The 45,486-nt window shown below is 46.3% G+C and carries 43 protein-coding genes and 5 tRNA genes (1 of these 48 cut by a window edge); 29 read left to right on the forward strand and 19 right to left on the reverse strand.

Features of this window, described 5'->3' with window-relative positions:
- The 3 genes from QTP81_RS11250 to QTP81_RS11260 form a co-directional block, all read right to left on the reverse strand.
- Window positions 1–1,326 carry the 5' portion of a glycogen/starch/alpha-glucan phosphorylase gene (locus QTP81_RS11250; protein WP_289365560.1) on the reverse strand. It extends 1,185 nt beyond the left edge of the window, so the window shows 1,326 of its 2,511 coding nt (coding positions 1–1,326); it begins with the start codon at window positions 1,324–1,326; its stop codon lies off the left edge, out of view.
- A gap of 196 nt (window positions 1,327–1,522) precedes the next feature.
- Entirely contained in the window at window positions 1,523–3,163 is a 1,641-nt protein-coding gene (gene pgm / locus QTP81_RS11255; RefSeq protein ID WP_289365561.1) for a phosphoglucomutase (alpha-D-glucose-1,6-bisphosphate-dependent), read from the reverse strand.
- A gap of 24 nt (window positions 3,164–3,187) precedes the next feature.
- Entirely contained in the window at window positions 3,188–3,757 is a 570-nt protein-coding gene (locus tag QTP81_RS11260; protein ID WP_289365562.1) for a Negative modulator of initiation of replication, read from the reverse strand.
- Between the two features lie 191 nt (window positions 3,758–3,948).
- Here QTP81_RS11260 and QTP81_RS11265 point away from each other — a divergent pair, with 191 nt between their 5' ends.
- Genes QTP81_RS11265 through QTP81_RS11275 form a run of 3 tightly spaced genes read left to right on the forward strand, consistent with a single transcriptional unit; the run spans window position 3,949 to window position 7,899 of the window.
- Window positions 3,949–4,857 (forward strand): AAA family ATPase, encoded by a 909-nt coding sequence (locus QTP81_RS11265; RefSeq protein WP_289365563.1) that lies wholly within the window; start codon window positions 3,949–3,951, stop codon window positions 4,855–4,857.
- A gap of 10 nt (window positions 4,858–4,867) precedes the next feature.
- A complete protein-coding gene (locus QTP81_RS11270; RefSeq protein ID WP_289365564.1) occupies window positions 4,868–5,860 on the forward strand; it encodes a DUF58 domain-containing protein in 993 nt (330 codons plus the stop codon).
- The gene (locus QTP81_RS11275) at window positions 5,857–7,899 is read left to right on the forward strand and encodes a transglutaminase TgpA family protein (protein ID WP_289365565.1); all 2,043 of its coding nucleotides are present in this window, start codon (window positions 5,857–5,859) and stop codon (window positions 7,897–7,899) included. The genes QTP81_RS11270 and QTP81_RS11275 overlap by 4 nt, the downstream gene beginning before the upstream one ends.
- A 39-nt stretch (window positions 7,900–7,938) precedes the next feature.
- Here the strand turns inward: QTP81_RS11275 and fusA are convergent, their stop codons facing one another.
- The 5 genes from fusA to QTP81_RS11300 all read right to left on the reverse strand — a co-directional run bounded on the left by fusA (window position 7,939) and on the right by QTP81_RS11300 (window position 13,218).
- On the reverse strand, window positions 7,939–10,023 hold the full coding sequence (gene fusA, locus QTP81_RS11280; RefSeq protein ID WP_289365566.1) for an elongation factor G: 2,085 nt from the start codon (window positions 10,021–10,023) through the stop codon (window positions 7,939–7,941).
- Between the two features lie 162 nt (window positions 10,024–10,185).
- On the reverse strand, window positions 10,186–11,268 hold the full coding sequence (gene rlmM / locus QTP81_RS11285; protein WP_289365567.1) for a 23S rRNA (cytidine(2498)-2'-O)-methyltransferase RlmM: 1,083 nt from the start codon (window positions 11,266–11,268) through the stop codon (window positions 10,186–10,188).
- A 6-nt stretch (window positions 11,269–11,274) separates the two neighbouring features.
- On the reverse strand, window positions 11,275–11,688 hold the full coding sequence (locus QTP81_RS11290) for a DUF423 domain-containing protein (protein WP_289365568.1): 414 nt from the start codon (window positions 11,686–11,688) through the stop codon (window positions 11,275–11,277).
- On the reverse strand, window positions 11,679–12,329 hold the full coding sequence (locus QTP81_RS11295) for an alpha/beta family hydrolase (RefSeq protein WP_289365569.1): 651 nt from the start codon (window positions 12,327–12,329) through the stop codon (window positions 11,679–11,681). The genes QTP81_RS11290 and QTP81_RS11295 overlap by 10 nt, the downstream gene beginning before the upstream one ends.
- Entirely contained in the window at window positions 12,316–13,218 is a 903-nt protein-coding gene (locus tag QTP81_RS11300) for a transcriptional regulator GcvA (protein WP_289365571.1), read from the reverse strand. The genes QTP81_RS11295 and QTP81_RS11300 overlap by 14 nt, the downstream gene beginning before the upstream one ends.
- A gap of 231 nt (window positions 13,219–13,449) precedes the next feature.
- On the opposite strand from QTP81_RS11300, the gene QTP81_RS11305 reads away from it, so the two are divergent.
- On the forward strand, window positions 13,450–13,743 hold the full coding sequence (locus tag QTP81_RS11305) for a hypothetical protein (protein ID WP_289365572.1): 294 nt from the start codon (window positions 13,450–13,452) through the stop codon (window positions 13,741–13,743).
- A gap of 13 nt (window positions 13,744–13,756) precedes the next feature.
- Here the strand turns inward: QTP81_RS11305 and kdsA are convergent, their stop codons facing one another.
- Genes kdsA through hemA form a run of 6 tightly spaced genes read right to left on the reverse strand, consistent with a single transcriptional unit; the run spans window position 13,757 to window position 19,828 of the window.
- Complete coding sequence (gene kdsA / locus QTP81_RS11310; protein WP_289365573.1) at window positions 13,757–14,602, reverse strand: 3-deoxy-8-phosphooctulonate synthase; 846 nt, start codon at window positions 14,600–14,602, stop codon at window positions 13,757–13,759.
- Between the two features lie 10 nt (window positions 14,603–14,612).
- Window positions 14,613–14,987: a SirB2 family protein gene (locus QTP81_RS11315; RefSeq protein WP_289365574.1), complete on the reverse strand. Its 375-nt coding sequence runs from the start codon at window positions 14,985–14,987 to the stop codon at window positions 14,613–14,615.
- A 14-nt stretch (window positions 14,988–15,001) separates the two neighbouring features.
- Window positions 15,002–16,570, reverse strand: a complete 1,569-nt coding sequence (locus QTP81_RS11320) for a DUF3369 domain-containing protein (RefSeq protein ID WP_289365575.1) — start codon at window positions 16,568–16,570, stop codon at window positions 15,002–15,004.
- A 30-nt stretch (window positions 16,571–16,600) separates the two neighbouring features.
- Window positions 16,601–17,446, reverse strand: a complete 846-nt coding sequence (gene prmC, locus QTP81_RS11325; RefSeq protein ID WP_289365576.1) for a peptide chain release factor N(5)-glutamine methyltransferase — start codon at window positions 17,444–17,446, stop codon at window positions 16,601–16,603.
- Complete coding sequence (gene prfA / locus QTP81_RS11330) at window positions 17,446–18,531, reverse strand: peptide chain release factor 1 (protein ID WP_289365577.1); 1,086 nt, start codon at window positions 18,529–18,531, stop codon at window positions 17,446–17,448. Before prfA ends, prmC begins: the two co-directional genes overlap by 1 nt.
- A 13-nt stretch (window positions 18,532–18,544) precedes the next feature.
- Complete coding sequence (gene hemA, locus QTP81_RS11335; protein ID WP_289365578.1) at window positions 18,545–19,828, reverse strand: glutamyl-tRNA reductase; 1,284 nt, start codon at window positions 19,826–19,828, stop codon at window positions 18,545–18,547.
- 117 nt (window positions 19,829–19,945) lie between these two features.
- Between hemA and lolB the strand changes: the two genes are divergently transcribed.
- The 5 genes from lolB to QTP81_RS11360 all read left to right on the forward strand — a co-directional run bounded on the left by lolB (window position 19,946) and on the right by QTP81_RS11360 (window position 23,027).
- On the forward strand, window positions 19,946–20,542 hold the full coding sequence (gene lolB / locus QTP81_RS11340) for a lipoprotein insertase outer membrane protein LolB (RefSeq protein WP_289365579.1): 597 nt from the start codon (window positions 19,946–19,948) through the stop codon (window positions 20,540–20,542).
- Window positions 20,539–21,378 (forward strand): 4-(cytidine 5'-diphospho)-2-C-methyl-D-erythritol kinase, encoded by an 840-nt coding sequence (ispE, locus tag QTP81_RS11345; protein WP_289365581.1) that lies wholly within the window; start codon window positions 20,539–20,541, stop codon window positions 21,376–21,378. The genes lolB and ispE overlap by 4 nt, the downstream gene beginning before the upstream one ends.
- 51 nt (window positions 21,379–21,429) lie before the next feature.
- A tRNA-Gln gene (locus QTP81_RS11350) sits at window positions 21,430–21,505 on the forward strand.
- Window positions 21,506–21,536: 31 nt separating this feature from the next.
- Entirely contained in the window at window positions 21,537–22,484 is a 948-nt protein-coding gene (locus QTP81_RS11355) for a ribose-phosphate pyrophosphokinase (protein WP_289365582.1), read from the forward strand.
- A 129-nt stretch (window positions 22,485–22,613) separates the two neighbouring features.
- Entirely contained in the window at window positions 22,614–23,027 is a 414-nt protein-coding gene (locus tag QTP81_RS11360; RefSeq protein ID WP_289365583.1) for a hypothetical protein, read from the forward strand.
- A gap of 15 nt (window positions 23,028–23,042) precedes the next feature.
- Here the strand turns inward: QTP81_RS11360 and QTP81_RS11365 are convergent, their stop codons facing one another.
- Window positions 23,043–24,446, reverse strand: a complete 1,404-nt coding sequence (locus QTP81_RS11365; protein ID WP_289365584.1) for an amidohydrolase family protein — start codon at window positions 24,444–24,446, stop codon at window positions 23,043–23,045.
- Window positions 24,447–24,718: 272 nt separating this feature from the next.
- Between QTP81_RS11365 and QTP81_RS11370 the strand changes: the two genes are divergently transcribed.
- The 9 genes from QTP81_RS11370 (at window position 24,719) to QTP81_RS11410 (ending at window position 30,082) form a co-directional block, all read left to right on the forward strand.
- Window positions 24,719–25,363 (forward strand): 50S ribosomal protein L25/general stress protein Ctc, encoded by a 645-nt coding sequence (locus QTP81_RS11370; protein ID WP_289365585.1) that lies wholly within the window; start codon window positions 24,719–24,721, stop codon window positions 25,361–25,363.
- A 5-nt stretch (window positions 25,364–25,368) separates the two neighbouring features.
- On the forward strand, window positions 25,369–25,962 hold the full coding sequence (gene pth / locus QTP81_RS11375; protein WP_289365586.1) for an aminoacyl-tRNA hydrolase: 594 nt from the start codon (window positions 25,369–25,371) through the stop codon (window positions 25,960–25,962).
- 21 nt (window positions 25,963–25,983) lie between these two features.
- Window positions 25,984–27,075, forward strand: a complete 1,092-nt coding sequence (ychF, locus tag QTP81_RS11380; protein ID WP_289365587.1) for a redox-regulated ATPase YchF — start codon at window positions 25,984–25,986, stop codon at window positions 27,073–27,075.
- A 129-nt stretch (window positions 27,076–27,204) separates the two neighbouring features.
- Complete coding sequence (locus QTP81_RS11385; RefSeq protein WP_289365588.1) at window positions 27,205–28,014, forward strand: substrate-binding periplasmic protein; 810 nt, start codon at window positions 27,205–27,207, stop codon at window positions 28,012–28,014.
- Window positions 28,015–28,165: 151 nt separating this feature from the next.
- Window positions 28,166–28,242 (forward strand) — tRNA-Met (locus tag QTP81_RS11390).
- Between the two features lie 29 nt (window positions 28,243–28,271).
- A tRNA-Leu gene (locus QTP81_RS11395) sits at window positions 28,272–28,356 on the forward strand.
- Window positions 28,357–28,360: 4 nt separating this feature from the next.
- Window positions 28,361–28,436 (forward strand) — tRNA-Gln (locus QTP81_RS11400).
- Between the two features lie 39 nt (window positions 28,437–28,475).
- Window positions 28,476–28,551: transfer RNA gene (locus QTP81_RS11405), tRNA-Gln, on the forward strand.
- 118 nt (window positions 28,552–28,669) lie between these two features.
- A complete protein-coding gene (locus tag QTP81_RS11410) occupies window positions 28,670–30,082 on the forward strand; it encodes an alanine/glycine:cation symporter family protein (RefSeq protein ID WP_289365589.1) in 1,413 nt (470 codons plus the stop codon).
- Between the two features lie 73 nt (window positions 30,083–30,155).
- On the opposite strand, the gene QTP81_RS11415 is transcribed toward QTP81_RS11410, so the two are convergent.
- Both QTP81_RS11415 and QTP81_RS11420 read right to left on the reverse strand, forming a co-directional pair.
- Window positions 30,156–30,332, reverse strand: coding sequence for a hypothetical protein (locus tag QTP81_RS11415; protein ID WP_289365590.1), 177 nt, complete (start codon window positions 30,330–30,332; stop codon window positions 30,156–30,158).
- Window positions 30,329–31,486, reverse strand: coding sequence for an FAD-dependent monooxygenase (locus QTP81_RS11420; protein WP_289365591.1), 1,158 nt, complete (start codon window positions 31,484–31,486; stop codon window positions 30,329–30,331). The genes QTP81_RS11415 and QTP81_RS11420 overlap by 4 nt, the downstream gene beginning before the upstream one ends.
- A gap of 89 nt (window positions 31,487–31,575) precedes the next feature.
- Between QTP81_RS11420 and QTP81_RS11425 the strand changes: the two genes are divergently transcribed.
- The 11 genes from QTP81_RS11425 to QTP81_RS11475 all read left to right on the forward strand — a co-directional run bounded on the left by QTP81_RS11425 (window position 31,576) and on the right by QTP81_RS11475 (window position 43,318).
- Complete coding sequence (locus tag QTP81_RS11425) at window positions 31,576–32,475, forward strand: DMT family transporter (protein WP_289365592.1); 900 nt, start codon at window positions 31,576–31,578, stop codon at window positions 32,473–32,475.
- Between the two features lie 140 nt (window positions 32,476–32,615).
- Window positions 32,616–34,049 carry a tRNA (N6-isopentenyl adenosine(37)-C2)-methylthiotransferase MiaB gene (gene miaB, locus QTP81_RS11430; protein ID WP_289365593.1) on the forward strand — a complete coding sequence of 478 codons (1,434 nt, stop codon included), beginning with the start codon at window positions 32,616–32,618 and terminating at the stop codon, window positions 34,047–34,049.
- Window positions 34,050–34,061: 12 nt separating this feature from the next.
- Window positions 34,062–35,069, forward strand: coding sequence for a PhoH family protein (locus tag QTP81_RS11435; RefSeq protein WP_289365594.1), 1,008 nt, complete (start codon window positions 34,062–34,064; stop codon window positions 35,067–35,069).
- Window positions 35,062–35,517 (forward strand): rRNA maturation RNase YbeY, encoded by a 456-nt coding sequence (gene ybeY / locus QTP81_RS11440; RefSeq protein WP_289365595.1) that lies wholly within the window; start codon window positions 35,062–35,064, stop codon window positions 35,515–35,517. Before QTP81_RS11435 ends, ybeY begins: the two co-directional genes overlap by 8 nt.
- Before the next feature lie 42 nt (window positions 35,518–35,559).
- The gene (gene corC / locus QTP81_RS11445) at window positions 35,560–36,438 is read left to right on the forward strand and encodes a CNNM family magnesium/cobalt transport protein CorC (protein ID WP_289365596.1); all 879 of its coding nucleotides are present in this window, start codon (window positions 35,560–35,562) and stop codon (window positions 36,436–36,438) included.
- A 3-nt stretch (window positions 36,439–36,441) separates the two neighbouring features.
- Window positions 36,442–37,965: an apolipoprotein N-acyltransferase gene (lnt, locus tag QTP81_RS11450; protein WP_289365648.1), complete on the forward strand. Its 1,524-nt coding sequence runs from the start codon at window positions 36,442–36,444 to the stop codon at window positions 37,963–37,965.
- Window positions 37,966–38,027: 62 nt separating this feature from the next.
- Window positions 38,028–39,311: a Xaa-Pro dipeptidase gene (locus tag QTP81_RS11455; RefSeq protein ID WP_289365597.1), complete on the forward strand. Its 1,284-nt coding sequence runs from the start codon at window positions 38,028–38,030 to the stop codon at window positions 39,309–39,311.
- Between the two features lie 8 nt (window positions 39,312–39,319).
- Entirely contained in the window at window positions 39,320–40,978 is a 1,659-nt protein-coding gene (locus tag QTP81_RS11460; RefSeq protein WP_289365598.1) for a SulP family inorganic anion transporter, read from the forward strand.
- A gap of 83 nt (window positions 40,979–41,061) precedes the next feature.
- A complete protein-coding gene (cdd, locus tag QTP81_RS11465; protein WP_289365599.1) occupies window positions 41,062–41,478 on the forward strand; it encodes a cytidine deaminase in 417 nt (138 codons plus the stop codon).
- A gap of 453 nt (window positions 41,479–41,931) precedes the next feature.
- Window positions 41,932–42,144: a transcription antiterminator/RNA stability regulator CspE gene (gene cspE / locus QTP81_RS11470; RefSeq protein WP_289365600.1), complete on the forward strand. Its 213-nt coding sequence runs from the start codon at window positions 41,932–41,934 to the stop codon at window positions 42,142–42,144.
- Window positions 42,145–42,823: 679 nt separating this feature from the next.
- The gene (locus QTP81_RS11475) at window positions 42,824–43,318 is read left to right on the forward strand and encodes a hypothetical protein (protein WP_289365601.1); all 495 of its coding nucleotides are present in this window, start codon (window positions 42,824–42,826) and stop codon (window positions 43,316–43,318) included.
- A 302-nt stretch (window positions 43,319–43,620) separates the two neighbouring features.
- Here QTP81_RS11475 and QTP81_RS11480 read toward each other — a convergent pair whose 3' ends face one another.
- Entirely contained in the window at window positions 43,621–44,532 is a 912-nt protein-coding gene (locus QTP81_RS11480; RefSeq protein WP_289365602.1) for an aspartyl protease family protein, read from the reverse strand.
- Between the two features lie 791 nt (window positions 44,533–45,323).
- Window positions 45,324–45,486 (reverse strand): integrase core domain-containing protein (locus tag QTP81_RS11485; protein WP_289365649.1); only part of this gene is annotated, 163 nt, incomplete at its 5' end.

Here is a 45,486-nt window from a genome sequence, read left to right on the forward strand (position 1 = left end):
CATACGAACCATCTTTTCACTGCTTTCTTCAATGATAGATAACTTGGACTTAATCGCGTTATCTCCTGGCCACTTCTTCTCAACCTCTGCCATAAATCGATGGTTGATCTCATAAATAATTTCTAGGTGGCGGGGCAATATCTTTTCCAACATGCGCGCAGGCCATTTTTCAAGGGCTTCTGGGAGCAACGTATGGTTGGTATAGGCAAATGTTTTGGTACAGATTTGCCACGCTTTATCCCAATCCAATTCTGCGCGGTCAACCAAGATACGCATAAGTTCAGGAATAGCGATAGCTGGGTGAGTATCGTTTAATTGGATCACCACCTGGTCAGTGAAGCGGCTCCAGTCATCACCGTGTGCACGCTTGTAACGACGAATGATGTCTTTAAGTGAACAGGCACAGAAAAAGTATTGCTGGATCAAGCGCAACTCTTTACCCGCTTCAGTCTCATCGTTTGGATAAAGGACTTTGGAGATGGTTTCGGCCTGCACATTCTCTACTTGTGCATCCACATAACCGCCTGCGTTAAAAACGTCCCAGTTAAAGTACCCCGATGATTGGCTTTGCCATAAACGCAATACGTTAACCGTTTTGCCACCGTACCCAACGACTGGGATATCCCACGGCACACCTTTTACAATGCTTCCAGGGTGCCATTCTTTTTGAATTCGACCATTATCGCCATACTTGGTCTCTACGTAACCATACAAAGAGACTTCTTGAATCGACTCTGGGCGGCAAATTTCCCAAGGGTTGCCGTAATCACGCCAACTATCCGGTCGCTCAATTTGTGCGCCGTTCTTAATTTCCTGGCGGAATAAGCCGTGTTCGTAATGAATACCATAGCCGATTGCCGGCATCTCCATGGTAGCTAACGAATCGATAAAGCAGGCTGCCAAGCGGCCTAGACCACCGTTGCCAAGTGCCATATCGGGCTCTTCTTCGAGTACATCGGTTAGACTTATGCCTAGCTCAGTAAGCGCATCGTTTGCCGTCTCAAATAGATTGAGGTTGTGCATATTGTTTGACAATAGGCGCCCCATTAAGAATTCAGCAGAAAAATAATGCACCGCGCGCGTGTCGTTGAAGTAATGTGATTTTTGCGTCTTGCGCAATCCTTCTAGCACCAACTCTTGGATGGCGGCACACGTTGCTTTCCACCAAGCGTGGTTGTTGGCTTTGTTCTCATCCGTACCGAGCGTACAGTGAAGATGTCTGACAATAGCGGCTTTAAGCTCACCTTTGTCTAACTTTGGAGTCTCAGGCGCGGCAGCTGTGCTCGCTGCCTGAGACGCTTTGGATTTTTTCGTTTTTGCTGTCATGAGTAGCTCTCGTTGTGTCTGCACCAAAGTGCGCCGTAATAAAATTACAACTTTTCAGTAAACATAACGAGAATATAGCAGCGAAAAACTGATTTTTTTGTTAAAAATATGTTAAACCAGCACCTTTTTGAGTGTTTTTTGTGCTTTTTTTACACATTCTTAACATTTTAGCAGTGAATACGTTTGCAATAATGCCTTACTTAATCACAGAATCGACGAGTTCCTGCGCCTCACTGAGCAGTTTCTGTAAGTGACTTTCATCAATAAAGCTTTCCGCATAGATTTTATACACGTTTTCAGTGCCTGAAGGTCGCGCAGCAAACCAACCGTTTTCAGTCGATACCTTAACGCCTCCAATCGCGGCATTATTGCCTGGCGCGTGCGTTTGTATCGATAGAATTTCCTCACCCGCTAGCTCTGTATCAGTAACAACACTCGCTTGCATGCTAGATAACTGCTGTTTTTGTTCAAGTGAGGCGGCAACATCTACCCGCGTGTAATGAGGCGTGCCAAATTGCTGTGTCAGCTGTTGATAACGCTCACCTGGCTCGACGCCAGTGATGGCAGTCATTTCTGCAGCCAATAAGCACATGATAAAGCCGTCTTTGTCAGTGGCCCATGGCGTCGCATCGCGGCGCAAGAAAATACCACCAGCACTCTCCTCCCCCGCAAAACCAATACTCTGTTGCATTAAACCATCAACAAACCATTTAAAGCCTACTGGCATTTCAGCTAATTCGCGCTGTAAGTTCTTTGCAACGCGGTCTATCATGCTCGACGACACCAGTGTTTTACCGATCTTCAGCGTTTTAGACCAATGCTCGCGATGGGTATAAAGATAGTCAATCGCGGTTGCAAGATAATGATTTGGGTTCATCAACCCTGCACTTGGCGTCACAATACCGTGGCGATCAAAGTCGGTATCGTTGCCAAAGGCAATTTGGAACTTATCCTTCATATCTACCAGGCCAGCCATTGCAAAGGGCGAAGAACAATCCATGCGCAGCTTGCCATCTTTGTCACGGCGCATAAATGCAAAGCGTTGATCGACCTCGCTGTTTACTACGGTAATATCTAAACCGTATTGTTCGGCTATTCTTCCCCAGTAGTACACACCAGCGCCACCGAGAGGGTCTGCGCCCATCTTGATTTTTGCTGCAGCGATAGCAGCCATATCAATCACTTGGTCTAACTCACTGATATACTGCGTTGCAAAGTCTGTTTGTTGCACATAGTCAGAGTGCATTGCCGCTTGTAATGATTGGCGTTTTACCGCGGTGCTGCCAGCCGCAATAATCTGGTTTGCACGTTGTTGTATGATCGCTGTTACATTAGTATTTGCCGGACCACCGTGTGGTGGATTGTATTTAAACCCTCCGTCCTCTGGTGGGTTGTGTGAAGGTGTAATGACCACACCATCACTCAAGTGTGCAGTTTTGCCGCGATTGTAATTCAATATCGCGTGTGAAATCGCAGGTGTTGGTGTAAAGCCACCATTTTCTTGAATCACCACATTCACACCGTTAGCCGTTAATACTTCAATTGCAGTGGTATGTGCAGGCTCACTCAGGGCATGCGTATCTTTACCAAGGAATAATGGCCCGTCTATGCCTTGACCCATTCGATACTCAGCCAATGCTTGTGCTATCGCTGCTATGTGCACTTCATTGAATGAAGCACTGAGCGCGCTACCACGATGCCCAGACGTTCCAAATGCAACGGTCTGCGTGGGTTCATTGATATCCGGTTGAATTGCGTAATAGTCACTCACAAGTTTAGCAACGTTAATTAGCTGACTGGGATCTGCTGGTTGTCCTGCTTGCGGATGAAGGGCCATAAAGTTTCCTTGTTTATATTGACGTTACTTAAGCGTTAGCGACTGTGCAATCGCTGTTTGCTCGTTATCTGCGTATCCAAGTGTTGCCGCTACCTGACGCAAAATAGACGCTTTTTTACTGGTATTGTTGTTCGTTACAACCCAATAGTCAGTTTGAGGAATTGCTTTGGGATTCGTGCTACTTCCCGTTGCCAACAGATGTTCTTTGCTAGTCGCGAAATAATCACGGCCTTTGCCTTTGATCGCCAATACTTGCTCAAACTGCTGGGAATGATGCTCAGCGAGGTCAGACAGCACTAATAAGAAGCGCTCAACGACCGTTGCACATGCGAGTAACTTATCGCGGCTCGGTGCATATTGGCCAGCCTCAGCCTGACCGGCTTGTGGAGCAACTAAGGCTGATTCAACCTCAGGTTGAGCCGGTACTTCGACGTCATTGGTAGCAGCTGATTCCGGCTCTTCAGGAGTAACTTCAGCCTGCTCTGTTTCAGGTAACAGAAGACGACGCAAAATATCCGATGCGTCTTCACCGATAAATTTAGTTTGGGCAGCGATGTAGGCATATAGCTCATCGTCAATTGTTATTGTTTTCATACCATACCTTGCGATTAAATTGGGAGCATTATAAGCGTATTCGCGTTAAAAAATCACTGTGTTAACAGTCCTTTTATCGGGTTTTTCGCAACAATAAAAACCACTTCTTCATACGCGCGTATTATTCCTAGAGGTGTGTCGAAAAGAAATCTCGACTACAGTTTATAGAGGCTACATAAAAGTGACGACCTATGAATAATGCTATTGCTCCAGTAATTGCAGAGTTAGACCAAACAATTATCGGTAAGTCGGCGCAAAACCGATTAGCGGTATGCTGTTTACTCAGCCACGGTCACCTGTTAATCGAAGACTTGCCCGGCATGGGCAAAACGACGTTATCCCATGCGCTAGCGACGCTTTTTGGTCTGGATTACGCTCGGATCCAATTCACATCAGATTTGCTGCCAGCAGATATGCTTGGCGCTAATATCTTTGATGTACAAAAACAGCAGTTTACTTTTCACCCAGGCCCTATTTTTAGTCAGGTGGTATTAGCCGATGAGATCAATCGCGCCAGCCCTAAAACCCAAAGCGCATTGCTTGAGGCCATGGAAGAGCAGCAAGTGAGTTTGGATGGTCAAACCCATGAGTTACCTGAACCATTCTTTGTGATTGCCACGCAAAACCCATTGCATCAAGCGGGCACCTATCCTCTTCCAGAATCACAGTTAGATCGCTTTTTAATGCGCATAACGCTGGGCTACCCAGATTGGCAGGCCGAAAAACAAATGCTGCAGAACGACAATGATGAACCGCTAAAGAGCATGATAACTGCACAACAGCTGAGTGATTGGCAAGGTCAAATCGAAACGATTCACGTAGCGGACGCTGTGCTCGAGTACATCTTGCGCCTGGTTAGTTTCAGTCGAGAGTCTGGTGAGTATGCCAACCCTTTATCGCCACGTGCGAGTCGTGCGATATTGCGCGCATCCAAGGCGTGGGCGTGGATGGAAAATCGCGACTACGTGATCCCTGAAGATGTTCAGCATGTGTTTGCCGCCGTAGCAGAACACCGGTTGCGTAGTCCTGGGAGCGACTCTGATCTGTCATTTCAGCTAAGTGAGTCATTGCTCGCTGCCGTCGACCCTATCGCCGCTTAAGTCTGCACATATGCTGTTAGCTAACCTACAGCGAGCATGGCGCAAGCGCATGGACGACTGGCTGAATCGCCGGATCCCCGCAGCGCATAAACAACAATTGGACTTGCGCAGTATTTTCATTCTCCCCAGCCGGTTCGGTTGGCTTTACTTGTTGTTGTGTATCAGTTTGTTCGTACTAGGCACTAACTACCAAAATAATTTAATGCTGATTTTGTGCTTTGTGATGCTAGCGATTCTGCTAATTAATTTACATGCCAGTTACTGGAACTTCGCTAGACTGTGCTTGATGCTTAAAGCAATTCCGCCCGGTTATGCCAATTCTCAGGTTACCGCCAAACTGCACTTAAATGCTGCAGAACACCAAAAATCAGCCAGCGGCGAGATTCGCGTTTCAACCTTCGGCGATGACGAATATCAAGTGATTGATGCTGATTGCGTGCAATCAGTAGATTTAAAGCTACAACTGCCCGAGCGCGGCATTCATCGTTTACCGCGCTTGACGATTGAAAGCTTTTTTCCACTGGGGTTATATCGCTGCTGGACGCATTTGGATTTTAACACCCACTTAGTCGTATTCCCTGCGCCACAACGGTGCGAATTAAAATTGTATGCTTTGCCCGACGAGAACGAACAAGAAGGTTCACTGGTTGCCCAACCCGGCACAGAGGACTTCGAGGGTCTGCGGCGGTATGTGGTTGGCGATAACTTAAACCGCGTCGCTTGGAAGCATGTCGCGAAACAGCAGCAGTGGCTGAGCAAAAATTTTGAATCCTACGCATCAGTATCAGGCTTTTTAAAGCTGCCAATGGTTGATGCGGTTAATCTAGAGCAGGAACTGGCTAAACTGGCGCATCAAATCAATGTATGTTCGCAACAAAATGTTAGCTTTGGTTTAGATCTTGGCGGCCAAAAGCTTGCACCAGCCACCGGCGAGGCGCATCGAATAAAATGTCTCACAGCACTCGCTGCGTACCCCGATAACACATCGGAGGTACGCCTTTGATAGTCGCCACAACCAAACCGCAAAGTGCTATTGATATAGAGCAAAGTATTACGCCTTTCATCATGGCTTTAGCGTACATTGCGCTCGTATTTACTATGTTAACGCCTGTGTTGAGCTGGATAACCGTATTAGCCGTTTGTGTAGTGATCGTGCGTGGGTCATTTTACTTCCGTGATCAACAGCCTCAGATTGCGTTGCGCACTGTCAATTTACTTGCCATTTTAGCTGCCATCACACTCGGTTGGTTCAGCCTAAGCTTGGGGTTGCTGTTGACGATGGTCAACTTGTTGGTCATGGCTTGTGCGTTCAAACTACTGCGGATCACAAGGCGTAAAGACCTGACTCAATTGTTTGCCTCACTGCTGTTTTTAACCGGCTGTGGTTTTATCTTTGAGCAAGGCCTCCTGCATACCTCAATATACGTATCAATTACGCTGGTATTGCTGTGTTCATTAATTACCATCCACGCACCGCATATGAGTAAACGCGGTGCAATAAAGTACACGGGTATTCAACTTCTGCAAGCAATGCCCATAGCGGTTTTATTATTTTTAGTATTACCTAAACTGCCGCCGTTGTGGCAAATGCCGACAGCACAGGGGGCAAAAACAGGACTTTCAGACACAGTCACACCAGGTGATATTGCCGAACTGAGCCAATCTTCCGAGCTCGCATTTCGGGCTATTTTTTCCACCGAGTTACCGCGCAATAATCAACGTTATTGGCGCGCAATGACATTGGAACAGTTTGATGGCAAAACATGGACAAGAAGCCCAACACGCCGCCAAATAACACGCCAATACCGACAATTAGGCCGTAGTTTCACCCCTGTTTACGAGGGCGAGTTTTGGGACTATCAAGTGATTGCAGAGCCCAGTCATCAAACTTGGTTATTCGCTCTTGATGTGGCCAGTCCATCGGCGAACAGTGAGTTTGGGGTTAACTTAGGATTCGAGTATCAGGTGTATGCCTCAAGACCCGTCGTATCAACCATGAGCTATACGGTAGAGTCTTACTATAACATGTCTTTAGATCAGACTCTGCAAACGGTCGACAGCCGCGTTAACTTGCAAATACCATCAAATGGCAACCCTAAAACTGTTGAATGGGTGGCGGGGTTAGTCGCGCAAACAGACGGGCCGAGTGACTTTATCGACGCCATCCAACGTTATTTCCTCGAACAAGAGTTCAGCTACACATTGCGCCCACAGCCCATGCCCAAAAATCCGGTGGATGAGTTTCTTTTTAACCAGCAGGCCGGTTTTTGTGTTCACTATGCCAGTGCACTCGCATACGCACTGCGACTAGCCAATATTCCAGCACGGTTAGTGACCGGCTATCAAGGTGGAGAGATACAGAGTGACGCGGTGATCAGTGTTTATCAATACGATGCCCATGCGTGGGTGGAAGCCTGGCTAGATGATCGGGGGTGGGTCCGAATTGATCCAACAGCATGGGTATCACCCGATCGCATCGATTTTGGCCTAGAGCAAGCAATGCGCGAAGAAGGTAGCTTCTTGGCGGACTCACCGCTGTCATTGGCGCGCTTGAAAAACATCGCTGCGTTTAATCAACTGCGGCTGTGGTTTGCCAATCTCGACTACCAATGGAGCAAATGGGTTCTGGGTTTTAACAATCAACAGCAAAAAGACATACTAAGGCAGATATTCGGTGAGTTAACTACCGCCAAGTTATCCGTTATTGGCTTATCTTTGGTTGCCCTTATCGCATTACTGTTAGGTTTGTACATATTACCGATGATGCGTAATCGATCATTGAACCCACTTGCCAATGAGTATCGCAAGAGCGTTGAATTAGTTGAGGCTAGTTTCGCTATCAAGCGTGCCACGCTTGGGCCAGAAGACTTTCTACAACGCGTCGCTGACAGTGCGGATAACGCTAGCACCGCAGTGTTTGCACAAATCACCGAGGCCTATATCAAAAGTGAGTATCAGCCAAGTCCAGCACAGTTTGAAGGAATAAAGCAGTTGCAACAGCTGCGCCGCCTACTGCGTAAAACGCTAAAAAAAAACCGGTGAATAATCACCGGTTTTTATCTATCAATTAACGCTTACGAATTACTTCTTCTCGTTACGCGCTTTAACTTCTTCGATGACTTTGTCAGCAACATTTTGCGGACAAGGCATGTAGTGGCTGAACTCCATAGAGAACTGACCACGGCCTGAAGTCATAGTACGCAAGTGACCGATGTAACCGAACATTTCTGAAAGTGGTACGTCAGCCTTGATACGAACACCGGTAGTGCCCGCTTCTTGGTCTTTGATCATGCCACGACGACGGTTCAAGTCACCAATTACGTCACCAACGTGATCTTCTGGAGTGAACACGTCAACTTTCATGATTGGTTCAATCAGTTGTGGACCCGCTTTTGGAATCGACTGACGGAATGCACCTTTCGCCGCAATTTCGAACGCAACAGCTGATGAGTCAACTGCGTGGAAACCACCGTCGTAAAGCTCAACTTCTACGTCAAGTACTGGGAAGCCAGCAAGAACACCTTGTTCCATCATGCCTTTGAAGCCCTTCTCGATCGCTGGGAAGAACTCTTTAGGTACGTTACCGCCAACAACGGTAGAGGTGAAGTTGAAACCACTGCCAGGCTCGCCCGGACGGATGCGGTAATCAATCTTACCAAACTGACCAGAACCACCAGACTGCTTCTTGTGCGTGTAGCTGTCTTCAACTGGCAACGTAATTGTTTCACGGTAAGCAACCTGAGGTTGACCAACGTTTAACTCAACGCCGTAAGTACGCTTCAAGATGTCTACTTTGATGTCTAAGTGAAGTTCACCCATCCCTTTAAGGATGGTTTCACCTGAATCTTCGTCAGTTTCAACTTGGAATGACGGATCTTCTGCAACCATTTTACCGATAGCGATACCCATTTTCTCAGTTGAACCTTTGTCTTTCGGTGCAACAGCAATCGAGATTACTGGCTCTGGGAATACCATCGCTTCGAGCGTACATGGGTGCTTAGGATCACATAACGTGTGACCTGTTTGAACGTTCTTCATACCAACAACCGCAAGGATGTCACCCGCTTGTGCTGATTGCAATTCAGTACGCTCATCGGCGTGCATTTCAACCATACGGCCGATACGCTCAGTTTTACCAGTGGCAGAGTTAAGGATAGTGTCACCCTTGTTCAACTTACCTGAGTAGATACGTACGAAAGTCAAAGCGCCGAAACGGTCATCCATGATTTTGAACGCCAACATACGTAGTGGCTCATCAACAGATACAGTAGCTACTTCGCCAGTCTCGTTACCTTCTTCGTCAGTCAATGGCTGAGGCTCAACTTCAGTTGGGCTTGGCAAGTAATCAACAACAGCGTCAAGAACGTTCTGAACACCTTTGTTTTTAAATGCTGAACCACAGTAAGTTGGGAAGAAGTCTAGGTTGATAGTACCTTTACGGATACAACGCTTGATGTCTTCGATTGAAGGCTCTTCACCTTCCATGTATTCCATCATTAGGTCGTCGTCTTGCTCAACCGCAGTTTCGATAAGCTGCTCGCGATACTCTTCAACTTTGTCAACCATGTCAGCTGGTACGTCTTGTACTTCAAAGTTTTCTGGAAGACCTGAGTCGTCCCATACGTATGCTTTACGCTCTAGAACGTCAACAACGCCTACGAAGTCGTCTTCGATACCGATTGGCAGCGTCATCACAAGTGGGTTTGCACCAAGTACCTTTTTCACTTGGTCTACCACGCGATAGAAATCTGCACCCATGCGGTCTAGTTTGTTAACAAAGATAACACGTGCAACTTCTGATTCGTTCGCATAGCGCCAGTTGGTTTCTGATTGCGGCTCAACACCACCAGAACCACAGAATACACCTACACCGCCGTCTAATACTTTCAATGAACGGTACACTTCAACTGTGAAGTCAACGTGTCCAGGAGTATCGATAATGTTGAAGCGGTGATCTTTCCAGAAACAAGTTGTTGCTGCTGACTGGATTGTAATACCACGCTCAGCTTCCTGCTCCATGAAGTCGGTCGTTGATTCACCATCGTGTACCTCACCGGTCTTATGGATTTTACCGGTAAGTTTTAGAATACGTTCGGTCGTAGTGGTTTTTCCGGCGTCAACGTGCGCGAAAATACCTATATTTCTGTATTTAGATAAGTCTGACATAGCCCTACTTCATTGTTGGTTCAAGTAAAAAAACGGCGTGGATTATATAGGATTTCTGCACGACTTTTATACTTTTTTTGTCCATATCATGAAAAAAAACAAAAAATCGCTATTTGATGGGGTTTACGGCGCTGTTTCGCCGTTGCGCTTTACTACTGTAATTTAAGCTTTTGGCATAATGGCGACTGTCACTTCATCGCGGTTGTGGTACAGCTGCTTACACACGATACTGTATTGACTAGCCAATGCAACCGTTAACTGCTTGAGGAGCTCAGCAACTGTCTCGTAGCGTTTTTTCATTGGCAGCTTTAGATTGAATATAGCGGCATCGGTATAACCCACTTGCAACCATTTCTGCATTAATGCCGCTACGCGATCGGGACGTTCAATCATATCGCAGACCAACAGCTGTGCACGACCGTATTCGGGTTTGTACTTGAAACCATCAGCGGCAAAATAACTCACCTGCCCCGTAGCCATCAAAGACTCAGCCATCGCACCATTATCAACCGCTTCCACGTGCATCCCGCGACTCACTAGCTGATATGTCCAACCACCGGGGCATGCCCCTAAATCCACGGCACGCGCGCCTTCTCTAAACAATTGTTGGCGTTGCGATTCGGTTAGCAATTCGAGAATTGCCTCTTCGAGCTTTAACGTTGAACGACTGGGCGCAGCACTTGGAAATTTTAGACGTCGAATACCGTTGTTTTGCGGGTGTGATTGCGCCGCGGTTGAAACACCGATGAAGAGCTGTTCAAACGAAGGCATAAATATGTGCAGGCGCGACTGACTGGACGTTTCTTTGGCACTTAATAATTTAGCTTTGCGCAACGCTTGGCGCAGAGGCACCGCAAATTTACGACAAAACTTTGCGACTTCATGACCGGAGTCGGTATCAGGGTGTTCAACTAAGACTTGTCCCAACGGCTTGGGTAGTGCATCTGCATGCGGCAATAGTGCCGCTAACACTGCCTCTACGCGTTGTGAAGCAGGGAGAGGATCGATGGTAACAAGGTGGGTAAACATCTGGCGCGCAAAAACAACATCGTCGATACGCAGTTGCCGCGATAGTTTATTCAGATCATTCTCCGACGTGCAATGGTAATGAACACTGCCAGTACCCTTGGTCGTTTGGACGTATCCATAGACCCCCAGTTCAGTCGCCTTGGCAACCATTTCAGCTGCTAGGTCGCTCTCATAACCACTGCGGCACGTTGCCAGAATAAAGTGTGTGTTGCTCATTATTCGTTATACCATTTGCTGACGTAAGAGCTTGCTCCCAACAACTGTCAAGCACCCCCAGCCGACAAGAAATAACACCCCACCAACTGGCGTTACCGGGCCAAGAGCTGAAAGTTGTAGCAATACCAAACCATACAAGCTGCCAGAAAACAGTATTACACCTAATACAAAACACCATGCAGACACGCAAATAAGGCGTCTTTGGTTTTTTAGCATCGACTGCGCTAGCAAAACGCAACACAACAGCACCGCAAGACAGTGAATAAACTGGTATAAAACGCCGGTGCGAATAGTCGCTAGCTGTTCTTCAGACAATACCGTCTGTAATCCATGCGCAGCAAAAGCGCCCATGGCTACTGCAATAAATGCCAGCACCGCTGCCGCGATGATGAGTAACCCTATACTGCGGTTTAGAGCCATGTCGCAATTTCCTTTGCCGCGTACTGTAAGTTTTGTTCGTAGGTAACCGCTGCTGATTTGCGCGGTTTGAGACTGTGATCGCCATCCATTACCCAGTTCACCACGAAGCTTTCGGGTAATGCTAGTGCCGTTACCCGGGCGCGGTTGCCGAAAGTGTCACGCTCACCCTGTAATACCAGTCCTGGTTTGTCCATTGTCGCTAAGTGTTCAACGCGCAGCGCATCAGGTTTACCCGGCGGGTGGAAGGGGTAGCCCAGTACCACAACGCCTGCTACCTGTGCTTTGTGTTGTGCTGGAGTATCAGGGTCAGCTAACCACATTGTCGCAGCTCTGCCGCCCATTGATTTGCCGCCAAGCGCTAACGGTAAAGCGGTATCAAAGTCAGCAGATTGACTCACTGCCGTAACCACCTCGGTGATATGTGACAGCAGTTTTGGCATGCGATCTGGTGGTCGTTTTTTGCCTTCAGCGACGCTGCGCTGCATGTACGGAAAGTTGAATAACCAAGTAGTCACGCCATTTTGGGCTAATAAACTAGCCATCTGCTGCATGAACTCAGAATGCATGCCTGCTCCGGCACCGTGACCTAGAATAACTTGGCCTCGCACTGAAATATCGCTTGGGGATTTAAAGATTTGCATCGCGTTCACTTTCTACCTCAGCTAAAATCCAATCTCGAAACGCTTGAATTTTTCCCATCTCAGCCTGACTTTCTTCACACACCAAATAAAAACTCTCTTTACTCTGGATCCGTTCAGCGAACGGGACAACTAAGCGCCCAGCATCGATTTCTGGACGCGCTAAAATCGTATTACCTAGCGCAATTCCTTGCCCTAGCGCAGCTGCTTGTAACACCATCATGGAGTGGCTGAACATAGGCCCTTGATTGACATTTACGCCCTTCACTTTAAATTGCTTCAAATAATTGCTCCAGCCCTCACGCGAAGAATCGTGCAGTAAGACATGAAACTTTAAGTCCTCGAGTACTTCCAGTGGCTTACTTCCGGTAAGCAGTAGCGGCGAGCATAGGGGCGTCAGAAACTCTGCGTGTAGAGGCTCGGCGTGTAGCCCTGACCAACGCCCTTTGCCATAATACACCGCTACATCTGTGTCAGCCTGTAAAAAACCTTCATCGTGATCGACCGCTTTTAGCTTCACATCAATATCAGGATTGAGGGCCGAGAAGCGACTAATGCGCGGGATCAACCACTGACTGGCAAAACTCGGTGGGGTAGCGACCGTTAATGCACCTTTTGCGCCCTTGGCCAACAAACGCTCCGTTGCATCTTGGATGTGTCGAAATGCCTCACGTAACTCCAAGTAGTATGCCTGCCCCTCTTCAGTGAGCAACAACGTTCGATTCTTGCGCAGGAACAATTTCATGCTCAAGTAATCTTCAAGCGTCTTAATTTGATGGCTAATGGCGGCTTGAGTAACAAATAATTCTTCGGCCGCCTTGGTAAAACTTAAATGCCGGCCAGCAGCTTCAAATGCCTTGAGCGCGTTTAACGGAGGGAAGCGACGGTTCATAGTGCAACCTAATCAAAATTTCCAAGATGACAATTATGCGACACATGCATTAGATTTACTAATGATAAATTCAAATTTATGTCAATTTAACCCAAACAAAACCTGTGTATAATTTACCCATCAATTGAGTTAAACCTTTATTCTTAAAGAAATTTATCGTTAAAAGGGTTAACAATAAATCACATTTTATTTACAAATTTAATTAATCCATTTTCATAAATGAAGGACATCATGAAAAAGCTCATTAGTATTGTCGCAATCACCGCTTCACTCTTTAGCAACGCTGCTTTGAGTAACAGTGACGATACATCTGTGTCGTCTGTGTGGCTCAATCAAGAAGATATCCAGCAGCACCTTTCGGCGCAACTACCGCGCGTTGATCTCGCTGTGTCTACTAGCCAAATACGTCAGCAAATCGAAACCGCAGTTCAGCAAGCGAAGTTAACCTACGAGCTCAATGGCCGATTAGCGTATGCAAAACAATCGCTACCCACCAATCGTTTTAAGGTAGTAATTGCAGAATAACCGCAGCGCTACCTTAGGTAGCGCTGGTATCTAATTCTGCGAAGCTTTTAACTAAATCGTCTATCGCTTGCATCTGTTTTAAGTAAGGCTCAAGTTTATCTAGTGGCAATGCACAAGGGCCGTCACACTTGGCTTGATTGGGATCAGGATGGGCTTCGATAAATAAGCCCGCAATTCCCAATGCCATGCCACTTCGCGCAAGTTGTGCGGCTTGTGCCCTCCGCCCATCCGCAGAGTCAGCGCGACCGCCCGGCTTCTGTAACGCATGGGTTGCGTCAAAAATGACCGGCGCATAAGACTTCATTTCGTCCATACCTAACATGTCAACGACTAGGTTGTTGTAACCGTAACAACTCCCGCGTTCACACAGTAAAATTTGCTGATTTCCCGCTTCACCAAACTTTTTAATGATATGACGCATTTCATGAGCCGCCAAAAATTGCGGCTTTTTAACGTTAATCACAGCACCGGTTTTAGCCATCGCTACAACCAAATCAGTTTGCCTAGCCAAAAATGCCGGTAATTGAATGACATCCACTACTTCGGCAACCGGTTGGGCTTGGTAGGGTTCATGCACATCGGTGATGATAGGCACGCCAAACGCATCCTTAATCGCCTTGAAAATTTCAAGTCCCTCATCAAGACCTGGACCGCGATAGGAATTCACCGAAGACCGATTTGCCTTGTCGAATGAGGCTTTAAATACGTAGGGGATTTTGAGCTTATCAGTCACTTTGACATAGTGCTCTGCAATCCGCAGCGCGAGGTCTCGCGATTCTAAAACGTTCATGCCACCAAATAAAACCATCGGCTGATGGTTGGCAACGGGGATACCAGCGACAGAGACCTGCTCAATCATAATCAATTCCTCAGAACAACAGTGGTTGCTTGGTGATGGCGACTTTGAAGGTGAACACAATGGTCGCTAGTGCCAGCACAAATGCGCCCCACTGCATCCCCTTGCTGTGCGCCCACTTCAGCGCTCCAAAACCAAGCACTATATAGGTAACAACACCCAGTACTTTGGCCGTTACCCAGCCGTGCACAAACGGATATTGCGCTATCAAAATACACAGCGTGATAGCTGATGCAAGTAGCACGGTGTCGATGATATGTGGAACAACTTTTACCCACTTACGTTGCATTATTGGCGCATTCATTTGCTTCCAGATAAAGCGCAATACAAACAGCAGCACACTTAGCACTACAGCGGTCATGTGTAGATGCTTCATCATCATATACATGGTTAGTCTTTTCCTTATGGTTGAGGCGTCGAAGGGTGGCTAGTTTGAATGGCCACAAAGTCACTAATATTTTCCAATACAATACTGACAAGCTCCGGATCAAAGTGCTTACCGCTCTCTGCATTCAGATAATCCGTTACTTGTTCAATCGTCCAAGCGGGTTTGTGTGGACGGGCGTTATACAGCGCGTCAAAGACATCAGCAAGCGCAGTAATACGCGCCTCCAATGCTATTTGCGTGCCTTTGAGACCCAAGGGATATCCACTCCCGTCCCAGCGTTCGTGATGTTGGTGCGCCAATGTAGCGGCCAGCTGCACCACCGGGCGTTTGGAGTCCTTTAGCATTTGATAGCCATACTCAGTGTGGCGCTTGATGCTAGCGCGTTCTTCGCTACTGAGTTCACTAGGCTTGTGTAAAATAGCTTCAGGTACTTTGGCACTGCCAACATCGTGCAGGGGTACTGCCATGCTAAATAATTCTATTTCATGTGCATTGAGCTCTGTGTGTTTCGCTATTGCTTCACTCATTAATCGCACTCGGCGCAATTGCTCACATGACGCTGAATGGTGCTCCATCGCAACACCGAGTCGCTCGATAATTTCTCGTTGCGTATCCTCGATATCGCGCGTCGACAGAACATTGTCAAACGCAATCTGTACATTCTCCGCGAATATCTCGACCAACTCCCTATCCGTGCGACTGAGTTTGCGTGGCAAACCCGATAAATAGAGTAATGAACCGCGGCGGGTTTTACTGTGACAAAATGCAACTAGATGATCATCACTATAAATAATCTCTTGCTGTTGCAAAGCTTCCTTACAAGACGCAAGTTGCTCATCATTGATCACGCTCTCTAACGGCTTGCCTTCGTGATTGGCGTACTCTCCATTACCCGCAAAAATATACAACTGCTCAGACGCTGGATGGTTAATGGGCATTGGTGTTGCAACCGCGCTGGTAATGTAGGCAGCGTCTTTAGAACACCCTAATATAGAGGCTAGTTGTTGTACAATACCCTGAATAAACGTCTCAAGAGAGCGAGCGCAAAACAAATCAGCGGAAGCTTCAACAATCTTTTGCAAGCCGGCTCTATTCTCTTCTATAACAATAATGTCGTTGTAGGATCGCAGGGCCGAAATAACCACGGTAAATAGCTTCTGTGCGGTTAACTCAGTCTTTGATTTATAGTCGTTAATGTCGTAATTAATGATGACGTGCTTTTCAGGGGCTTGCCCAGGTTGACCGGTACGCAGAATGATACGACAAAAATGATTGTGAAGTTCGTCGCGAATGTATTCAGCAACTTGTAATCCCGAGTCGTCTTGCTCCATAACCACATCGAGCAGTACAACAGCGATATCAGTGTGCTTTTTAAACACGGCTTTGGCTTCTTCGCCACTGTAGGCACTGACAAATTCTAAGCCCTTACCGTTGAATTGAAAGTCACTGAGGGCTAATTTTGTCACCGCATGAACCTCGGGTTCATCATCAACAATTAGTACTTTCCAGCTACCTTCGTCACTTTCAACCGGGTTGGTCAATGGCCCATCGGGTTCATCAACAAATAACAGCTCATCATTCATTTTTATTGTGCCTTTACAACAATCTTACTGTTACGCTCGCCATTGTCCGAGTGTAATTCTAGGGTGACCTTGTAAGTCACAGACCGACTCGACCTCACTGAAACCACGAGTTACAAGTAGCTGCCGAACACTCTCTGCTTGCGCATAACCATGTTCTATCATTAACCACCCATCAATAGCAAGAAAGTCGGGCGCAGTAGCGATAACATGCGCGATATCTGCCATGCCATTGTCTTTTGCCGTCAGCGCTGAACTGGGTTCAAACCGCAAGTCGCCTTGTTGCAGATATGGACTATCTGGCTCGACATAAGGTGGATTACTAACAATGAGATGAAATGACTGACTGGATAACGCTGCGAACCAACGGCTCTGCCTAAAGGTAACATTGGGCAACTTCAATTGCGCAGCATTGGACTTTGCCAGTGCCACAGCATCATCAATCAGGTCAACGCCTATAACCTGCCATGTTGGCTGCTCCTTCGCCAAAGCCAATGCTATCGCACCGGTACCGGTACCTAAGTCACATACACTCAGTCCAGTCTGTGTGCACTTCGCCAGTGCAGTTTCAACTAAAACCTCAGTTTCCGGTCGGGGAATAAGCGTAGCGGACGATACCTGCAGGCGCATATCCCAAAAGTCTCGATAACCCAGGATATAAGCGATGGGCTCCCCTTCTACCCGACGAGACAATAGCTGTTCGTATTGTGCCTGTTGTGCCGCTGAGAGCAGTTTTTCTGGATAGGTATATAAGAATGTATCATCGACGTCGCACACGTGTTTAACCAGCACACGAGCGTCTATTGTGGCACTTTCAATCCCAGCTTGGCTGAGCGCAACTTTGCCTAGCTGCAAAGCCTGTTCGAGGGTTAACCCCATCAATCTTCAGCAAGTGAGGCAAGCAAATCCGCTTGGTGTTCTTGACGGATAGGTTCAAGCAGTGCCCCCAGATCGCCTGCAATCACATCGTCCAACTTGTACAAGGTGAGATTGATACGGTGATCAGTGACGCGCCCTTGCGGGAAATTATACGTCCGAATACGCTCTGAGCGGTCGCCACTACCGACCAAGCTTTTGCGCGTTGAGGCCTCTTCCGCCGCGCGTTTATCTTGTTCCATCTGGTTCAAGCGGGCATTTAGTACTGACATCGCTTTGGCGCGGTTTTTGTGCTGTGACCGCTCATCCTGACACTCGACGACTACGCCTGTAGGTAAATGCGTGATACGGATCGCTGAATCCGTTTTGTTAACGTGCTGACCACCCGCGCCAGACGCTCGGAATGTATCAATGCGCAAATCAGCAGGATTAATTTCGATGGCTTCAGATTCTGGAACCTCGGGGAGGACAGCAACCGTGCACGCTGAAGTATGAATACGTCCTTGCGATTCAGTTTCTGGCACGCGTTGTACGCGGTGTCCGCCCGACTCAAATTTGAAGATGCCATAGGCACCATCGCCCGACACGTTAGCAATAACTTCTTTAAACCCACCGTGCTCGCCTTCGCTGGCATTCATAACTTCTACACGCCAACCTTGCGATTCGGCGTAGCGGCTATACATACGGAACAAATCGCCAGCAAAAATCGCCGCTTCATCACCACCAGCACCTGCGCGGATCTCGACGAAGCAGTTACTGTCGTCGTTGGGATCGCGTGGCAATAGCAGAATTTGCAGTTCAGTCTCTAGTGTGTCAATTTGCGCTTTCGCCGCTTTGAACTCTTCTTGGGCCATTTCACGCATTTCAGCATCGTCTTCATTCATCATTTCAGTCGCAGACTCCAAGTCTTCTTGCGCCTGCTGATATTGATTAAATGCTTTTACGACGGATTCAAGTTGCGAAAACTCTTTAGACAGAGCGCGAAAGCGTTCTTGATCGGCTATTACATCAGGGTCACTCAGCAACGCTTGGACTTCTTCAAATCGCTCGACTAATGACGTGAGTTTAGTTATCACCGACTGTTTCATATAGTTCCTATTGTTATTCTTTTTTACTGATCGTCTGATCAAGTTCAAACGCGTCTATTAGCGTTTGCTTTAGTTCTTTGTCATTTCGCTCTATGGCAACGTTTAACGCTTTAGTTGGCGCATGCATGAGGTATTGACTTAGCTTGTGAGTCATTTCCTGAAGTACTTCACTGGCCGGTTTACCATCGTCAAGTTGTTGTTGCGCTAATACCAGCAATTGCTCGGCTTGTGATTGACTGCGCTCACGATAATTACGCACTAAGTTTATCGATTCTCGGCTTTGCAGCCAAGCTTCGTACGCCTTGGATTGTTCGATAATCATTTGTTCCGCGGCTTCTGCCGCCGACTGACGTGTCGCGATATTTTGTTCAACAATGTGCTGTAAATCGTCAACGGTATACAAATAGGCGTTGTCGAGTTCGCTCACTTCAGCCTCAATATCCCGCGGTACGGCTAGGTCAACAAGGAACATCGGCCTATTCTTACGCGCTTTGAGTGCCTGCTCGACCATACCTTTGCCAATTAAAGGTAGCTGACTTGCAGTACTGGATATTACGATATCAGCGTCCGCTAAATGCGACGGTATTTGCGCCAGTGTAATCGCCTGAGCCGACAACTCACCGGCTAGGCTTTCTGCTTTAGCCAGCGTTCGGTTTGCAACCAACAGTTGCTTAACGCCTTGTTCCTGCAAATGCCTAGCGACTAACTCAATGGTTTCGCCGGCCCCCACCAATAAGACCGTTTGTTTATGCAAACTGGCGAATATATGTTTGGCTAGCTGTACCGATGCATAGGCAACGGATACCGCACTGTTTCCTATGTCCGTCTCAGTTCTGACTTTTTTGGCGACTTTAAACGTGTATTGAAACAACCGCTCTAGACCATTGCCAACAACACCATTGTGCTTAGCGTCATTAAACGCTTGCTTGACCTGCCCCAAAATTTGCGGCTCACCCAATATAAGAGAATCCAAGCCGCTGGCAACACGCATCATATGCTGTACAGCATTGTCATCAAAATAAGTATAACTGTGTTCTGCAAGCGCAGTGTCTGAAAGCGCGTGGAACTCTGCCAGCCATTGTTGCAGTGCTTTTGCTTGACCTTCTAAATCTTCACCATCTTGCAAAGCATAGATTTCGGTGCGGTTGCACGTTGAAACGATGACCGCTTCTTTTGCTTGTCGGCGCTCTTTTAACGATCGCAATGCCGCCACTAAACTGTCTGGATTGAACGCGACTTTCTCACGCAACGCAACAGGTGCAGTTTTATGGTTTATTCCTAAGGCAATAAGGGTCATGGATTACAGATATGAACAACGAGGGGCGCATTGTACGAAAAAGCCAAATTGATTGAAAGTATCTGTGCTTTTGTGTTCCCATAAAAGTAACTTCGTTATTGTAGACCCTTTATTGCAATGCACATTCGCCGACTGAGCCTGTTTTTGCTTTTGATTGCCAGCCTTTGGGGTTGTAAGACCCCTCCACCGCCCCCTGAATTCGTCAACGCAACGGCTAATGATCAAAAACTCATTGAGTTGGTCAATTGGGAGTTGCGCGGCCGAATGGCGTTTAAGTCAGCGGACGAATCATTCAGTGCCAACATGCGCTGGCAACAAAATGGCGAAGATTTGTCGTTTAAGCTCACCAATTTAGTCGGTGTTACCTTGTTGGATATGCAAGTTACTGATGGCCGTACGGTGTTGACCATTGACGGTGAGGAATACACCGGTGATGAGCCTGGCGAGCTCATCTATGACGTCAGTGGCTGGCAAATCCCAATCCGCGCAATGCAGCGCTGGGTCAAAGGCTTGGCCTTAGAAAATGAATATTCAATTCGCGATGATAAAGGCTTATTGCAAAAGATTCAGGTTAACAGCTTGCGTGGTGCTTGGCTGGTTGATTACCAACAATTCACCCAGTCAAATTCAATCGTTTTGCCACGCCAATTGTTGATCACTCAAGACCCTAACATCGAGATCAAGCTCAAAATCAATCGGTGGGAAAACCAATGAAGTGGTGGCCGAGCCCAGCAAAATTAAACCTGTTCTTGCATATCACAGGTCGCCGCGATAACGGCTACCACGAATTGCAAAGTGTGTTTCAAATGTTGTCTTTTGGCGATGAACTCGCATTTGATATCACCACCGACAATTCGATTCAGCTCATGACGCCAATCGAAGGCGTTGCAAATAGTGATAACTTAATTGTCAGAGCAGCAACGCTATTGCAACAGCACTGTAGCGTAAACAAAGGTTGCCAAATTCATTTGCGTAAACGCTTGCCAATGGGTGGTGGCATTGGCGGTGGTTCGTCTAATGCAGCTACAGCATTAACGGTACTTAACAAGCTATGGCAATGCGGCTTAAGCACTGAAGAACTAGCAGATTTGGGGCTGACATTGGGCGCTGATGTTCCTGTTTTCGTGCATGGTCACACCGCATTTGCTGAAGGTGTGGGTGAGAATCTAAACCCTATCAGTATTGCAAGTAAATTTTATCTAGTCGTGTTTCCCAATTGCCATGTGGCCACCGGCGTGGTGTTTAATCACCCGGATTTACCTAGAAACTCCGCGAAAATTTCTATCAGCGACTATCATTTTGAGACGACCCGTAACGATTGCCAACAGATTGTCACTGAATGCTATCCGGAAGTTGCAAATTTATTACAGTGGTTGATAAACTACGCACCGTCTCGGATGACGGGCACAGGAGCCTGTGTGTTTGCTGTTTTCGACACCGCTGCCGAAGCACAGAGAGTGCTTCAACAAGTACCCGCCAAATGGCGTGGTTTCGTAGCGCAAGGTGTTGATAAATCGCCACTAATTAAAGCATTAAGCGAACAGGACTAAGGGTATAGCTCTGCTATACGAGTCGTATCGGACACATAAATTTGTAAAAATTGGGGTATAGCCAAGTTGGTAAGGCAGCGGGTTTTGATCCCGCGATTCGTTGGTTCGAGTCCAGCTACCCCAGCCAATCTAATGATCAATGCACTGAGGAAAGACACGTGCCAGACATGAAGCTATTTACCGGTAATGCTGTACCGGAGCTCGCCCAGAAAGTTGCCGATAGACTCTATACCAAACTTGGAAACGCCAGTGTTGGCCGTTTTAGCGACGGTGAAATCAGCGTAGAAATTCATGAAAACGTCCGTGGCTCGGACGTTTTTATTATCCAGTCTACCTGTGCGCCAACGAACGATAACTTAATGGAACTGATTGTCATGATAGACGCACTGCGTCGGGCGTCAGCTGGCCGCATCACTGCTGTTATCCCTTATTTCGGTTATGCTCGCCAAGACCGACGAGTCCGTTCAGCGCGGGTACCTATCACTGCCAAAGTCGTAGCCGACTTTTTATCTAATGTCGGCGTTGACCGCGTACTGACAATTGATTTACATGCCGAGCAGATTCAGGGTTTCTTTGACGTTCCTGTAGATAATGCCTTCGGTACACCTATTCTATTGGACGATATGTTCCGCCGTGACTTCCATCAACCCGTTGTAGTCTCTCCGGACATTGGTGGTGTTGTGCGTGCGCGTGCTACTGCAAAACTGTTAAACGATACGGATTTAGCGATTATCGACAAACGTCGCCCCAAAGCTAACGTGGCGCAGGTTATGAACATTATCGGTGATGTAAACGACCGCGATTGTATTATTGTTGATGACATGATTGACACTGGTGGTACGTTGGCCAAAGCTGCTGAAGCACTTAAAGCCCATGGCGCACGCAATGTATACGCGTATGCAACACATGCGATCTTCTCGGGTAATGCCTGTGAGAACCTGCGCAACTCAGTGATTGATGAAATCATCGTGACCGACTCAATTCCGCTAAGTAAAGAGATGCAAAAAGTTGATAAAGTGAAGCAATTAACGCTGTCACAGATGCTGGCAGAAACGATTCGCCGCATTAGCAACGAAGAATCAATTTCAGCGATGTTTGAGTATTAATAGTATCTCAATAAAAAAGCCGGCGATTGCCGGCTTTTTTGTATCCACTGCAAAGATTCATTTGCGATTCAGATTGAGTTAACCTTAATCTGTTAGCTTAATTGACGTTACAACTACAAAGGATTCGCTATGCGTTACATTCACAAAGGCTTGATTTTAGGTGTTGCAGCACTGACCTTAACGGCTTGCTCAGATGAACAGGACAAAGACGCCGTTACCGTGCAAGACAGTGAAACTACACAGGTGGACCACATACCGGAAACCTTTATGAAGCAAGAACAACAAACGTTGCGTGGCCGCATCGAATACAAAACCTTTGAAGGTGGTTTCTACGCATTTATCGCGGAAGATGGGAGCCAATGGACACTCCAAGGGCTACCGCAAGAACACAAACTTCACGGCTTAACGTTGACTATAACGGGTACGCCAATGCCCGATGTGATGACCACCACCCAATTCGGTACTGTAATGCGGGTAGATACTGTTACCGATGTGGATAGCACAACTGTTAAGACCAAACCAGCAAGCCCTGCCGATAGCTAAGTTACCATGCGCGGCTCACAGCCGCGCTTCAATAACCTGTCCGTCGTATTTGTAAATCACCCCATCTTTCATAACCATCTTCACATCCTGCAGCAGATTGATATAGCGCAATACATCGCCTTTAACGGCAATAATGTCAGCAATTTTACCCGGTGCCACAGTGCCATATATGTCGTCAACTTGCATAAACACGGCGGGCCAATAGGTGGCGGCTCGAATCGCATCCATGGCCGGTATATCCATCTCATCAACCCAAACCGCTAATTCATTCCATGTACTTTGGCAGTGGAACTTAGTGGGTATACCGCTATCTGTCCCCGTCAAAAACACGACTCCAGCGTCGCGTAGTTGCTGTATTTTGCGTTTTAATGTTGGTTTGCGCAGAGGCGTTAATTGCATGTAAGCCAGTTGACCAGGCTTTGCTAACGAGGCTTGAATATCAGCAATAGTGTCATCCGCTAACCCGCGATGCCAGCAGGTATTATCCAGACGCTCTGGATTGGCAACGGTTAATTGATAGTTCCATAATCCCTCTACTGTAGGTGTCCAAAACAAGGGCCCGCCGGCCACTCGCCCCGTTGCAGTGCGCTCTTTAAGCGCTTGCATAACATCGGCGGGGTATTCTGGTGCGGTCGTCAAGCCAGTATGTTCAAAATTATCTATTCCTAACTCTAAACCAATGCGAATTTCATTTGGTCGGTGACTGTGTCCAATCACTTTAAGCCCACGTGCATGTGCCTGTGAAATGACCGCTTGCGCTTCTTCTCGGGTCATGGTGTCTTGATCAACCAGTTTGATGAAGTCAACGCCAGCATCAGCGAGTTGATTTACTTTCGCACGTGCATCATCGACTCCGTCTACGCCCCAGCGATAGTGATCAGTACCGGGATATGGCGCATTTTGAATGAACGGCCCAGAGATGTATAAGTTTGGTCCGGGTATTTCGCCATCGCGGATCCGCTGGCGTACAATCAGCGACGCATCCAGTGGAGCGCCTAAATCGCGAACGCTGGTGATGCCAGCCAGTAGAAGCTGTACCGCTGAAGCAGGCATAATTTCGTCTACTAAGCGGTCAGTGTAATGCTTGCGCCAGTGCTCATAGTCTGCGTGCCCTGTTAACATTAGGTGCGCGTGGTTTTCCCACAATCCGGGTAATACATCATGACCTTCAGTACTGACGACTCGAAAATCATCGGGTATTGCGAGACTATCGACTTGTCCCACGGCTTGAATAACACCGTTCTCGATTAAAATGACGCTATTGCCAATGGGCTGGTGACCATAGCCATCTATCAAACGCCCGCCCACTAGCGCTATTTTCTCGTCACTTGCCGTCACATTACCAGCGGTGATTGCCGTCATGACAAGCCCCGTGGCAAGCATCTTTGACCAATGCTGAAATCGTTTAATTACACTCATACCATCATCCTTTTAGCGACTTATGTCAGATTAAAACCGCTGGAACCGAAAAAACCAATGTAGGCAATCCACACAAATACTGCAAACCGGTTAATTAACCCTTGAAAAATCACTATCTGGCGTTGAGCTTCCCATTCGGTAGTGTTAGAATTCGCCGCCCTTTTTCACAGGGGACCTGAAATAATGCGTAATTTCGTGGTTATTTAGGGTTTATGGTGGTCCTGGTCGCAAGGTACCACTGAACATTGACACTATAATTTGGAGACATATTAATGTCTGAAGCAATTTTTAATTTGGATGCAACAGTCCGTACAGACTTAGGGAAAGGTGCGAGCCGCCGCCTACGTCACGCTGACAAAGTTCCTGCTATCCTTTACGGTGGTGATCAAGCACCTGTAGCACTAACACTAGAGCACAACAAAGTCATTCAAGCTCAAGAGTTTGAAGCTTTTTACTCTCACATCCTTACGTTGAACGTAGATGGCAAAGAAGTACAAGCGCTAGTTAAAGACATGCAACGCCACCCGTTCAAGCCAAAAGTTACTCACATCGATTTCCAACGCGTTATCGCTGGTGAAAAGCTGCACACTAACGTACCACTTCACTTCTTAAATGAAGACAAGTCTCCAGCGTCTAAAGCTGGTGGTATTGCAGAACACCACATGACTGAAATCGAAATCACTTGTTTGCCGAAAGATCTTCCTGAGTTCATCGAAGTAGACGTTGCTGATTTAGAAATGGACGTTACTTTGCACTTATCTGACATTACCCTACCTAAAGGTGTGAGTTCAGTTGAGCTTGCTAAAGAAGACGAAACGCACGACCTTGCTGTTGTGACGTTTAAGAAAGCTAAGAAAGCTGCTGCAGCGGACGACGCTGAAGCTGCTGACGGTGAAGAAGAGGCTTCAGAGGAGTAATTCCTTTGGCCCCTATTCGCCTCATTGTGGGCCTGGGAAATCCAGGCCCAGAATACGAAAATACTCGCCACAACGCTGGTGCATGGTTTATTAATCGCCTTGCCGAACGCTGTCATACCTCGTTAGCTTCCGACGCAAAATTTTTTGGCCAAACCGCTCGTGTTACGCTAGCCGGTAAAGACGTCAGACTTTTATATCCATCGACTTTCATGAATCGCAGTGGTCAATCGGTTGCCGCCATCGCTAATTTTTATAAGATCCCAGTTGAATCAATCATGGTCGCCTTTGATGAACTTGATTTACCGCCAGGAGTTGCAAAGTTTAAAGTTGGTGGCAGTTCAAGCCAAAACGGTATCCGCGATATTGTCAGTAAGATGGGTAACAATCGCGACTTTTTGCGCTTGCGTATCGGCATTGGTCATCCCGGGCACAAGGCGAAGGTAACCGGTTACGTACTGGGTAAACCGAGCAAGCAAGATGAAGCACTGATCGATGAATGTATTGACGAAGCGTTGCGCAGTACTGAGATTTTATTAAAAGACGATTTAACCGCAGCTCAACAGCGGTTACATTCATTTAAGCCCAGCGCTACGGGCTAGTAAGCAGATATAGGATTTATTATGGGTTTTAAATGCGGCATCGTTGGCCTACCAAATGTAGGTAAATCAACTCTATTTAATGCATTGACCAAAGCGGGTATTGAAGCGGCTAACTTTCCGTTCTGTACCATTGAGCCAAACACCGGTGTGGTTCCTGTTCCGGACACTCGTCTGGATAAACTTGCTGCTATAGTTAACCCACAGCGCGTTATTCCAACTACTATGGAGTTTGTGGATATTGCAGGCTTGGTAGAAGGTGCCTCGAAAGGCGAAGGCTTAGGCAATAAATTCTTAGCTAACATCCGTGAAACTGATGCGATCGGTCATGTCGTTCGCTGCTTTGACGACGATAATATTGTGCACGTGGCAGGCAAAGTTAGTCCGCAAGACGATATCGACGTAATCAATACCGAACTGGCGCTGGCGGACTTAGAAACTACTGAAAAAGCCCTTATTCGGGTTGGTAAACGCGCCAAAGGCGGTGACGCCGATGCCAAATTCGAGCTAAAAGTGCTGGAAAAAATCAAGCCGCATTTAGATGAAGGCGCACTATTGCGCTCGGTTGATTTGAGCAAAGAAGAGTTAGCAGCTATTAGCTACATGAATATGCTAACGCTCAAACCGACTATGTATATTGCAAACGTTAACGAAGATGGTTTCGAAAACAATCCTTATCTAGACCAAGTAAGAGACATCGCCGCTGGTGAAAATGCAGTTGTAGTTGCTGTATGTGCTGCAATTGAGTCTGAAATTGCCGAACTCGACGACGAAGAAAAAGCCGAATTCCTTGAAGAGCTCGGACTTGAGGAGCCTGGCCTTAATCGCGTTATCCGTGCAGGCTACGACTTGCTGACACTGCAAACCTATTTTACCGCGGGCGTTAAAGAAGTCCGTGCATGGACTTACCCGGAGGGTTCTACTGCGCCTCAGGCGGCAGGCAAAATTCATACGGACTTTGAAAAAGGCTTCATCCGAGCTGAGATTGTTGGCTTTGATCATTACGTTGAATTCAATGGTGAGCAAGGCGCAAAAGATGCAGGTAAATGGCGCTTAGAAGGCAAGGACTACATCGTTAAAGATGGCGATGTTATTCACTTTAGATTTAACGTCTAAATCAATTTCTAAAGCCTGCTTACGCAGGCTTTTTTTATTGCGCCGGAGTGATCATTTCACTTGCCAGTATGCGTATAGTAAACCACTATTACTAAAATGCGTCTAACAAGAATAAGGTGAAAATTAGGGATGTTCCGCGGTGTGGGTTTGCGTATTATCGTGTTGTTGCTAATCATAAACACTGTTGGCGGTGCAGGCGCGAGCAGCTCGACCATTGTCACCATCTCTGTCTTCGAAGATCACAATCGCTATGTGCAAAGTGCTAATTCGTACGGTCTTTCCTGGCATTTATTTAATGCCGCAGCGCAGCAAGCGGGTTATAAGTTAGAAATCTTTCCCACATCTTGGCGTGCATCTATCCAACGCGTTCAAAATCGCCGTGTTGATTTGGTATACGCTGCCCTTAAGTCTGAAGAACGGGAACAATGGGCCACCTTTTCACTGCCTTTGATCACAGAAGGTGCAGCATTGTTCGCCCACCCATCCAGCCCGGTAAACGGTATAGAGGACATTGATTTTGCCAATGATGTTGTTGGCGTTTCGGCTAAATCGATTCAAGAATCGCTCGCCTATGAGATGGGCTTTAAAAATGTGTATGCCACTATCGATCGACCTCAGTTATATCAAATGCTCGCCGCCGACAGACTCGATTATTTGTTTTTCGGCACAAGCGTTATTAATTACTACTGCGTGCATTTTAGTCCCGAGAAAAGTAAAAACTGCATGAAGCAAGTGAGCCCTATCTATAACGAGAATAGTGTTCATGTGCTGACCCTCAGCACCAATCAACGCACAGTTGAAATACTGGAAAACATCAACCAAGCATTGTTTGCAATGCGACAATCTGACGAAATCAAAGAATGGTTTACTCGTTACCCCGAAGCCAATGACAACCATGCTGAGTGGGTAGCAAAACTCGAAAAACTGTACTCACAGTAGGTTTTATTGCCTACAACTTGCCCAACCAAAATAAAAATTGCTTATATTGTGTGCAAACAATGCGCTATCTGCAGATAAGCGTAAAAAAGGGGTTGACGGTAAATAGGCTAATCAGCATAATACGCGCCACTCCGAACAGGAGTATCTTCGTGGCTACGTAGCTCAGCTGGTTAGAGCACATCACTCATAATGATGGGGTCGCAGGTTCGAGTCCCGCCGTAGCCACCATTCTTTATTCGCTTGAATAAAGAGCCTATGCGGAAGTGGTGGAATTGGTAGACACGCTGGATTTAGGTTCCAGTGCTTCACGGCGTGAGAGTTCAAGTCTCTCCTTCCGCACCATTGTTGGGGTATAGCCAAGTTGGTAAGGCAGCGGGTTTTGATCCCGCGATTCGTTGGTTCGAGTCCAGCTACCCCAGCCACTTTTTTCGAGATGTGGCAGCGACACATTTCACCCTAATTGGGGTATAGCCAAGTTGGTAAGGCAGCGGGTTTTGATCCCGCGATTCGTTGGTTCGAGTCCAGCTACCCCAGCCATATAAAGAAAGCGTCGATTACTCGGCGCTTTTTTTATGCCTTATATTTTTCCGCTCTGGACTTCAGCGCCAATCATCGGCATGCTTTCAAACTTTGAGATCCTATCCAAGGCGTAATTTTGATTAACGATATTGTTGCTGAAATCAATAATGTTCTCTGGGGCGACTGGCAGATCCTTATCTATATGCTGCTCGGTTGTGGTATTTGGTTTACCTTCCGCCTCGGAGCAATTCAACTCCGTCATTTCGTACATATGTTCAGTGTTATGCGTGGTAGTACGAAGAGTGACAAAGCTGGTATTAGCTCGTTTCAAGCGCTGTGTACAAGTCTGTCTGCTCGCGTCGGGACTGGTAACTTGGCCGGCGTAGCAGTAGCGATTTCGCTGGGTGGCCCGGGTGCGATTTTTTGGATGTGGGTGATTGCTTTACTTGGTATGGCCACCGGTTTCGCTGAAAGTGTGCTCGGCCAATTATACAAAGTCAAAGATACCAACGGTGAATATCGCGGTGGCCCTGCGTATTACATCAAACAAGGACTAAAACAAAAATGGCTCGCCGTACTGTTTTCAGTTTGCTTATTTATGGGGTATGGCTTCATTTTCAGTGCGGTACAAGCCAATACCATTACGGACGCGCTTAATAATGCTTATGGTATTCCGACGTTCAACTCGGGTTTAGTCATTATTTTAGTTGCCGGTTTAATTGTTATTGGTGGACTAAGGGCTATCGCGCGCTTCGCCGAGTGGGTGGTACCTTTTATGGGGGTTACCTATATCGCAGTGGCATTGTTTGTCACCATTGCAAATATTGAATTACTGCCTGGCGTACTAAAAGATATTATCCTTAGCGCATTTGGTTTAACAGAAGCGGCAGCGGGAGCTTTTGCCGCAGCGATTAAAAACGGTATTCAACGCGGCTTGTATTCTAATGAAGCGGGCTCAGGCAGTGTTCCCCATGCAGCAGCAAGTGCGACCCCCTACCCCAACCATCCGGTTTCCCAAGGTTATGTGCAAATGCTTGGGGTCTTTATCGATACTATGATTCTGTGTACCTGTACGGCCTTTATTATATTGTTAGCTGGCGGTAGTTCTGGCGAAGGTATGGAAGGGATCCGCTTAACGCAAACAGCAATGGCATCGCATCTAGGTGAGGGTGGTGTTGACTTTGTAGCTGCCGCTATAACCTTATTCGCCTTTACCTCGGTGGTCGCCAACTACGCTTACGGCGAGAGTAACTTGCACATGTTCAGGCTCGATAACAAACTCGGACGCACATTCTATACCTGCGGCTACCTGGCTATGATCTTATGGGGCTCAATGGCTGCATTGCCGAAAGTATGGGCTATGGCTGATATGGCACTAGGCTTGATGACAGTGATCAATATCATCGCAATTGTGTGGCTTACCCCGACTATTGTCTCGATAAGTAAAGACTACTTTGCCAAGCGTGACCGCGGCGAACTGCCCGAATACACCGAGGGAGATTGTGAAATTCAAGGTGCCAATGAAGATGGTATATGGCGGAAAAACTAATCCTCGTTAGTGCAACACAGTGCTCACATGCGGGCCTCAAGGTGGCTGCAACAGCAGCTGATGGGGCTGCGAACTAATCTATTAACGCCATGATCAAAGCTAAGATCAGAGTGACCATCATCAATGGATAGATCCAACGCGCCATCTTTTGACTGTCTTCGTCACTGACTCGGACCTTAGATTTTTCGATTAATGGGATAATAATAAATAGTGCTGCAAACAGCACGGCTAAAATGGTGAGAAGTGTCATAGTATTCCTACTGCGTATTTAAGGGCTTGCTGTTTTAGCGTTCCCGCATTGTCAGCGAGTCGTAATAAACCGTTGCGCAAGAGCTTTAGCGGTAAAATATCATTGCTAAATCCATAATAAAACGCGTCCATTGTCGACATCATCAATTGATTTGCTCGCCGCCGTGGCGTTTGATAGCGGTTAAGCAACAATTCTTGTTGCGGTGCAACGTCTTCAGCAAATAGCGACAATAAACAATCAACATCTTGAAAGCCAATGTTAACTCCCTGCCCCGCAAGTGGATTGATCGTATGCGCAGAATCGCCAACGAGTATGACGCGCTGTCGCACGTATTGGTTGGCATGCGCTCTGGTAAGTGGAAATGCTGCCGCCTGTAATACCTCAAATGGCCCCACCAATTCAGCAAACACCTTTTGTACACGGGGAGCCAAAGTCGCAATGGGCAAGCCTTTCAGCTGCCGAATCGTGTCTGCGTCGTCGTACCAAATTAAAGCGGCGTAATGCTCGAACATTGGCAAATAGGCGATCGGTCCTGCGGGCCTAAATTGCTGCCAAGTTTCGCGGGTGGAGGGAGTTGTCGTTCGGATAGTAACACCCAGCGCCTGTTGACTATATTGCCACCCTGTCTGGCCAATCCGAGCGAGTTCTCGGACTTGTGATTGCGCACCATCAGCGCCGAAAATGTAATTCGCTGTTAGTTCTTGTCCATCACTTAGCGTCAGTTTGCCATTTTCACTGTCGAGGTGTTGCAGTGTCGCAGAGGTGTACCATATGACATTTGGCAGCTCTTTTAACTGCTGATGCAGGCCTAATTGTGTGAGTCGATTTTCGACGAAAAACCCCAATTGGTCGGCACCAATGGATTGTGCGTCAAACTGCGTTCGCGTCTGCTTATCTGAGGCCGTCTCCCAAACTGTCAGTGTGTCATAGGGTTGCGTGCGCATCGTGCTGATTGCGTCCCATGCGCGCAAACGCTTAAGCAGCTTTACGGTGCCCAAACTCAATGCTGACATACGAATATCAGGCGGCTGTTCGGCGCTAAAAGGCGTTGGCAAATACTGCTCGATAATAGCGACTCGATGACCCTGCTGCCCCAAGCCAAGCGCTAGTGCCGAGCCTATCATGCCGCCACCAACAACAATAAAATCAAACATATAGACAGTCATTACTGGTAGATTCAGATATTATGAAGTAAAACTACGCGCTTTGATACGCTCCAGTTCTGCCAAAGGCTTAAATATTCATGTCAACTGCTAGCCCTACTACACCGTCACCGTCCATCTGGTTGGGTGCCGTTTGCTTGATCGCCGCGGAATTGTGTTTTGCCGGTGTTGGCGCTGTAGTTAAGGCACTTAGCGAACAAATGAATCAAACTCAATTGGTATTTTTTCGCAATGCCAGTGCGCTTGTTGTGCTTATTCCTATTGTGTTTCGCAGTGGTCTCGGGAATGCCGTTGCCGTGGTGCGTACAGAGCGCCTTAAACTACACCTGTTTCGGGCGGTATGTGGCATGGTCGCGATGTACGGATTCTTTTATGTACTGGCTACCCTCACCTTAACCCAAGCCATGATGGCGCTAATGCTCGCCCCCTTCATTGTGCCAATAATTGCCTTTTTGTGGTTAAAGGAGCGCATCGACAGTAAAACCGCTATTGCGATTGGCGTGGGTTTTTGTGGGGCTGCTGTAATCTTGTTGACCAAACCATCACAGGCTCAGCCACTCAACATCATGGCTCTGGCAATCGCCATTGGCTGTGCAGTATTAGTCGCCACGACAAAATGCACAATACGCAAATTGACTGATTCCGAACCTTCACTGCGGATCGTGTTCTACTTCACAGGTGTTGCGACAGTCATATCGTTAGTGCCCATGCTCATATATTGGCAACCATTACTCCGCCACGTTATTCCCTGGTTAATTGTTATGGGGGTGTTGGCAGCGATTGGTCAATTGCTAATGACACGTGCGTTTGCGTTAGCTTCACCGGTAAAAATTGGTTTACTGTCGTATTCCAGTTTGATATTTGCTGCAATTATCGGCGCCATCGGCTGGCAAGAGCCCATCACTCTGTCGTTGATACTCGGTTCGGTGTTAGTCATTTGGGCGGCAAACCTGACTATTCGTCAACGCTGGTTATGGTGATTTCGCTGGCTTCAGAACCAATTTAGGCATATAATGGCGGGCTGATTTTCAGTAGCTCGCGGCAGTTATCTCCGATTGTCTTAGTAACACAACTTACGAAGCCGCGACTACCCAATTTTGACTTTATTGAGCTGCCAGAAATGACTAAAAAGCTGTATATCAAAACCTGGGGTTGCCAGATGAATGAGTACGATTCGGAAAAAATGGCCGATCTACTCGATAGCACCCATGGTTATAGTGTTGCTGACGAGCCAGAAGAAGCAGATGTGATTCTGCTCAACACTTGTTCTATCCGGGAAAAAGCCCAGGAAAAAGTGTTCCATCAGTTAGGTCGATGGAAGACCTTGAAAAATGACAAACCTGATTTAATTATCGGTGTCGGTGGTTGCGTAGCGTCTCAAGAAGGCGACGCAATTCGTCAACGTGCGCCATTCGTTGATTTAGTTTTCGGTCCACAAACGCTGCATCGTTTGCCTGAGATGATCGAACAAATTAAAGCCGGCGAAAAAGCTGTTGTTGATGTTACATTCCCTGAAATCGAAAAGTTTGACCGTCTGCCTGAGCCTCGAGCCGAAGGACCTACCGCGTTCGTATCGATCATGGAAGGCTGTTCTAAATACTGTTCATTCTGTGTTGTCCCTTACACTCGTGGTGAAGAAGTTAGCCGCCCGGTTGATGATGTATTGTTAGAGATTGCTCAACTTGCAGAACAAGGGGTGCGCGAAGTTAATCTTTTGGGTCAGAATGTAAACGGCTTTCGCGGCGAGCACTTCGACGGCACTGAATGTCGTTTTGCTGAATTGTTAGAGTTAATTGCTGCCATCGATGGTATTGATCGGATCCGCTACACCACGTCGCATCCGGTTGAATTCACTGATGACATTATCGCTGCTTACGAAACGATTCCTGAGTTAGTGGACCACTTGCATTTGCCAGTGCAGAGCGGCTCTGATCGTATCCTCAACTTAATGAAGCGCGGTCATACTGCGATCGAATACAAGTCAAAGATCCGTAAGCTGCGCAAAATCAGACCAAATATCAGTATGTCGTCAGATTTCATTATTGGTTTTCCAGGCGAAACTGATGCTGATTTCGAAGCGACAATGGATTTGATTCAAGCTGTTGACTATGACTTAAGCTTCAGTTTTATCTACAGTGCGCGTCCGGGTACGCCTGCGGCAGACGCTGTTGATGATGTCACTGAAGAAACCAAGAAGCAGCGCTTGTATTTGTTGCAACAGCGCATCAATCAACAAGCGCAGCGCATAGCTCGTAACATGGTGGGGACAGAACAACGCGTGTTGGTTGAAGGTCCATCCAAGAAAAACCCAATGGAATTATCAGGTCGTACTGAAAACAACCGCGTGGTTAATTTTGAAGGTACCCCTGACATGATTGGTCAATTTGTCGATATCGCGATTACTGATGTGTTTACTAACTCGCTGCGCGGAAACGTTGTCAGACGCGAGAGCGAGATGGGTTTGCGCGTGGCGGTTAGTCCGCAAAGCATTACCAGTAAACAACACGCTAACGCACCTGATGCGCTGGGCGTGAGTCAATATCAACCGGTTTAAATGTGAGGAATTGTGAGTAATATTACCAGCAACGAATTTACCCTAGAGCCCGAAGATCAAAAGCGTTTATCAAGCTTATGTGGTCCATTTGACGACAACATTAAACAGATTGAACGGCGCTTGGGCGTGGAAATCACCTATCGCAATAACCAATTCAAAGTAATTGGCGAGCCGATGCGTGCGGGCGGTGCTGGTGAGTTACTCAAGTTGTTATACATTGAAACACAGCCGGTAAAAGGCCGTATACCCGAACTCGAAGCAGAAAAAGTCCACTTGGCTATTCAAGAGGCAAAATGTCTTGAGCGCGCGGAAGCCGGTCACTATGGTAAAGAAGTACACGTAAAAACCAAGCGCGGCGTAATTAAACCGCGCAATCCCAATCAGTCGAAATACGTCACGAATATCGTCAATCACGATATTTGCTTTGGTATCGGTCCGGCGGGAACAGGAAAAACCTATCTTGCCGTTGCCTGCGCTGTTGATGCACTAGAACGTCAAGAAATTCGGCGTATTTTGCTCACCCGCCCTGCGGTTGAAGCTGGTGAAAAGCTCGGATTTTTACCCGGCGATTTATCGCAAAAAGTCGATCCCTATCTTCGTCCACTCTATGACGCACTATTTGAAATGCTGGGCTTTGAAAAAGTTGAAAAGCTGATTGAACGCAATGTAATTGAAGTCGCCCCGCTCGCCTACATGCGTGGTCGCACCTTAAATGATGCATTTATTATTTTGGATGAAAGTCAAAATACGACCGTTGAACAAATGAAAATGTTCTTAACGCGGATTGGCTTTAACAGCAAAGCGGTAATTACCGGTGATATTACACAGATCGACTTGCCACGTAACGCCAAGTCGGGTTTACGCCATGCAATCGACGTCTTACAAGACGTCAAAGAGCTCTCTTTTAACTTCTTTAATGCTAATGATGTTGTACGCCATCCAGTTGTTGCGCGTATTGTTGGAGCCTATGAAGAGTACGAAAAAGCGCAAGCACTACTGAAAAAAGAGTCTCGTGACTAATCAAATCGATCTACAACACGCGTGTGACAATCAGATCCCTGCGCTCGAGGACTTTGAATGCTGGACAACATTGGCACTGGATGCAAACCAACTAAAAGCTAGGGAGCTGACCATACGGTTAGTGAACAGTGACGAGTCTCAGCAACTCAATGCGCAATACCGCGGAAAAGACAAACCGACCAACGTGCTGTCCTTTCCATTCGAGTGTCCACCAGAAGTCGATATTCCGCTGCTGGGCGATCTCGTGATATGTGCAGATGTGGTGGAGCGCGAAGCTACTGAGCAAAACAAGCCGTTAAACCATCATTACGCCCATTTAACCATTCATGGCGTATTGCATTTATTGGGCTTTGACCATATTGATCCAGAACAAGCCGTTGAGATGGAATCCTTAGAAACTCGACTACTTGCAAAATTAGGGATTGACGATCCCTATCAAGATCATTAACTATTAACAGCCGACTACGGAAAACGTAAAACGACAAATACTATGAGCGACGATAATCCCCACTCTACCAACGGTTCTTCTCAGAAAGGTTGGCTTGATAAGATACTACAACCTTTTAACGGAGAACCGAAAAGCAAGGATGACCTTGTAGAGGTTATTTCAGAAGCGCAAGCCCGTGAGGTTATTGACCCACAAACTCGAGAGATGATCGAGGGCGTAATTGGCGTTCACGATATGCGGGTACGTGAAATCATGATCCCTCGCGCCCAAATGATCACCATCGACATCGACCAGTCAGTCGACGAGTTTCTACCGCAGATGCTGGATTCAGCGCACTCCCGCTTTCCGGTGATAAGTGAAGATAAAGATCATATCGAAGGTATTTTACTCGCCAAAGATCTTCTAGCATACGCCTTTATACCCGGCAAAGAGTTCCATCTCCGCGACGTGTTGCGTCCAGCTGTTATTGTCCCAGAAAGCAAGCGCGTCGATGTTTTATTGAAAGAGTTTCGCTCGCAGCGCTATCACATGGCCATCGTGGTGGATGAGTACGGCGGTGTGTCCGGTCTGGTCACAATTGAAGATATCCTCGAACTCATCGTTGGCGAAATCGAAGACGAATTTGATGTAGAGGAAGATGGTACAGATGATATTCGGCCGCTCAACAAGTACACCTATTCCGTCAAAGCCTTAACGCCGCTGGACGAATTCAATGAGTTTTTTGAAACGTCCTTTAGCCAAGACGAAGCTGACACCATTGGCGGTATTGTGCTCAAAGCCTTTGGTCACATGCCTGAAACCAACGAAGAAATTACTATCGGCGATTTAGTTTTTAAGGTTACACAATCAGACAAGCGCCGATTGTTGCAGCTAAAAGTGACATTACCTGATGATTCCGCTTCGGCTGTTGAGGAAGAATAAGTTCTGCACAAGCTTCTTATCTACCTTTTTGTCATTTTCTGTGGTGCGTCGCTAACCTTTAGCTACGCACCTTTTGATTATTGGTGGCTTGCCCCCATCGGTATGGTGGGTTTTCTAGGCGTTTTAATTAGCCAGTCTCGCTACAGTGTTAGTTGGCTCACCTGGTGGTTTGCGTTTGCTTGGTTCGGTGCCGGGATTAGTTGGGTCCATGTGAGTATTGCCGACTTTGGAGGCTTACCCTTAATAGTATCTATGGCCATGATGGCTGCACTATGTGGTTACTTAGCGCTCTATCCAGTTATTGCCGTACGCATAGCACTCAAGCTCGGTGATAAACGCTGGTTTGCGCTGTACCTCCCCATCAGTTGGTTACTTGCTGAGTGGTTGAGAAGTTGGATGCTGAGCGGTTTTCCGTGGTTATCGATTGGTTATTCACAGCTCACCTCACCACTTGCAGGTTGGATACCAGTCATTGGCGAAACCGGGACAAGTGCCCTGTTAATTATGATCTGTACCGGTGCTGCCATGGCTATTTGCAAGCGTCGCTGGCTGACGGTACCTGTGATAATGCTAGTGCCATTTGCTGCTGGTTATGTATTAAATACTATTGCGTGGACCAAGCCGACCGGTGAAGTAATATCCACGGCCATGATCCAAGGCAACATTAAGCAAGAATTGCGCTGGGTACCCGAGCAAGACGCCCCTACCATGCAGGCGTATATCGATGAAACTTTGCCCTATTTGGGCGCAGATTTAATCGTCTGGCCGGAAGCAGCGATCCCCAAACTCGAATCACTTGCAATTGACTATATTCGCAGTATTGATGAGGTAGCTGCCGAGCAAGGCTCTGCGCTTATCACAGGCATCGTTAATTATCACTTCGAAAGTGAAGAGGTCTACAACAATCTCATAGCAATTGGCAAACGTAATGCTGAGGATACATCGGGTCATTATCGCTACATGCATAACAACCGCTTTGCCAAGCATCACCTCTTACCGATTGGCGAGTTTGTACCTTTTGAATCAGTATTGCGAGAGCTCGCCCCTATTTTCGACTTACCCATGTCGAGCTTCAATCGCGGCGATTTTCAGCAGCGTAATTTGGTTGCAAATGGGTTTAATATCGCGCCTGCCATTTGCTTTGAAATAGCTTTTCCACGGCAAGTACTGGCAAATGTGTACAGCGATACCGATGTATTACTAACCGTTAGCAACGACGCTTGGTTTGGACGTTCACACGGCCCTGCGCAACACATGCAAATAGCCCAAGTACGGGCTAAAGAGCTCGGCCTTCCCCTGATCCGCTCAACCAACAATGGCATTAGCGGTTTTGTTGATCATCGCGGTAAGCTTGTCGCGCAACTGCCACAATTTGAACGCACGGCCACACAACACGACGTAGTGCTAGTCGGTGGCATTACCCCCTACCGCTACATGGGGGACGGCGCAGCATGGATAATTTTTATTCTGTTTGCAGGATTTGCCCGGCTACTAGATCGTCCTACCAGTGAGCAAATGCAGAATTAACGTTGAGGTGAACACGCGCACTGCTATACTGGCGTCACATTAACATTGCCAATCAAGATCTTATGCAATCTTCAACGTCGCGTTTTTTCATTTTCGCTGTTTTCTTGTTCAGTTCATTAGAACTAAACGCCAAAACGATTATCAAAGCCGATGCTCTGGTCGATGTTGAAACCGGCCAGCTAATCAAAAATCCTGTGGTTATTATCGAAGGCAACCGCATTAGCCAGGTTAATAGTGGCTCAGCGGCTAATGTGCAGTTAGACGATACGGTTATAGACCTTTCCGGGCATACTTTGCTTCCTGGTTTTATGGATATGCACGTGCACTTAACCAGTGATGCGACTGTGCATGGCTATCGACGCCTCGCCGTTTCAGTCCCACGGGCTACGATTAGCGGCGTAAAGCATGCTGAAACAACGCTTCTCGCGGGGTTTACTACAGTTCGTAATGTTGGTGCGCCTGGATATACTGATGTCGCCCTGCGTGATGCGATTAACGATGGTGATGTTATTGGCCCCCGCATGTTTGTTTCTGGCCCCTCCATTGGGGTTACAGGAGGCCATTGCGATAATAATTTATTGACCGCTATGTATGGCGTTAAATCCCGAGGAGTCGCCGATGGTCCATGGGCAGTAAGAGAAAAAGTTCGCGAAAATATTAAGTATGGCGCGACGGTTATTAAATACTGCGCAACCGGTGGAGTACTGTCAAAAGGCACCAAGGTGGGTGTTCAACAATACACCTTCGAGGAAATGCAAGCATTGGTTGAAGAAGCGCACATGCGTGGCCTTACAGTGGCGACACATGCGCATGGTACCGAAGGAATAAAAACCGCTATTCGCGCTGGTGTCGATTCAGTTGAGCATGTCAGTTTGCTTGACGATGAAGGGATTGCACTAGCACTAGAGCACGGAACCTATTTCTCAATGGACATTTATGTCACAGAGTACATCCTAGGTGAAGGTGCCAAACAAGGTATTTTAGAAGAGAGTCTGGCAAAAGAGCGTATCGTCGGCCAACAACAGCGCGATAGCTTTACGCGCGCGCTCAACGCTGGGGTGAAAATGGTATTTGGATCAGACGCTGGGGTTTATCCTCACGGCGATAATCCGAAACAATTTGCGCGCTTGGTCCGCTTCGGAATGACTCCAATGCAAGCGATCCAAACTGCCACAATCCATCCAGCAACATTGCTCAAACAAGAGGCTGAACTTGGCAGTATCAGTACAGGGAAATTAGCCGATATTGTTGCCGTAAAAGGCAATCCTTTAGACAATATAGAATTACTTGAACAAGTGACGTTCGTTATGAAAGACGGCGAAGTGTATAAGCATACTGAGCAATAGCAAAAACAATGGCATTTTTGAATCAGTTAACAACCAAAAACCTGCGCGGTGATTTATTAGGTGGCGTGACCGCTGCTATTGTGTCATTGCCTTTGGCCCTGACCTTCGGTGTAGCATCGGGTGCAGGTGCTGAAGCCGGTATCTACGGTGCTATTTTGGTCGGCTTATTTGCCGCGTTGTTTGGTGGCACCCCCACGCTCATCTCCGAGCCTACCGGCCCGATGACCGTTGTAATGGCAGCTGTGGTTACGACCATGATTGCCAACAATCCTGAAAACGGCATGGCAATGGCGTTCACGGTCGTCATTATGGCAGGGATGTTCCAAATTGCCTTCGGTTTGTTAAAACTGGGGAAATATATAACCCTCATGCCCTACAGCGTTATATCCGGTTTCATGTCGGGTATCGGCTGTATTTTAATCATTATTCAATTCGCGCCTTTAATTGGCCAAAGTGCACCGCCAGGCGGTGTCACGGGTACGCTCAGTGCCTTACCAACACTGCTGAGCAATATTCAGCTCAGTGAGCTGGTATTAGCGACCTTAACCATTTTAATCTTGTTTTTTACACCACCGCGTTTGAAGAAAGTGGTACCTCCACAACTATATGCGCTAGTCATTGTGTCTTTGATTTCAGTGATACTGTTTGACTTTGACGATATTCAGCGCATTGGCGAAATCAATGCATCATTACCTTCCTTGGTGTTGCCACACTTTACCGCGGCGCAGTTCCAAACCATGATAGCTGATGCCATGGTACTTGGTATGCTAGGTTGTATTGATTCAATGTTGACGTCTGTCATTGCCGATAACCTAACGCGCTCAGAGCACAAATCTGACAAAGAACTGATTGGTCAGGGCATGGGTAATATCGCATCGGGTCTTTTTGGTGGTTTACCGGGAGCAGGTGCAACCATGGGCACGGTGGTTAATATTCAAAGTGGCGCGCGAACACCTTTATCTGGCGTGATCCGTGTTGTTGTTCTATTTATTGCAGTGTTCGGAGCTGCATCACTCATTGAGAATATCCCGCTCGCGGTATTGGCCGGTATTGCGGTTAAAGTGGGTGTGGATATTTTAGATTGGAGCTTCTTAAAACGTGCGCATCGCGTTTCATTCCACTCGACCCTGATCATGTACGGCGTGATGCTGTTAACCGTATTTGTCGACTTAATCGTAGCCGTTGGTATCGGAGTCTTTGTAGCCAACGTCATTACGATAGAAAAGCTCAGTGCCAGCCAATCAAAGAATATCCGAGCCATCAGTGACCTAGATGATAAACTGCCCCTAACAAGAGAGCAGAAGCGGCTACTCAACCTTGGCGAAGGCCGTATTTTATTTTTCTACTTAAGCGGCGCAATGATCTTTGGTGTATCAAAAGCCCTCGCTCGCGAACGTGCAACTATTGCAGACCACGAAGTAGTGATTATCGACCTCAGTGACGTGTCAATGCTCGATGATACGATCTCGCTTTCAATTGAAAACGTCGTGCGTGAGGCGCGTGAGTTAGACAAAGCTGTCTACTTGGTGATGAAAACCGCAGCTGCGGCCGAAAAATTGAAGCGTTTAGGCGTTGAAGAACTGCTCGGCGACGATGCATTTGTATCTGATCGTACAGTTGCACTTGAGAGTGCTATAAAACATCTCGATCGCGGCGCCACCGCATAAAGCAGCGATAAATTCAGGTATTGCGTAATACCCATTTGCTGTTTATGCTTCGTCGTCCTTGATCATTTTCTGTAAGGTAATCAATGACAATTCAGGTCACTCCCGAAGTTCAAGCCGCCTATAACAAATCGCTTGATACCAGAGCCAATGCGTATGCCCCCTACTCTAAATTTCAAGTTGGCGCAGCTGTGAAGTTTAAGGATTTCGACCAAGTGTTTTACGGGTGTAATGTCGAAAATGCCAGCTATGGCGCAACCATTTGCGCAGAACGCAATGCAATATGGGGAGCAGTAGCGAGCATAGGTAAACAAAATCTTGAATATCTTATAGTTACCACTGATCAAGAAGAGCCCGCACCACCCTGTGCATTGTGTTTACAGGTGCTTTCAGAGTTTTACGACCCTGAAATGCCGATTTACCTGGCCAACTTACAAGGTATACAAAGCCAGTTGCTGTTAAAAGATATCTTGCCTATTCCGTTTAATAGCTTCGAAGTCTAGTAACAATCCTTAGACCACTTTCTGAAAATAACGTGTTTAATTTACTTCAGTTCTACGGCTGGGAAATTAAAGGTTATCGATTGGCGTAGGATCTACTTTTAACAGCTAAGTTTTTTCAACTGCTTAGTAGGTAAAGCAGCCGTTTAGCACATTGGATACCCAAAGGCCGGATAGGATGATTTGGAGACATTGAAAAAGCTATTATTTCGCTAGTCCAAGAATCAAACACAAAAAGACTTATACATACATAGACTAATAGTGTATTGTTCTTTTGCTTTAGAATTTTAGAGCTTTATCTGCTACTGCACTTTGCATCTCTTTTTCTTCTTTTATTAATTTAGGTCGAACTTGTATTTTCATTTGCTCTACTGGTTAATGTTGTACTTGTTTTTATCTAAAGCTTTATCGGTGGTACGCCACCAAAATATGCGATTAATAAAAGGTTTCAAAAATATGTCTAATTCTGTAAATGGCGTCGTTAAGTGGTTTAATGAAGATAAAGGTTTTGGTTTTTTAACACCAAGCGAAGGTGGTAAAGACGTTTTTGTTCATTTTCGCTCAATCGTATCTGGAGGCTATAAGTCCTTGACTGAAGGGCAGGAAGTTAGCTTCACTATTGAGCAAAGCCAAAAAGGACCTCAAGCGGCTAATGTTATAGCTGTCTAAGCGACTGGGTGCTCTAAAGGCTGGCTCTGACTGGCCTTTTTCTTACTGTAATACTCTCTCCTTGAATTAATCGTCAGTTTATTGTCTTACTGTTCCTTTTCTCAATTTTAATAAGTTTTTAACATATGATTTATACATATAATGGCAACGGCATTAATGCACAGCCACCAATTTCCACTATATCTGTCAATAAGCTCAGTGTTGTTTTTAAAGATAACCAAAAGCTAAAAAACATTAGCTTCCATAGCGCTAGTGAAAAAAAGAAGTTCTTAAATTGGCTAGTCACAATTCAAGTTGTAATGGCCTGATAACACATTTATTTAAAACGAAGTTTTCGTTGATTTCATTGTTCAATGCCCATGCAAAAATTATCTGGCGTAACTCTTTACTAAAAAGTTTTATTCAAAATGATATAGAGGGCTGTTTGAACCAAATGTCTTAACCCTGAACTTCAGTTCCTTGTCTATTGTTGCCAAACGAGACCATTCTTCAGCTGCGTCGTATTGCCGACGTTGGGGCATTAACTACTAGATGACAACAATGAGCGAGTTGCAGTCGAATTCACCTGAACAAATTTAATTCCTTATTTATCGGGGGAGTCAGACAAGAGCATTTAATCTATTTGATAGTTAACGAAGTACAAAACCTACATAAAGTAAATAAAGCTGATTAGGAACCTATGGCTGCTCCATTCTGCATTTCCACTTCAGAAAACTTCATTAAAGTGAAGTTTACAGAATCGTTCCACCATACTCGGCACTACAGGGGCCTTATCAATGGGATTGTAAGTGTTGTTGATAACAACATACACGTACCTCGCTGGGCATTACTTGTTGACTGGGGCGACTGGTTTATTCAAATTCCAGAAGAAGAGAAACTCTGTATGCGTTTTTTGAAAGAGTATCAGGAATTAGGGTTGGCTTACCTAGTGAATATCACGCCTAAACATCCAATCGTAGACTGGCAAATGGAAAAAATCACTGACTCAAATCCGGAGTTGGAAATAGTGACAACGGACGACGTAAAAGTCGGAGAATACTGGCTGGAAACGAAAGGAATTAAGTTATTGACGTTCCTAGAAAATGTTAATGAGACTTGGTTTAACAAATCAGCTTCATTTACACACCTGATAAAGAAATATGGTGTGTCAGACGAACAGTTCGACTCACACTAACATTTACGATTATTGATTGTTTAAAGTAACCTGATTGTCTATTTGAGCCTCTGGAAGAAGGATGTGGAGCAACAAAGTACGTATAGCCGCCGTTGGTGTATTGACAAGTTACATAATGAAGAGCTCATTTCTGTTGTTCCAATACTGAATAAACAATAAAAATTATACTAACAGCCAAAACACAATTAAAACTAATATCTAGTAGCACTTTTTGATCAGCCAAATTACAAAAATCACACTAACCATATTGATTGGAACTTTGCTCAAAACCAGCTCCGTAATGCCTTTAGAATGCACTATGTCTAATAATTTTTAATGTGGAGCTTAGCATTGCCGAAGTCCACAATACTATTTAATTGAATCAGCTGTTGATTGCCTAAAATACCAATTAACTGTGGTTCACCATCAACATTCACGGCATTCATTAATGCAGTAAAGTCTGAAGTAAAAAAATCACCCTTAAGCGTTACGCTACCAAGACTAATTTCCCCGTTCTTATAAACTTTCATTGGCAGCTCAACTCCCTCGTCGATAACACTTTTTGCCGAAGGATGGTTCTCTAATTTAAACCCGAACTGTGTTAATGTTGATTGGTCTAAAACGGTTTGAGAAGCGCCCGAATCAACAAGCAACCTGACATGGTTCTCGCTAAGCCTAATATCAATATAATTAAACCCCATCTCTGACTGGTGAAGGCTGATTGTTTCGAACGCTGCACCATTTGATTCATCTAACAACGCCAGAACATCGGATGTATTTTCAGGAATAAGTAGTTGTGAGTTTTTCACATCCAGCAAAGCTTTCAATGTTTTCAGCGCGTCATATCCAACGATTCCCATTACCTTGGTTCCAAATTGGCCGGAAATGTTATTTGAATAAATTGTTTTAATATCAACCGGCTTTTTACCAATGGAGAATTTCGCTATTTCGACAGGGAATGTCTCAATTCTTCCCGTTTTGCTATCTCCGACACGGACACCATTAACTATTTCTTGGCCTTTACTTATTCCAAAAATACTTAGTTTGCTAGTGTCAATGACAGTGCCAGTTGCTCCAGAATCAAGAACGAATATCGCTTCAACACCATTGATAGAAGCTAGTATTTCAAAGTGGCCATCGCTTGTTTTGTTGAGAGGAACCTGTTGCATCTGCGCATGGGATAACAGTGAAAAGCTTGACCAAATGGTTAGCACAAAGAAAGAAAGTGTTTTCATATCAAAATCCTTTTAAAATTTTCGAAGGGTTAAGACGTTTTTCCGTTGATTTAGTTCATTGTGATAAAAACATGTAGCGCATAAGTATCAGAACTTAAGATGATATGCTGTTTGTGCGAGCGACTACTTCGCCGATTTTGATCGTTCGCTTTCTCGAAATTCTGCTCATTGCCGAACGACCGCTCTTTGTCTCAAGGCGTCACTCATACTTAGGGGCAGAAGCGTATTGCTGCTAGAATCTACAGTCATTCATTACATTCGCTTCTAACTTCCCTTTCTTTTTGCGAACGCTCAAATGTTGAACTTCGCTCCGTGAAGCTGTACTTTATCAGCTGTGATGTATTTATATGTGGTTATTGAACGCCATATCACTTACTTATTATATTGCATAGGAAAGTTATATGAGAATTGGATCTCAAACTCTCAAAGACCGATCAGATAGAGTGGAACCTCAAATTAGCAAATTTGGGTTTATCGCTTTGGGCATCCTTTTTTTCATTGCTATTTGTATATGCGCTTTACTCTATAAGTTTGACCCAACAGCATTCCCTCTTTGGAAAGTTGGTACTTCGCTTGCCTTGCCTCTTTCTTCAGCGCTCCTAATCTCGTACCACTATAAGCAGCGTAACTAAAATATATAAAATCAATTAACGGCACTCGTAGTCGTTCGCTGGGACGCAGTTACGTGTTCAACTGCGCCGTTTTTTGCACATGTTTTAAGCTTTATATTTGGAAGTTGACCGTCCGCTTTGTAAATACCCCATATCTAACACAGTTACTTCGTAGAATATCTAGGCGGCATTTCTATACTCAATCGGTGTCATGTCGTTAAGTGAATCATGTGGCCGTTCGTTGTTGTAAAGCTCAATCCAATCTTGGGTTAGGCGCTTCACTTCGTTTAAATTATTGAATATGTAACAGTCCAATACATCGTCACGGTAAGTCCGGTTAAAC

Origin of the sequence: Neoalteromonas arenosi (assembly GCF_030362855.1) — a bacterium.
GTDB lineage: Bacteria > Pseudomonadota > Gammaproteobacteria > Enterobacterales > Alteromonadaceae > Alteromonas_E > Alteromonas_E arenosi.

What these genes read in the sequence shown, in the direction of transcription:
- pgm (WP_289365561.1), bottom strand. Translation starts at nt 3,163, where the DNA reads ATGGCCCTTCATCCGCAAGCAGGACAACCAGCAGATCCCAGTCAGCTA.
- QTP81_RS11260 (WP_289365562.1), bottom strand. Translation starts at nt 3,757, where the DNA reads ATGAAAACAATAACAATTGACGATGAGCTATATGCCTACATCGCTGCC.
- QTP81_RS11265 (WP_289365563.1), top strand. Translation starts at nt 3,949, where the DNA reads ATGAATAATGCTATTGCTCCAGTAATTGCAGAGTTAGACCAAACAATT.
- QTP81_RS11270 (WP_289365564.1), top strand. Translation starts at nt 4,868, where the DNA reads ATGCTGTTAGCTAACCTACAGCGAGCATGGCGCAAGCGCATGGACGAC.
- fusA (WP_289365566.1), bottom strand. Translation starts at nt 10,023, where the DNA reads ATGTCAGACTTATCTAAATACAGAAATATAGGTATTTTCGCGCACGTT.
- rlmM (WP_289365567.1), bottom strand. Translation starts at nt 11,268, where the DNA reads ATGAGCAACACACACTTTATTCTGGCAACGTGCCGCAGTGGTTATGAG.
- QTP81_RS11290 (WP_289365568.1), bottom strand. Translation starts at nt 11,688, where the DNA reads ATGGCTCTAAACCGCAGTATAGGGTTACTCATCATCGCGGCAGCGGTG.
- QTP81_RS11295 (WP_289365569.1), bottom strand. Translation starts at nt 12,329, where the DNA reads ATGCAAATCTTTAAATCCCCAAGCGATATTTCAGTGCGAGGCCAAGTT.
- QTP81_RS11300 (WP_289365571.1), bottom strand. Translation starts at nt 13,218, where the DNA reads ATGAACCGTCGCTTCCCTCCGTTAAACGCGCTCAAGGCATTTGAAGCT.
- QTP81_RS11305 (WP_289365572.1), top strand. Translation starts at nt 13,450, where the DNA reads ATGAAAAAGCTCATTAGTATTGTCGCAATCACCGCTTCACTCTTTAGC.
- kdsA (WP_289365573.1), bottom strand. Translation starts at nt 14,602, where the DNA reads ATGATTGAGCAGGTCTCTGTCGCTGGTATCCCCGTTGCCAACCATCAG.
- QTP81_RS11315 (WP_289365574.1), bottom strand. Translation starts at nt 14,987, where the DNA reads ATGTATATGATGATGAAGCATCTACACATGACCGCTGTAGTGCTAAGT.
- QTP81_RS11320 (WP_289365575.1), bottom strand. Translation starts at nt 16,570, where the DNA reads ATGAATGATGAGCTGTTATTTGTTGATGAACCCGATGGGCCATTGACC.
- prmC (WP_289365576.1), bottom strand. Translation starts at nt 17,446, where the DNA reads ATGGGGTTAACCCTCGAACAGGCTTTGCAGCTAGGCAAAGTTGCGCTC.
- prfA (WP_289365577.1), bottom strand. Translation starts at nt 18,531, where the DNA reads ATGAAACAGTCGGTGATAACTAAACTCACGTCATTAGTCGAGCGATTT.
- hemA (WP_289365578.1), bottom strand. Translation starts at nt 19,828, where the DNA reads ATGACCCTTATTGCCTTAGGAATAAACCATAAAACTGCACCTGTTGCG.
- lolB (WP_289365579.1), top strand. Translation starts at nt 19,946, where the DNA reads ATGCACATTCGCCGACTGAGCCTGTTTTTGCTTTTGATTGCCAGCCTT.
- ispE (WP_289365581.1), top strand. Translation starts at nt 20,539, where the DNA reads ATGAAGTGGTGGCCGAGCCCAGCAAAATTAAACCTGTTCTTGCATATC.
- QTP81_RS11360 (WP_289365583.1), top strand. Translation starts at nt 22,614, where the DNA reads ATGCGTTACATTCACAAAGGCTTGATTTTAGGTGTTGCAGCACTGACC.
- QTP81_RS11365 (WP_289365584.1), bottom strand. Translation starts at nt 24,446, where the DNA reads ATGAGTGTAATTAAACGATTTCAGCATTGGTCAAAGATGCTTGCCACG.
- QTP81_RS11370 (WP_289365585.1), top strand. Translation starts at nt 24,719, where the DNA reads ATGTCTGAAGCAATTTTTAATTTGGATGCAACAGTCCGTACAGACTTA.
- ychF (WP_289365587.1), top strand. Translation starts at nt 25,984, where the DNA reads ATGGGTTTTAAATGCGGCATCGTTGGCCTACCAAATGTAGGTAAATCA.
- QTP81_RS11385 (WP_289365588.1), top strand. Translation starts at nt 27,205, where the DNA reads ATGTTCCGCGGTGTGGGTTTGCGTATTATCGTGTTGTTGCTAATCATA.
- QTP81_RS11415 (WP_289365590.1), bottom strand. Translation starts at nt 30,332, where the DNA reads ATGACACTTCTCACCATTTTAGCCGTGCTGTTTGCAGCACTATTTATT.
- QTP81_RS11420 (WP_289365591.1), bottom strand. Translation starts at nt 31,486, where the DNA reads ATGTTTGATTTTATTGTTGTTGGTGGCGGCATGATAGGCTCGGCACTA.
- QTP81_RS11425 (WP_289365592.1), top strand. Translation starts at nt 31,576, where the DNA reads ATGTCAACTGCTAGCCCTACTACACCGTCACCGTCCATCTGGTTGGGT.
- miaB (WP_289365593.1), top strand. Translation starts at nt 32,616, where the DNA reads ATGACTAAAAAGCTGTATATCAAAACCTGGGGTTGCCAGATGAATGAG.
- corC (WP_289365596.1), top strand. Translation starts at nt 35,560, where the DNA reads ATGAGCGACGATAATCCCCACTCTACCAACGGTTCTTCTCAGAAAGGT.
- QTP81_RS11455 (WP_289365597.1), top strand. Translation starts at nt 38,028, where the DNA reads ATGCAATCTTCAACGTCGCGTTTTTTCATTTTCGCTGTTTTCTTGTTC.
- QTP81_RS11460 (WP_289365598.1), top strand. Translation starts at nt 39,320, where the DNA reads ATGGCATTTTTGAATCAGTTAACAACCAAAAACCTGCGCGGTGATTTA.
- cdd (WP_289365599.1), top strand. Translation starts at nt 41,062, where the DNA reads ATGACAATTCAGGTCACTCCCGAAGTTCAAGCCGCCTATAACAAATCG.
- cspE (WP_289365600.1), top strand. Translation starts at nt 41,932, where the DNA reads ATGTCTAATTCTGTAAATGGCGTCGTTAAGTGGTTTAATGAAGATAAA.
- QTP81_RS11475 (WP_289365601.1), top strand. Translation starts at nt 42,824, where the DNA reads ATGGCTGCTCCATTCTGCATTTCCACTTCAGAAAACTTCATTAAAGTG.
- QTP81_RS11480 (WP_289365602.1), bottom strand. Translation starts at nt 44,532, where the DNA reads ATGAAAACACTTTCTTTCTTTGTGCTAACCATTTGGTCAAGCTTTTCA.